At 32.7% G+C, this 57671-nt stretch carries 48 protein-coding genes and 2 tRNA genes (2 of these 50 cut by a window edge); 17 read left to right on the plus strand and 33 right to left on the minus strand.

Annotated elements, in window-relative coordinates:
* From V1T75_RS10955 to V1T75_RS10970, 4 genes are all read right to left on the minus strand, one after another.
* Positions 1-4133: the 5' portion of an amino acid adenylation domain-containing protein gene (locus tag V1T75_RS10955; protein WP_330488585.1), read on the minus strand. It extends 2320 nt beyond the left edge of the window; the window shows 4133 of its 6453 coding nt (coding positions 1-4133); it begins with the start codon at positions 4131-4133; its stop codon lies beyond the left edge, outside the window.
* Between the two features lie 36 nt (positions 4134-4169).
* Positions 4170-5024 (minus strand): hypothetical protein, encoded by an 855-nt coding sequence (locus tag V1T75_RS10960; protein WP_330488586.1) that lies wholly within the window; start codon positions 5022-5024, stop codon positions 4170-4172.
* 55 nt (positions 5025-5079) lie between these two features.
* A complete protein-coding gene (locus tag V1T75_RS10965; RefSeq protein ID WP_330488587.1) occupies positions 5080-5607 on the minus strand; it encodes a UpxY family transcription antiterminator in 528 nt (175 codons plus the stop codon).
* 141 nt (positions 5608-5748) lie between these two features.
* Positions 5749-6354 carry a hypothetical protein gene (locus V1T75_RS10970; RefSeq protein WP_330488588.1) on the minus strand — a complete coding sequence of 202 codons (606 nt, stop codon included), beginning with the start codon at positions 6352-6354 and terminating at the stop codon, positions 5749-5751.
* A 181-nt stretch (positions 6355-6535) separates the two neighbouring features.
* Between V1T75_RS10970 and V1T75_RS10975 the strand changes: the two genes are divergently transcribed.
* Positions 6536-7294, plus strand: coding sequence for a response regulator transcription factor (locus tag V1T75_RS10975; RefSeq protein WP_330488589.1), 759 nt, complete (start codon positions 6536-6538; stop codon positions 7292-7294).
* Here V1T75_RS10975 and V1T75_RS10980 read toward each other — a convergent pair.
* The 3 genes from V1T75_RS10980 to V1T75_RS10990 form a co-directional block, all read right to left on the minus strand.
* On the minus strand, positions 7291-8046 hold the full coding sequence (locus V1T75_RS10980; protein ID WP_330488590.1) for a HesA/MoeB/ThiF family protein: 756 nt from the start codon (positions 8044-8046) through the stop codon (positions 7291-7293). The two genes, V1T75_RS10975 and V1T75_RS10980, sit on opposite strands and share 4 nt — an antisense overlap.
* A 354-nt stretch (positions 8047-8400) precedes the next feature.
* On the minus strand, positions 8401-9027 hold the full coding sequence (locus V1T75_RS10985; RefSeq protein ID WP_330488591.1) for a tetratricopeptide repeat protein: 627 nt from the start codon (positions 9025-9027) through the stop codon (positions 8401-8403).
* A 103-nt stretch (positions 9028-9130) separates the two neighbouring features.
* On the minus strand, positions 9131-11287 hold the full coding sequence (locus V1T75_RS10990) for a TonB-dependent receptor (RefSeq protein ID WP_330488592.1): 2157 nt from the start codon (positions 11285-11287) through the stop codon (positions 9131-9133).
* A gap of 235 nt (positions 11288-11522) precedes the next feature.
* Here V1T75_RS10990 and pdxH point away from each other — a divergent pair, with 235 nt between their 5' ends.
* The 3 genes from pdxH to V1T75_RS11005 are packed head-to-tail and all read left to right on the plus strand — an operon-like array spanning position 11523 to position 13594.
* Entirely contained in the window at positions 11523-12170 is a 648-nt protein-coding gene (pdxH, locus tag V1T75_RS10995) for a pyridoxamine 5'-phosphate oxidase (RefSeq protein WP_330488593.1), read from the plus strand.
* A gap of 30 nt (positions 12171-12200) precedes the next feature.
* Entirely contained in the window at positions 12201-12689 is a 489-nt protein-coding gene (locus V1T75_RS11000; RefSeq protein WP_330488594.1) for a SixA phosphatase family protein, read from the plus strand.
* A gap of 8 nt (positions 12690-12697) precedes the next feature.
* Entirely contained in the window at positions 12698-13594 is an 897-nt protein-coding gene (locus tag V1T75_RS11005; protein ID WP_330488796.1) for a Ppx/GppA phosphatase family protein, read from the plus strand.
* 136 nt (positions 13595-13730) lie between these two features.
* On the opposite strand, the gene V1T75_RS11010 is transcribed toward V1T75_RS11005, so the two are convergent.
* The 7 genes from V1T75_RS11010 to V1T75_RS11040 form a co-directional block, all read right to left on the minus strand.
* Positions 13731-15179, minus strand: a complete 1449-nt coding sequence (locus tag V1T75_RS11010; protein WP_330488595.1) for a DUF389 domain-containing protein — start codon at positions 15177-15179, stop codon at positions 13731-13733.
* 119 nt (positions 15180-15298) lie between these two features.
* Entirely contained in the window at positions 15299-16414 is a 1116-nt protein-coding gene (locus V1T75_RS11015; protein WP_330488596.1) for an aminopeptidase C, read from the minus strand.
* A 70-nt stretch (positions 16415-16484) separates the two neighbouring features.
* Entirely contained in the window at positions 16485-18884 is a 2400-nt protein-coding gene (locus V1T75_RS11020; RefSeq protein ID WP_330488597.1) for a TonB-dependent receptor, read from the minus strand.
* A gap of 115 nt (positions 18885-18999) precedes the next feature.
* Positions 19000-19082 (minus strand) — tRNA-Tyr (locus tag V1T75_RS11025).
* A 47-nt stretch (positions 19083-19129) separates the two neighbouring features.
* Positions 19130-19202, minus strand: a tRNA-Lys gene (locus V1T75_RS11030).
* Positions 19203-19335: 133 nt separating this feature from the next.
* The gene (locus V1T75_RS11035; RefSeq protein WP_330488598.1) at positions 19336-20100 is read right to left on the minus strand and encodes an ABC transporter ATP-binding protein; all 765 of its coding nucleotides are present in this window, start codon (positions 20098-20100) and stop codon (positions 19336-19338) included.
* Complete coding sequence (locus V1T75_RS11040; protein ID WP_330488599.1) at positions 20100-20840, minus strand: MlaE family ABC transporter permease; 741 nt, start codon at positions 20838-20840, stop codon at positions 20100-20102. The genes V1T75_RS11035 and V1T75_RS11040 overlap by 1 nt, the downstream gene beginning before the upstream one ends.
* 118 nt (positions 20841-20958) lie before the next feature.
* Here V1T75_RS11040 and pafA point away from each other — a divergent pair, with 118 nt between their 5' ends.
* Positions 20959-22596 carry an alkaline phosphatase PafA gene (pafA, locus tag V1T75_RS11045; RefSeq protein WP_330488600.1) on the plus strand — a complete coding sequence of 546 codons (1638 nt, stop codon included), beginning with the start codon at positions 20959-20961 and terminating at the stop codon, positions 22594-22596.
* 99 nt (positions 22597-22695) lie between these two features.
* On the opposite strand, the gene V1T75_RS11050 is transcribed toward pafA, so the two are convergent.
* Positions 22696-22851, minus strand: coding sequence for a YqaE/Pmp3 family membrane protein (locus V1T75_RS11050; protein WP_081728322.1), 156 nt, complete (start codon positions 22849-22851; stop codon positions 22696-22698).
* A 123-nt stretch (positions 22852-22974) separates the two neighbouring features.
* Here V1T75_RS11050 and V1T75_RS11055 point away from each other — a divergent pair, with 123 nt between their 5' ends.
* Complete coding sequence (locus tag V1T75_RS11055) at positions 22975-25746, plus strand: T9SS type B sorting domain-containing protein (protein ID WP_330488601.1); 2772 nt, start codon at positions 22975-22977, stop codon at positions 25744-25746.
* Between the two features lie 69 nt (positions 25747-25815).
* On the opposite strand, the gene V1T75_RS11060 is transcribed toward V1T75_RS11055, so the two are convergent.
* From V1T75_RS11060 to V1T75_RS11075, 4 genes are all read right to left on the minus strand, one after another.
* A complete protein-coding gene (locus tag V1T75_RS11060) occupies positions 25816-28314 on the minus strand; it encodes a M14 family metallopeptidase (protein ID WP_330488602.1) in 2499 nt (832 codons plus the stop codon).
* A 101-nt stretch (positions 28315-28415) separates the two neighbouring features.
* On the minus strand, positions 28416-29036 hold the full coding sequence (locus tag V1T75_RS11065) for a thioredoxin family protein (protein WP_330488603.1): 621 nt from the start codon (positions 29034-29036) through the stop codon (positions 28416-28418).
* A 6-nt stretch (positions 29037-29042) separates the two neighbouring features.
* Positions 29043-29555, minus strand: coding sequence for a TlpA family protein disulfide reductase (locus V1T75_RS11070; RefSeq protein ID WP_330488604.1), 513 nt, complete (start codon positions 29553-29555; stop codon positions 29043-29045).
* 130 nt (positions 29556-29685) lie between these two features.
* Entirely contained in the window at positions 29686-30474 is a 789-nt protein-coding gene (locus tag V1T75_RS11075) for a S1/P1 nuclease (protein ID WP_330488605.1), read from the minus strand.
* Between the two features lie 122 nt (positions 30475-30596).
* Here V1T75_RS11075 and V1T75_RS11080 point away from each other — a divergent pair, with 122 nt between their 5' ends.
* The 10 genes from V1T75_RS11080 (at position 30597) to V1T75_RS11125 (ending at position 40761) form a co-directional block, all read left to right on the plus strand.
* The gene (locus V1T75_RS11080) at positions 30597-31457 is read left to right on the plus strand and encodes an SPFH domain-containing protein (RefSeq protein ID WP_330488606.1); all 861 of its coding nucleotides are present in this window, start codon (positions 30597-30599) and stop codon (positions 31455-31457) included.
* A 3-nt stretch (positions 31458-31460) separates the two neighbouring features.
* Positions 31461-31628, plus strand: coding sequence for a hypothetical protein (locus V1T75_RS11085; RefSeq protein ID WP_330488607.1), 168 nt, complete (start codon positions 31461-31463; stop codon positions 31626-31628).
* 1 nt (position 31629) lies between these two features.
* Positions 31630-31797 carry a DUF4177 domain-containing protein gene (locus V1T75_RS11090; protein ID WP_330488608.1) on the plus strand — a complete coding sequence of 56 codons (168 nt, stop codon included), beginning with the start codon at positions 31630-31632 and terminating at the stop codon, positions 31795-31797.
* Between the two features lies 1 nt (position 31798).
* Positions 31799-32299: a hypothetical protein gene (locus tag V1T75_RS11095; protein ID WP_330488609.1), complete on the plus strand. Its 501-nt coding sequence runs from the start codon at positions 31799-31801 to the stop codon at positions 32297-32299.
* Between the two features lie 138 nt (positions 32300-32437).
* A complete protein-coding gene (locus tag V1T75_RS11100) occupies positions 32438-32605 on the plus strand; it encodes an Arc family DNA-binding protein (RefSeq protein WP_081728321.1) in 168 nt (55 codons plus the stop codon).
* A gap of 96 nt (positions 32606-32701) precedes the next feature.
* Positions 32702-35896 (plus strand): VPS10 domain-containing protein, encoded by a 3195-nt coding sequence (locus V1T75_RS11105; protein WP_330488610.1) that lies wholly within the window; start codon positions 32702-32704, stop codon positions 35894-35896.
* A 44-nt stretch (positions 35897-35940) separates the two neighbouring features.
* Positions 35941-37860 (plus strand): S9 family peptidase, encoded by a 1920-nt coding sequence (locus V1T75_RS11110; protein WP_330488611.1) that lies wholly within the window; start codon positions 35941-35943, stop codon positions 37858-37860.
* A 140-nt stretch (positions 37861-38000) separates the two neighbouring features.
* A complete protein-coding gene (locus V1T75_RS11115; protein WP_330488612.1) occupies positions 38001-38666 on the plus strand; it encodes a DUF2490 domain-containing protein in 666 nt (221 codons plus the stop codon).
* A gap of 42 nt (positions 38667-38708) precedes the next feature.
* Complete coding sequence (locus V1T75_RS11120; protein ID WP_330488613.1) at positions 38709-40016, plus strand: DUF819 family protein; 1308 nt, start codon at positions 38709-38711, stop codon at positions 40014-40016.
* A gap of 40 nt (positions 40017-40056) precedes the next feature.
* Entirely contained in the window at positions 40057-40761 is a 705-nt protein-coding gene (locus V1T75_RS11125; RefSeq protein WP_330488614.1) for a DUF4369 domain-containing protein, read from the plus strand.
* A 65-nt stretch (positions 40762-40826) separates the two neighbouring features.
* Here V1T75_RS11125 and V1T75_RS11130 read toward each other — a convergent pair whose 3' ends face one another.
* The 12 genes from V1T75_RS11130 to V1T75_RS11185 form a co-directional block, all read right to left on the minus strand.
* On the minus strand, positions 40827-41663 hold the full coding sequence (locus V1T75_RS11130) for a universal stress protein (protein ID WP_330488615.1): 837 nt from the start codon (positions 41661-41663) through the stop codon (positions 40827-40829).
* Between the two features lie 83 nt (positions 41664-41746).
* A complete protein-coding gene (locus V1T75_RS11135; protein ID WP_330488616.1) occupies positions 41747-42445 on the minus strand; it encodes a sulfite exporter TauE/SafE family protein in 699 nt (232 codons plus the stop codon).
* Positions 42445-42891: a FixH family protein gene (locus tag V1T75_RS11140; RefSeq protein ID WP_330488617.1), complete on the minus strand. Its 447-nt coding sequence runs from the start codon at positions 42889-42891 to the stop codon at positions 42445-42447. Before V1T75_RS11140 ends, V1T75_RS11135 begins: the two co-directional genes overlap by 1 nt.
* Before the next feature lie 65 nt (positions 42892-42956).
* Positions 42957-44378 carry a cytochrome c oxidase accessory protein CcoG gene (ccoG, locus tag V1T75_RS11145; RefSeq protein ID WP_330488618.1) on the minus strand — a complete coding sequence of 474 codons (1422 nt, stop codon included), beginning with the start codon at positions 44376-44378 and terminating at the stop codon, positions 42957-42959.
* A gap of 36 nt (positions 44379-44414) precedes the next feature.
* A complete protein-coding gene (locus V1T75_RS11150; protein WP_330488619.1) occupies positions 44415-45338 on the minus strand; it encodes a cbb3-type cytochrome c oxidase N-terminal domain-containing protein in 924 nt (307 codons plus the stop codon).
* 15 nt (positions 45339-45353) lie between these two features.
* Complete coding sequence (locus V1T75_RS11155) at positions 45354-45521, minus strand: CcoQ/FixQ family Cbb3-type cytochrome c oxidase assembly chaperone (RefSeq protein ID WP_125066974.1); 168 nt, start codon at positions 45519-45521, stop codon at positions 45354-45356.
* A 5-nt stretch (positions 45522-45526) separates the two neighbouring features.
* Positions 45527-47728 carry a cytochrome-c oxidase, cbb3-type subunit I gene (ccoN, locus tag V1T75_RS11160; RefSeq protein ID WP_330488620.1) on the minus strand — a complete coding sequence of 734 codons (2202 nt, stop codon included), beginning with the start codon at positions 47726-47728 and terminating at the stop codon, positions 45527-45529.
* Positions 47729-47761: 33 nt separating this feature from the next.
* Positions 47762-47926: a cbb3-type cytochrome oxidase assembly protein CcoS gene (ccoS, locus tag V1T75_RS11165; protein WP_073184498.1), complete on the minus strand. Its 165-nt coding sequence runs from the start codon at positions 47924-47926 to the stop codon at positions 47762-47764.
* 123 nt (positions 47927-48049) lie between these two features.
* Entirely contained in the window at positions 48050-49414 is a 1365-nt protein-coding gene (hemN, locus tag V1T75_RS11170; RefSeq protein WP_330488621.1) for an oxygen-independent coproporphyrinogen III oxidase, read from the minus strand.
* 49 nt (positions 49415-49463) lie between these two features.
* A complete protein-coding gene (deoD, locus tag V1T75_RS11175) occupies positions 49464-50162 on the minus strand; it encodes a purine-nucleoside phosphorylase (protein WP_330488622.1) in 699 nt (232 codons plus the stop codon).
* Between the two features lie 39 nt (positions 50163-50201).
* Positions 50202-50867, minus strand: a complete 666-nt coding sequence (gene deoC / locus V1T75_RS11180; protein WP_330488623.1) for a deoxyribose-phosphate aldolase — start codon at positions 50865-50867, stop codon at positions 50202-50204.
* A 5-nt stretch (positions 50868-50872) separates the two neighbouring features.
* Positions 50873-53245 (minus strand): heavy metal translocating P-type ATPase, encoded by a 2373-nt coding sequence (locus V1T75_RS11185; protein ID WP_330488624.1) that lies wholly within the window; start codon positions 53243-53245, stop codon positions 50873-50875.
* Between the two features lie 169 nt (positions 53246-53414).
* On the opposite strand from V1T75_RS11185, the gene V1T75_RS11190 reads away from it, so the two are divergent.
* Positions 53415-54035 carry a Crp/Fnr family transcriptional regulator gene (locus V1T75_RS11190; protein ID WP_330488625.1) on the plus strand — a complete coding sequence of 207 codons (621 nt, stop codon included), beginning with the start codon at positions 53415-53417 and terminating at the stop codon, positions 54033-54035.
* A 55-nt stretch (positions 54036-54090) separates the two neighbouring features.
* Here V1T75_RS11190 and V1T75_RS11195 read toward each other — a convergent pair whose 3' ends face one another.
* Both V1T75_RS11195 and rpoC read right to left on the minus strand, forming a co-directional pair.
* The gene (locus V1T75_RS11195; RefSeq protein ID WP_417799852.1) at positions 54091-54402 is read right to left on the minus strand and encodes a DUF3467 domain-containing protein; all 312 of its coding nucleotides are present in this window, start codon (positions 54400-54402) and stop codon (positions 54091-54093) included.
* 89 nt (positions 54403-54491) lie between these two features.
* Positions 54492-57671: the 3' portion of a DNA-directed RNA polymerase subunit beta' gene (gene rpoC / locus V1T75_RS11200; RefSeq protein WP_330488626.1), read on the minus strand. It continues 1095 nt past the right edge of the window; only the last 3180 of its 4275 coding nucleotides appear in the window; its start codon lies beyond the right edge, outside the window — the gene reads right to left on this strand; its stop codon occupies positions 54492-54494.

Raw genomic sequence — 57671 nt, forward strand, 5'->3', positions numbered from 1 at the left:
TCTCCACCTACAATTAATGTTTTTAATTTGCTTTGGGTTCTTTCTTTCTTCAATAAAAAAGAATCTTTAATCATCTTTAAATGTGAAGGGGTCGCTTTTAATACTGTTACTTGGTTGTCTGCTAAAACACTTTCTATCAAAAACTTTTCATCTGTTTCTTGATAAATTTTTAACGTGCTTCCTGAAATAAGTGGTAAAAATATTGATGTTAACGTAAGGTCAAAAGCAATAGAGGTATATAGAGGAAATGTTGAATTTTCATTAATGTTATAGGCCTTTGTTGCCCATTCTAAATAATTCATTAACGAACTATGTGCTACCTTTACTCCTTTAGGTTTTCCTGTAGATCCAGAGGTGTAAATCATATAAGCTAAGTGATTAGCTCCTTCAATAGCATTCATTCCAACATCGTTAACTCGTTCTAACAAAACCACCTCTCTCTCTTCTATGCGTATAGGCTTCCAGCCTTCTGTAATGTATGAGTTTTTACTTATAGTTTCTGTAACCAATGCTATTTCTGCTCCACAATCTTCAACTATAAACTGAATTCTATCCTCAGGATAATTTGCTTCAATAGGAATGAAGCATCCTTCTGCTTTTAATACTGCTAAAACAGACACTACAAAGTCTATGTGTTTTTCGAAAATAATGGCTACAGGAACGTTTCTTTTTACTCCTTTCTCTTGAAGTTTCTTCGCTAATAAGCTTGATTTTCTCTCTAAATCAGCGTACGATAACTCAGTGTTTTTATTCACTGAAACTGCTACTGAATTTAGATGTTTTTTTGCCTTAAAACTTATAAGCTCATGTACTTTTAACGATGTATATTCTTCTGCTTTTTTATTCCTAAAAAAATAATTTTCCATCGTCTCTTCAGAAACTAATGTCAAATCAGCAATTGATCTATTTGGGTTGGTTACTACTTGATGTATCAACTGTTTATAATGTTCTGCAAAAGCGATGATACTTTCTCTTTTAAACAATGCTTTTGCAAACTCAATATAATATTCCATTTTCTCAGGCATCTCAATAATTTCTAAAGTCAAATCAAACTTTGCAATACCTGAGTCAAAGAAATAAGACGTTGTTTTTAAACCATCCGTTTCCAGTATTGGAATGTCCATATTTTGATATACAAACATTGTATTAAAAAAAGGACTACCACTAGGGTCATTCTTAATGTTTAAATCTTTTATAAGCTCACTAAAAGGATAGCTTTGGTTTGTTAAATCATTAAGAACATTCTTTTTTATTTGTTGAAGGTACTCTGTAAATGGTATTTCTCCTACTGGAAAATTACGAAGTACTAAATTATTTACGAACATTCCTAGTAGTCCTTGTAATTGATAATGTCCGCGTCCTGAAACAGGTACTCCTACAACAACCTCTTCTGACCTAATATATTTTGACAGCGTAATTGTATAAGCTGCCAACAGCACTACATATAAAGACACATTCTGCTTATGAGCTACAGCTTTGAGTTCATCTGTCAACTCTTGGTTTATACTAAAAGAATATTTTTCTCCTTCATAGTTAAAAATACTTGGTCTTTTAAAATCTGTGGGAAGCTCTGATTTAGATAAGTCTCCACCTAATCTTTCTAACCAATATTTTTGCTGTGCACTCCCTTTTTTTGTTGCTACGAAATTACTTCTCCATGCTGCATAATCTTTATACTGAATTTCTAGTGCATCAACAGATTTACCTTGATACACGGTATACACTTCTTTGAGTAATAAACTCATTGAAATACCATCTATAATTATATGTGGTGCATCTATGAATAGAACATGTTTGTTTTTAGACTCTTTTAACAATTCTATTCGAAATAAAGGCGCTTGATGTAAATCAAATGGAATTACCCTATTTTTCAATTCCGAATCAAGATTCTTACTTTCTATTTCTGTTACCTTTAAGGTTAGGTCTATCGAATCAACATATGCCTGATAAGGTTTTTGGTTTTTAAGCGTAAAATGTGTTCTTAGTACTTGATGTCTTGCAACAACCTCATTAAAAGCCATTGCTAACTTTCCAACATCTAAACGCCCATTAAAACAAATTGCCAAAGGCACATTGTAAGCTGTTGCTTCTGGATTTAACTGCCAAAAATAATAGAGCCTTTCTTGCATTGAGGTAAGTGAGTACCCCACTTCTTTTCCTTGTATTGGAATTGCCTGATAAGTAGTTTTACTCTTATTATTTTCTAATAGTTCTGCTATGTCTTTAACCGTTTGCTTCTCATACAATTGATCATAACCTAATTCTATATCAAATTCTTTTTGAATAATATTTAAAACCTGAGCTCCTTTTAGTGAGTTTCCTCCTACCTCAAAAAATTTATCAGAAATTCCAAAATTCCTATGGCCTAGCACTGTTTGCCATGCCTTAATTATTTTACTTTCTACAGGAGTTTTTGGTACATCATGATTTTCATTTTCACTTAAGGTTTTATAATGCTCATTAATAATTCTTAAAACATCATCAAACTCTGAATTGCTATAACGCTCAATCAATTTATAACGCTGTACTTTTCCACTAGTAGTTTTAGGAATTTCTTTTACTGGTATGATATCATCAGGTTCAAAGCCAAACACAAAATTAATTTTCTTCTTTACAGCTATAAGAGTATCGATAAATTTTTCAGGGGACTTTTTGAAATAAACAAAAACAATGGTTTTATTTTCTCCTTTTGAGTTAACATGGCCTGCTACAACTACTTTTCCTAGTTCTATATCTAAAATACCATCTAAAATTTTCTCTAAGTCATGGGCATAATAATTTTGTCCATTAATAAAAATTACATCTTTTAGTCTTCCACTAACAAAAAGATCTTCTTCATAAAAGAACCCCATATCACCTGTGCTCAACCAACCATCTTTACCTATGGTTTTATGAGTGGCTATTTCATTTCCATAATATTCAGCAGTAACGTTGTTTCCTTCTATTTGAATTTCACCAATTATTCCTTCTTCCACCGGAACTTTATTTGAATCTACAATCCTAACACGGCATCCTTTTATAGGTTTTCCTACATTAACTAATGATAGAGATTTATCTTTATTTATAACATGAACACGGTCTCCCATTCCTAGATATTTCCTATCAACTTCAATAGACTTCACATTTTCTATTGGGTTTGAAAATGTAACAGCTAAACTAGCTTCTGCTAATCCATATACTGGAAAAATAACATTACTTCGAAGTCCGTAATTAGAAAATACATTATAAAACTCATTACATAAATCAGCAGAAATAGGTTCGGCTCCATTAACAATTATACGCAAACTTGATAAATCAAGATTTTTAATACTGTCTTTTTTAAATCGTCTTATGAGGTAACTATAACCAAAATTAGGAGAAGCAGAGAATGTTATTCTGTGTTCTGAAATTTTTTCCAACCATAAGAGTGGACGTCTAATAAACAGACTTGTTGACATTATATAATGATTCCACCCAGCTAAAAAAGGGGTTAAATGAAACCCTATAAGTCCCATATCGTGCGTTAAAGGCATCCATGAGAAAAACAAATCGCCATCTGAAGGAGCATTAATCCCATCTAGTATCCCTCTGATGTTTGTTATTAAATTCTTATGAGTTAAAGTAACCCCTTTAGGGTTTCCTGTAGAACCTGATGAAAACTGTATATACGCTATATCATCTTCTTTTACATCTGCAGCAATGGCTTCTTTTTCAACCGAGAAGAGTTCTTCAATAAATAACGTATTTTCTTTTATTCTTAAAAATAGCTCTTCTGTTTTAGATACAACTGCTTCCTTTGCTATTCGAGATAAATACTGTGGTGAAACTATCAAGTGTGGTTTCTTTAATAACCCCCACACTTTAAAAAGTTTATGAAAATGATCTGCTGTTCTTCCTTGTGCTAGTGGCACAGGAATTATTCCTCCTAATAAACAAGCCCAAAATACTATGATAAAAGTTTCGTTATCTTCTATTTGAAACACTAACTCTTCTTTCGGCTGAATCCCCTTACTTTGTAAAAAAGCTAAAACCTTGTTTGCTTTTTCTCGCAATTCTTTTCCTTTAAAAAAAGTTTCCTTATCACTTCCTTCAATAAAAGTAAGTAAAAGGTTATCGTTTTTTTGGTTATTTAAAACATCTATAAGAGTATTCATTCTTGAGTAAATTGAGAGTTTAAAAAGGAGTTTATTTTACATGCTCATACTTAAGAGAGAGCTTATAGCTTCATTTTCAAGACTTCCATGTTTACTAAGTTTTTCTTTTGGATGAATAAACTCTAAAAACCTTTGGTAATCATTGAAACTCTTTTCTCCTAAAGTTACCGTTTCAAAAAGTTTGTAAAACTGATTTGTTGATTTTTGATTAATCTCAGCATTTTTAAGTCTAAATTTTAGACTCAACTGAATACGGATTCCTCCATCGTGAAACCCTCTATGTAATTCAGACTGTTTAAATACTACAATATCTCCTGGTGTAGGGTTTTCATACTTATCTATATTGAGATTCTTTTTAGCTAATGGCAGCACGAGCCCCGAAGCTACTTTTACTATTATTAAATCTGTATCTTCAGGAATTGAATTCCCAAAAAAATGGTAAATCTCTTCAGAGTTTTCTCTAGAATAAATTACAGGAATCTCTGTAGGATCTCCAAACTGAGTATATAATTCAGGGTTTTTACCTTCAGAAACAATCTCTAAGCCTGTCGATTCAGAATCGTTGTAAATAGGTATCCAAACATTATAACAATCACCATCTACTAACGAGCAGGTTCCGTCTGTATGCCACCCCATATTACTAGATTTCATTCTTGAATCCATTGTTGTACTACTCGCAAAAAAGATAAATGAATTTAAAAACTCTACCTCTTTCCCCAATTCTTCCTTAAAAAAAAGCTGTAACTTTTCATATATAGAATCTATATTTTTAAGTTCAATCATGTTTTTAGATTGAGAACTTTCTATGTTTTCTAAAACACTTTTCTTAATAAGGTCTAACTCTTCTTGAACAAAAAAATGTTCGCGATGATAGGTCGCATTAGTTGTCATAATAGTAGTTTTTTTTGATAGTAAATTCTAAGTAGTAGTACTTAAATATGTTAGCTTAACAAAGCTTTTTCTTTTGTATCTCTTCTAATAAATGAGAAGGTATCACTGCAGTTATATTTTGACGTAATGAGTCAATTCTTACAATAAGTTTATTGTGATTGTCAGCTTTTATAATTTCACAATCTAATCCATTCAACGAGCCATAAGAAATCCTCCTAATCTCTCCTACCTGAGGAAGTTTTGAGTCTGTTTCTATCTCAGAAATATTTTCATCCCCTATAAGTAGTTTTATTTGAGTAATTTCTTTCTCGTTAACACGAGCATAGTCTTTCCCAAAACGAATATATGCACAAGCTCCATTTACAGACAGAGCTTGATGAAACTCTAGTGATGAGTTAATATTTACAAAAACATACGATGGAAATAACGGTTTTAGAATTGTTTTTTTTCTATCGCTCCACTGTCTAATCGTTTTTACTTGTGGTAAAAAAGATTCTAAAGAAATTTCTTTTAATGATTCATGTACCTTTTTCTCCCAACAAGATTTAACGTACAATACATACCAACCACAATCAAATTTCATAACAATACTTATTTACTTAAACACAGCTTCGCTATTCCCTATCACAGAGGGCTTATTTATTTTTTAAAAACGTGGTAAATATAGTTCTCAAAAAAAAAAAGAAAACTACACAAAAGGGTAGTTTTCTTTTTTCGTCCTAATTTACAGTAGTTTTCCGTCTGTAATTAAGTGCTTATTTTCCTCATAAAACTCTATAAGTCCATTATAGGGTAAACTTATTGGTATGGTCTCTGACCCTAAGTAATTAACTGATTTTCCTACTACGACTGGTTTAATTCCTAATAAAAAAAGCACTCTTAATAATTTACTATCACATTCTGCAAAAGCAATATTGTTTTTATTTTTACATACCGGAGCTATAGCGCAAAGCATTAGTTTTTTAAATAGGTTAATATCTTTAACCCCTTTTTTTATTGCAAATCGTCCTATATGCCATATTTCATGTAATTCTTTGTCTTCAACAACCATTAAAGGATTGATTCCAAAAATACTTTGAATTGGGAGTTTATCTACATAATTCCATTTCAAAACACGTATCGCTCCTGTTATTTCTCCAGTATGATCTTTACAAACAAAAATCTTAGAATTTTTAATATATCTTATCTCTTCTTTATAAACAGACAAAATATCTTTTTTTTTTATTAGTTCTCCTTTCCCTTCTGAATGATGTTTGAAATTTTCCTCAACTACAAATTTTGATAAATTAAATATTTCTTTTGTTGACAGTCTTTCTAAATAGTTTTTCATGAGTATTGTTTTTTTATACACTCAAAACTAACTAGTTAAAACCATCAACTTACTACACAAAATAGTAGTTCGTATTAATAAGAAAGCAACTTGTCTTTAGAAATAATGTTATATTAATAAAAAATATTGCTTATTACTAAATTATTTGCTTAATTTGGCACCAAAGCCCCCCTACTAATCTATGAATAACGTGAATGACTTTTTTTCATCGCGAAACACTGTATATCATGTTTCTGATGAGGAGAAAAAACAAACAGAGAACTATGTAGAGGCAATTAAAGCCTTTGCAAGGACGACTTACAAAAGTATTTATGTAATTGACTACCAAAAGAAAGGATTTGAATTCGTTTCTGAAAATCCTCTTTTTCTTTGTGGCCATTCAGCCAAGGAAGTTGAAGAAATGGGATACCTTTTTTATTTTAATTATGTAATCCCCGAAGACTTACAATTACTTTTAAAAATAAATACCATCGGTTTTGATTTCTATGAGGGAATACCTATTGAAGAAAGAAAACTTCACTCTATTTCTTATGATTTTCACCTGAAAAATAAGGAAGGAAAAGTTCTTTTAATAAATCAAAAACTTACTCCTTTATTTCTTACTAATGAAGGAAAGATATGGAAGGCTATTTGCATTATTTCTATTTCTAATGAGCAAAACTCTGGAAACATAAAAATATCTAAAAAAGGGGAGAACAAGATTTTTAAATATGATTTACAGGGCGACTTTTGGAAAATAGAAAAGAAAATAGAGTTGTCAAATAGAGAAAAAGAAATTTTAAGATATTCCGTTAGAGGTTTTACAATAAACGAAATGGCTGAAACAATGTACGTTTCTCCCGATACAGTTAAATTTCACAGAAGAAAACTATTTGAAAAGTTAGAAGTAGCAAACATTTCAGAAGCAATTGTGTTTGCAACTAACAATAAACTAATTTAACTTCCAAACAAAGAAGAAAAATAAAACTCAGGAAAACTCTTTACCTCCCTTTTTGTAGCGATATTAAAAAGTAGATGTACACACATTCCTGCTACGTTCCATGATCCTACCGATAATTGAGGTGGAGATAACTTTTCTTTTTCATGGATATAGTCATGTATGATGTTTTCTAACCACTCTTGGGGTTCTCCCCAAAATCTCATATAACTAGAAACATATTCAACGACACTTAATTCACTAAACTTTTCTCCTTTTTTAGCTAAAGACCTTAAAGAAATACTATCTGGTGTAATTACTGTAACTAAACTTCCCCAACCTAAATTATAAGGATGTAAAACTGGAATATTCTTTTGTTGACAGATTTCATCAAAAAGCAATGGAACGTCTGATGAAAAATCTAATGCATTAATAGCCACCTTATGTCCTTCTATTAATTCCTGAACGTTTTCTTCTGTTAAAAAGCAATTATGAATTTTAATATTTGCATTGCTATTTATAGATTCTAACCTCTCTTTTAACGCCTTAACTTTATGAATCGACACATCTTTTTCCCGGTAATTTTGTCTATTTAAATTAGAACTTTCTACCTGATCTCCATCAATTATCGTTATGTTTTCAAAACCAAAACGCAACGCACACTCAGCTATTATACTTCCAATACCCGCTCCTCCTAATAATACTGGAAAATTTTTAACAATTTCCTGTTCATTTTGATTAACATATAGCCTATTTCTGTCATACCTGTGTTTCATAACAGTTAATTTTGATACAAAAATAGGTTATCAAGAAAGGAAATCCCTAAACAAAAGGGTAGTTTTTGCTTTCATTGGAAGAAAACAAAAAATAACCCTTTAAAAACCAAACACATAAATCACAGCTCTTTATGTTAATTAACACAACATTAACAAATAAATGATTCCACTCAAACACTAGCAACAACCTTCTTTTTTACAGTGAAAACCTTAAATACAAATTTCAAGAGGTGAAATACACGTTTGGATTTATAAAACTTCGTTTACTTTTTATGATACACTTCACTTAATTAATATTCCTCCTTTTACTACTCCTAAAAAAATTAACTTCTTCAACCTATTAGTGTAAACGTATTAGGACTTCATACATTTTTTTAATACTTGTTCTGCCCTTTGTACATTAAATTTAGGGTAAAATTTTTCAGCTATTTTTTCTTTTTTACCTAACGCTATCGCTTTTTTAACATTATTACAAAAAGGTTCTGTAGATTGACCAAAAAAACGTGCTGCTCCCATATCTGATTCTGCTTTGCTTAAAATAACTCTCGGGTTGTTCGGTGCTATTTGCAGTGCTTTTTCATACAAACTTGTATTTTTCATCGACATGGTCATTCCATATTTTTGACCATCAAATGCCATATATGAAACATGTAACAATGCTTGTGTTATTAATATTTCTGGATTTTCAGGTGAAATCGATTTTGCGGTATCCAAAAATTCCTGTGCCTTATTTAATTTGGCTATCAACCTTGCTTCTTCTTTTATTTGAAAGCTTTCTACTATAAGAATCATTCCCGCATAATAAGATGGTAACCAGTTTTCTCTTTCTGCTGTTGAAATACGCTCAAATAATTGAGCTGCTTCCATTGTTTTGTTGTCTTTCCATAACTCAAATGCCTTTGTCATTCCTTTTTCATATTGAGTTTGTGCTGAAATACTTATTGCAAATACTAATAGTACTAATGTGATTACTTTTTTCATGTTTAATTGATTTTTAGTTTATACTTCAAATATCTTTTGATTGTTGCTATGTATATAAAAAAGAACACTGAGCTGTTCTTTTTTATGGCTGAGTTGTTATTCTTTATAAATTGTTTAGCTGATTCTCTTTTTTATTATCACTAATCGTCCAAAAAAAACCAACAAAAAAGAACCTATCTGCCGATGGTATTATAGCTTGTCGGTTAAAACTACCTTCAGAATTTGGTGCATCCTTATAATTATATCCAAACACATTTTGTGTTCCTAAAACATTATTTACCGAGAAATACAGTATTTTTTGTTGGCTAAGTAAGTATGCCCAATTCAAGCTTACAGAGTTATAATTCTTTGTTTTTTGATTTAAAAACCCGCCTTTATTAGGGTTGGTATAACTTCTACCTGAAGCAAAATTATAACTCACCCCAACTTGACTTTTCCAATCTTCTATCCAATGCTTTGCTACAACAGATACATTATGCTTTGATGCAAAATTTGGTGTAGCTTTTGTTGAGTAATTTTTATAATCTCTTTCTGTATCTAAAAACGAATAGGACACCCAATAATCTGTATTTTTCACATTTTTATTATCCCTCCAAAAAACATCTATTCCTTTAGCATACCCTTCACCTAAGTTTGAGTAGTTTGAATAGGGTAATGCTCTATTAGTATCATATTTTACTAAATCTTGATACTTTTTATAATACCCTTCTATTCTTAAAATCTGTTTGTTTTTTACATACTGATAATTCGCTATAAAATGAGACGTATTCTCTGCTTTAAATTGCGTATTGAATTTTAGGTATTCATTTTTAGGGTTCTGATAAAAGCGTCCGTAAGCAAATGAAAACTGTGCATTTTCTCCTGATTTGTATGCTATAGAAGCTCTTGGTGAAATGGTGAATTCGTCTAACAATTCCGAGTTTTCCATACGCACTCCTACTTTTGTTGCTAACTTTTTACTAAAAAAGAGATCTATTTCAACAAAACTTCCAAAGATATTATTATCAAATCCGTAAGTCGTATTTCCGTTTGTTTCACTGTTATAATCTTCAGAAAAATCAGTTATAAAATATTCTGCTCCAAAACTTAATTTAAATCGATTTGAAAATCTCTTTTTTAATGTTGCTTTAACATGAGCTGAGTTTTCATTATCTACAACTTTATCATCCAGTATATTCATTTTTGAATTATCGTTGGTAAACGAGGCTCCACCTGAGACTGTCCAGTTATTCGCTAACTGTTGCTTATAGGATCCGTTGAAATACAAGTTTCTATTTTTCAAACCAAAACGAACCCCATCTTCATAGTTAATATCATTTTGAATCAGATCAAAATCAGTATAGCTATAGGCTCCATATAATTTCAACAAAGACTCGTTTTGAAACCTAAATCGGTATACCGCTTCTCCATTTAATGATTGTACTGGTTTGTTCCAAGCATTTCTGTCGGGAAACAACTTTTGATAAGGTGCTAAATTGATATACGAAGCGTTCACACTTAGTGAATTCTTTCCAAATACTTGTGTGTTTCCTACTCCTAAACCAACTGTCATTAGTGAGATATCTGTCTTCTCTTGTATTGTTTCGTCATTCGTATTTAGTAATAAAACACTAGACAATGCTTGACCGTATTCCGCAGAATATCCTCCTGTTGAAAACGTGATTCCTTTAAATAAAAACGGAGAAAATCGACCACGAGTAGGAATGTTCGGGGCAGAAGGACTATACGGAGTAAACACGCGAATTCCATCAATAAAAATTTGTGTTTCATCCGCTTCCCCTCCACGAACAAATAAACGCCCATCTTCACTTACCGAAGAGGTTCCTGGTAAGGTTTGCAAGGCTCCTACAAAATCTCCCAAAGCACTTGCGGTTGTTACTACATCTAAAGGTTTTAACGCTGTTACTTTTGCGTTATCTCCTGCTTCAAAAGTTCCTGCATTTATGGTAACGGCATCCAATGTATTTACATCTTCACGAAGTGTCACTTTCAAATTTTTAAACATTGATACATCGGCTGTTTTTGTATAGGTTTCAAAAGAAATAAAAGACACCGTTAATGTTTGTTGTCCTTTTTCTGAAGTGATAAAAGAGAAGTTTCCTTTTGCATCAGATGAAGTTCCATCATACGTTCCTTCTAAATACACATTGGCTCCTTCAATAGGAGTCCCTTTCGCATCGATTATCTTTCCTGAAATGGTAGTTTGTGCAATTAATAACGCATGCATTAAAAAGCATACAATAAGTAATAAATGTTTCATTTTGTTCGTTTTTGACGCTACAAAACTGCTCTCTTTTCACCCCTTAGCACAAAAAGAACTACTCAACTGTATAATTTTACGGATGAATTGTTTTGCATATCAAAACTAAGATTACTTAACTCCCTTTATTTTACCATTCTTGCTTTTGATTGTTCAAATCTTGCTAAATTTTAATACCTAAGACCTACAATACTTTTGATAATGTTGTACTTTTACATAGTATAAATTAACAATAATGGCACACGATTTAAGTGACTATAGAAAATCTTACGAAAAAAGAGCATTACTAGAGCATAACTGTCCTGAAAACCCTATTGAATTGTTTAGAGATTGGTTTTTTGCTGCAGATGAATCTGAAATGGTAGAGGAAGCAAATGCTATGACAATTGCGTCTATCGGACTAGATGGTTATCCGAAAAGCAGGGTTGTTTTATTAAAAAAATACACTTGGGAAGGTTTTATTTTTTATACCAATTACCATTCAGAGAAAGGAAAAGCTATTGTAAATAACAATCATGTGTGTTTGTCTTTTTTTTGGGCTGGTTTAGAACAACAAATTATTATTAAAGGAAAGGCTGAAAAGCTTGCTGAGAATTTGTCTGACGGGTATTTCGAATCGAGACCTGACGGGAGTAAATTAGGAGCCTGGGCTTCGAATCAAAGTGAGGTAGTTACCTCTCGTAATGAGCTAGATGACAAGCTTGCTTCTTTTGAAAAAAAGTTTGAAAATCAAGAAATCCCTAGACCTAAACATTGGGGTGGTTTTTTAGTAAAACCAGTTTCTATTGAGTTTTGGCAAGGACGTCCTAACCGTATGCACGACCGTATTAGATACACTTTACAAAAAGATTTTTCTTGGAAACTTGAACGTTTAGCTCCTTAGTTTTATATTTACATAGCTTTTTACAATTAAATGAAAACACTTTATATCGTTCGTCACGCAAAATCATCATGGAATTATGAGAGCGTTAAAGATATTGACAGACCTTTAAAAGAACGTGGTATTAATGATGCCCATCTTTTATCTAAGTACCTAGCGGAAGAAATAAAAAGACCTGACGTATTTCTTTCCAGTAGTGCCAATAGAGCACTACATACAGCTGTTATTTTTTGTGAAAATTTTGGATATCCTTTATCCAACCTCAAAATAAAACGCCAGTTGTATAGCTTTAGTGATGGTTATTTGGTAAAAACTGTAAAAGCTCTTGACGATAGCTTTAGTAGTGCTATTGTATTTAGCCACGACCACGGTATTAATAGTTTTGTAAATAAGTTTGGAAACAAACCTATTGCCCATGTAACTACTTGTGGGGTTATTGGAATAGAGTTTGATACAAAACACTGGAAAGATATTAAAAAGGGAAATACAATTTTAGTGGAATTTCCTAAAAATCACAGATAAATCAATACATTTTGAAGATAAAGAAATACGGCGCTATTGATATTGGATCTAATGCAGTAAGGTTATTAGTAGCTAATGTTATTGAAGAAAAAAACAAAGAACCTTTATTTAAAAAATCATCTTTAGTTCGTGTACCCATTCGATTAGGGGCTGACGCTTTTGTTTCCGGAAAAATATCAGAAGCAAATACTCAAAGAATGCTTGATGCTATGCAAGCCTTTAAATTAATCATGAAAATTCATGGTGTTGAAAGGTACAAGGCCTGTGCTACTTCAGCAATGAGAGAAGCTGAAAATGGCGAGGAAGTTGCCGCTACTATTTTAAAGAATACCGATGTTAAAATTGATATTATTGATGGAAAAAAAGAAGCTGCCATAATTTCTTCAACTGATTTAAATCAATTAATAGAATCAGACGCTACCTACTTGTATGTAGATGTTGGTGGGGGTAGTACGGAATTCACCTTATTTTCTAGAGGGAAAATTATCAACTCTAAATCGTTTAAAATTGGTACTGTACGAGTACTCAATAATACCAAACCCGAAAACAAAGTTCTTTTTAAAAAAGTTCAAAAATGGATTGAAGAAAATACTAGCGACTATAAGCGAATTTCTTTAATTGGTTCTGGAGGAAATATTAATAAGTTATTTAAAATGTCTGGTAGAGACGCTGGAAAACCTATTTCTTACATTTACCTCAATGCTCAGTATCAATTCTTAAAAAAGATGAGTTATCAAGAGCGTATTTCAGAATTAAGTTTAAACCCAGATAGAGCCGATGTAATTATTCCTGCTACAAAAATATACTTGTCTGCTATGAAATGGAGTGGAGCAAGAAAAATTTATGTCCCCAAAATTGGACTTTCAGACGGAATCATCAAAAGCCTATATTTCAACAAACTTTAACCATTATTTGTGACTCTTTTAAAATTATGGTGTCTTATAAATGGTAATTGGAGTCTTCTCTTATTTACTGTGAATACTCTAACAAGTAATCAAAAAATTAAACCGAGCTTATAGCTCGGTTTTTTATTTTTTGTTTTTACTTTCTTCGTATCTGAATTTTCTCTGTTTTCAATTCTTTCTGTATCCAGCTTCTCAATTCTTTTTCATTTTTAACGATAATAGAATCCTTCAACCTTTCATTCCATTTAACAGAAACTACAGTAGTCGTATCAACTTTTATAAAATCACTCGATGATAATACCTTCGCTAAGCTCATTTCTTTAATTTCATTAAATCGAATTTTAGCTTCTGTACTAATTTTACTGAAAGGTATTGAGTTTTTATCTCTATACAACGCTTCTTGTTCTATAGTTTGATTTAAGTTAGAGATGGTTCTTTTCAAGTCATCAATCTCCATATGTAAACCTTTTATAATATTGTCTTTTTCATCTAACTCTTTTACAGCCCTATCATAAGCATCTACTACTCTGTCAACACTCTTAGCTTTATTTTCATTAATAACTAGAGAATATGAATCTATTTTAGGAAACGTTTTTAATTCATTCCTCAAAAAAGATTCCGTTGCGTCGCTTACATCACCATTAAAGAACAGTTGTATTGTTTTTTCTTTAACCTCTAATTTTTCACGCTGCAACCATAAGTTAGGATTATCATATACTTTTGCTTTTAAAAACCTTTTATAGCTTGCATCTATTACACTTTCATTATACACCCCAACAAAGGTAAATACTGCCGGAACCATTACTAAAAAGGCAATAAAAGAGGCTACTTGTGCAATTCTTTTACGTTTGGCAGAATTTACATAGCGAATCATAGTAAAGCCTAATAACTTCAATACTAAAAAGGTTGCCAAAGCAATAAAAATAGTATTGATGGTAAATAAATACATCGCCCCTAAAAAGTAGTCGAAATTACCTATTGCCAAACCATACCCTGCTGTACATAAAGGTGGCATTAAAGCTGTAGCAATTGCCACTCCAAAGATTACTGAAGCAATCGTTCCTTTTTTGGTTCTGGCAATAATTAATGCCAATCCACCAAAAAAAGCGATCAATACATCGCGAATATCGGGTCTTACCCTTCCTAATAATTCTGAGGTTTCTTCGCGAAGTGGAAATATAAAAAAGAATAAAAATGCAGTCAATAAACTTAACACAATCATCGTTGCTAGGTTTGTTAACGATTTTCGTAATGTATCAATATCGTTAATAGCAATCGACATACCCACTCCTAAAATAGGTCCCATTAGTGGAGATATTAACATGGCTCCAATTACAACTGCTGTTGAATTTGCATTTAACCCGATAGACGCCACAAAAATAGAACAGATTAAAATCCAAGCTGTTGCTCCTTTAAAAGAAATATCGCTTTTTATTGCTTCTATTGTTGCCTCTTGGTCTGTATCATCTCTAAAATCGAGTAATTCTAAAATAAACTTTTTTATCTTTTCCCATAAACCTTTTGCATCCTGCTGTATCTCCTGCTTTGACTGCTCTGCAGCTTCTTCTTGTTTATTTTCTTCCATAATTTTTGATTTCTGTTAACTTCGGAAAGATACAAAATTCCCTTGTTAGAAAAGATATAAAAAACGCTTGAAGATTCTAAACCTCCAAGCGTTTTACATCCTCTTAAAAGAGTTTATTCTTATTTGATCTCTAATTTGCTTTTTAATTTTGGCGTAACTGCATCTTTATGTAATAAAACAGATATGGTTTTCAACCTAAAATAAGGAACCGACATGTATACATACCCTTGGTTTCCTTGATTTTTACCCCAAGAATTCTTTACTTTAAAATAGGTGTTTCCTTTTTGGTCTTTCACCAAACCTACAATGTGCATTAAGTGATCATCTGTCGTATTAAAATTTTCAAACTCACTTTGACGCAAACCTGGTGTAATTGTTCTTTCTTCTACTATTTCAGTCAATGCTTTTTTGTTTTCTATACTACTAGCAGGAATTATAGCTACTCCGTTTTTTGATGAAAACGTTTCTTCCGAAACGTCACAATCTAACTCTACGGTGTATCCTTTGTTAATTGCTTCTTCTGTTACTGCTACTAATTCATCTAAAGAAACATTGTAAAATGCTCCATTTGAAAAATTGTCTGGAATGTTTAAAATAAATTGATCGTATTTTTTCACATGTTCAAATGAACTAATTGTTACGTAATTTGAAGGAGTAATCTTAACGTATTCTGCAAAAGACTTAGGGGTATATTTTTTCCCTTCAAAAGTAAACTCTTCTGTATTCTTCCCTAAATATACATCTAAAACACTTTCAACTGATTGTTTCCATTTCGGACTTAACTCTCCTGCTGGGTTTTTGATATAGGCATCTAACATCGATTTTAATACTGCAATCATTTCTGCATGATTGTGTTTATTTTGTCCCAAATCTAAACCTGTAAAAACCTGCTCAGGAACCACGCCGTATTTTTCTACCGAATTAATAACATCATGTGCCAAACCTCCTTCACTAAATTGTGCTTTTCCTTGACGGTATAAATAATTAGTAGCTTTATCAGAATACGTATTACGAACCGTATACATTTCAGATAAGTCGATTTTTTTACCTGTTAACCTGATAATTTCTGATTCTAAAAAAGAGGTGGTAGAAAAACTCCAACACGTTCCTGTTCTTCCTTGACTTTTTACTTCTGTATCTTCAATATCTTTTACTGTTGAAAACTGATATTTTTGTGCTGAAATTGCTGTTATACTTAAAAAAGTGAATGCTGCTCCTAATAGAATTTTTTTCATATGTAAAAATCTTATGCTAATTTAAGCAAGCAATTTACTCTTTTTAAAAGAGTATCAAACTTCAAAACTGTTAAAAATCAACGATAACTCCTATACGAGGTAAAGCTCGTCCTGTTGTACTTGCTATTTCTTCTAACAAATACCTAGAAGCATCATTAGGATCGGTTATTCTTCCGTTTTCGTCTTCAATAGGTAGTAAAAATGGTTGTTGTTTAGCGCTACTAGCATATATATTTTGAATATCAAAATACAAATTAATAGCGGCTTTTTTTAAGAACCATGTTTTATCGATACGTATATCTAACTGTGTATATGTATCCAATCGTTTCGAATTGAGTTTGGAGTAATCTAAAATTCCTCCGTTTTGCACATCGTAGTTGTCTTTTAAAGAAGAGGCCACTAAATCGTAAGGTGTATAAGGCTTTCCTCCAACTAATCGAAATTTCGTACCTATCTCCCAATTTTTATTTAGTTTTTTTCCTGCTGTAATTGTTAGCAAATGCTTATTATCCCAAGTGGAAGGAATATAGGCTCCTTGTGCATCTTTAAATTCACTTCTTACAAAAGTATACGATGCAATTCCGTACAATCCACTATACGATTTTTTCTGTGCCAATAACTCAAATCCATACGCTCGACCTTCAGATGTTGAACTCACTGCTTCGTTTCCTATAATACCAAAATCAGCACCTAGGTTTGCTAAGCTTATTTGATTTCTTAGCGAAAAAGGATAGTTTTTATATCCTTTGTAAAACCCTTCAAAAGTTATTTTTGAACCTGTATCAGGCTTATAACTCAATCCGCTTACAAAATGATCTGATTGTATATACTTCAATCCTTTTTTATTCTCAAACTCCCCTACATTATTTTTATATCCTAACACCGTATAAGATGGTAATTGATAATACCGACCAACTGAAGAACTCACCGTCCATTTTTCAGACAAATCATAGCTCAACGATAACCTCGGTGAAAATTGATTGAACGGATTTTTCATTTCTGAATTGTAGTCAATTCCGTCCATTCTAACTCCAAAAGAAACTCCTAACTTTTCATCTAAATATCTTTTTGACACTTGTCCGAAAACTCCATATTTAACAAAATTAATTGCTGAATTAAAATCGTAGATCGTTACTCCATCTGAATTAGCATTTTTCTGATAATTGTTATTCGTATATCTTGCAGTTTCCAGATTAAAACCTAGATTAAAATCAATCTTATTGCCACTTTTAAAACTGTGTTCATATCGTAACTTATTCTCTATTTCTTTTGATGAATAATCTAACAATAAGTTTGCTGGTATTTCTTCATTTAAAAAATATTTTATCGCCTTGTTTTTCCACTCATTTCGACTAAGCACAACTAAATGTGTTGAGTTTGGTGCAAAATACTTATAACTGGCTCCTACTGTATAATTCCATTGACTGTTTACGGGAACAGCATTTAAAATAACTTTATTTCTCTTTATCGTTTCTAAATCTGTTTCACCATCGTTTACCTCTTTATTTATTTCAAAATCATCAATAGCTCCCAAAGCAACTATTGATAATTCACTATTTTTTGATAATTGCGATTTAACATTTACTTGAAAATCACTATAGGTTGGTAAAAAAGGTAGTTTTATCAACTTAAATAAAAACTGTAAATACGATTGACGTGCAGAAAACATAAAAGTTGTATTCTTTCCTAATGGACCATCTAAGGTTATTCCTGCATCTGAAGTGCCAATAGTTGCTCTTGTGTTTAGTGAATTTGGGTTTCCTCTTTTTTGAGTAAACTCTATAACAGAACTTAACGAGTTGCCTCTATTGGCAGGAAATGCACTTGAATAAAAATCAACTTTACGAATTAAATCCGCATTCATAATTCCCACAGGACCTCCTGTAGCTCCCTGTGTTTGAAAGTGATTAATTACTGGAACTTCAATTCCATCTAAATAAAATTTATTTTCAGAGGTTGCTCCACCTCTAATAATGATATCATTTCTAAATCCAGGATTAGAGGCTACTCCTGGAAAAGACTGAATTACTTTTAGTACATCTCTATTCCCTCCAGGGTTCTTTTCTATTTCTGCTACCCCCAAACTTTGAAGCGATAAAGGACTCGTTACAGACTCTTTAAATAATGGCGCTTGTATTTGAACTTCTTTTAGCTGTGTTGCATCTTCAATCAACTCTAAGGTTATATATGGCGAATTATCTTTAGTAACTAAATACTCATCAGAAATTAACGTTTTATAGCCTACAAACGAAGCCTGTATTTTATTATACCCCAAAGGAACATTATTCAAAACAAACTCTCCTTTTTCATTTGAAACTGCTCCTATTTCTGTTCCATAGACTAAAACATTTACGAAAGGAAGCACTTCTCTTGTTTTAGAATCAATAAGCTTTCCTGATATTCCCCCACTATTTTGAGATACCCCAACAAAAGATTGCAGTAATACTAAGAGTATCAACACTTTTCTCATATCATATTATTTTAAGACCAAACAAAAATACATATTTTGTTTAACAAAAAATACAAAATATTAAACAATATAATTAGACAAACAAAAAAACTCAATCGATATGATTGAGTTTTCGTGGGGAGAGCAGGATTCGAACCTGCGAAGTCGTAAGACAACGGAGTTACAGTCCGTCCCATTTGGCCGCTCTGGAATCTCCCCAAAGCTTTTAAAAAAAGCTTCTCAGTAAATTAGAGAAGCTTTACTAGTGACCGGGCTGGGGCTCGAACCCAGGACCCTCTCCTTAAAAGGGAGATGCTCTACCAACTGAGCTACCCGGTCATTATTTGCTTTTGCTTTTCTGCGTTTGCGGGTGCAAATATAGAAGCTTTTATTGTTTCCACAAACTTTTTTTTGAGTTTATTTTAAAAAAAAATCCGTGTTTTTTGTTACTCATTAATTAACAGAAAGTTACCTAAACATCATTTAAGTATGCTTTTCTAACTTTTTTGAATAAGTTAGATGAATACACGAAATCTACCACTGCATCGTTATCTGTTTTGAAGATTTCTTTGTGTGATCCTTCCCATGCTTTTACCCCATTTTTTAGAAAAACAATTTTATCTCCTATTTCCATCACCGAATTCATGTCGTGTGTATTAATCACAGTCGTTATTTGATACTCATCGGTAATTTCTTGAATTAAGTTATCTATAACAATTGATGTTTGCGGATCTAATCCTGAATTTGGTTCATCACAAAATAAATATTTAGGGTTCATTACAATCGCACGTGCAATTGCTACGCGTTTTTGCATCCCTCCTGATAGTTCTGCTGGAAACTTTTTATTAGAGTTCTCTAAATTTACACGGTTCAACACAAAGTTTACTCTATCTAACATTTCACTTTCAGGTTGTTTGGTAAACATCTTTAAAGGAAACATTACATTTTCTTCTACTGTTTGCGAATCGAACAAAGCACTTCCTTGGAATACCATTCCTAATTCTTGACGAAATTGGCGTTTGTCTTCTATGGTCATATCAACATTTACCCGTCCATCATAAACAATAGTTCCTTGCTCTGGTATATGCAAACCGATTAATGACTTTAAAAATACTGTTTTCCCTGAACCACTCTGACCAATAATTAAACTTGTTTCTCCTGGTTTAAATGAAGTTGTTATTCCTTTTAAAATCTCAACACCATTAAATCCTTTATGTAAATTGTTTACTTCTATCATTAGGTTAATAACATTTGAGTTAAGAAATAATTTGCGATAACTATGAGTACTGTAGTCCACACTACAGATTGTGTACTTGCTTTACCTACTTCTAATGAACCTCCTTTTACATAATATCCATGGTAGGAAGGCACTGTAGCAATTAAAAAAGCAAACACCACTGTTTTAATCAATGCATAGGTTATAAGAAACGGGTCAAAATCTAATTGAACTCCTGCAATATAATCTGCTCCAGAAAACAGCCCCGATAAAACTCCTGCTACCCATCCTCCAAAAATTCCTAAAAACATCCCTAAGATTATTAAAAAAGGATAAAAGAAAACAGTGGCTATAATTTTAGGCAACACCAAATAATTTAGTGAGTTAATCCCCATTACTTCTAGGGCATCTATTTGCTCTGTAACACGCATAGTTCCAATACTCGAAGTAATATACGAACCTACTTTACCAGCTAAAATGATTGAACAAAACGTAGGTGCAAATTCTAAAATTACAGATCGTTTTGCTGCAAAACCAATCAACGATTTCGGTATAAACGGACTTTCCAAGTTCAATGCAGTTTGTAAGGCGATTACCCCTCCAATAAAAAACGATATAAAAGCTATAATTCCTATCGACTTATGCCCTAACTCATCTATCTCTCTAAACAAAGCTTCCCGAAATACTCTTGCTCTTTGTGGTCTTGAAAAAACCTGTTTTAGCATTGAAAAGTATTTACCTATATGCTCAATGTAATTCATTAAATGAAATATATTTTCTTTTTTGCTAAAATATTAAAAAACCATTAACTCATCGCCTTATTTACAAGTTTTAGCTTGCTTTTTGTGTACCTTTGAGTTTTAATTTTCAAAAAACAAAATGAGAAAAATAGCTTTTTTAGCAGCTATAATATGTTTAACGAGCTGCTCTGTTAATAAAAAAACAAATACTCAGAAACCAAAACTTGTCGTTGGTGTTGTTATCGACCAAATGCGTTACGATTACCTTACTCGTTTTGCTAATAGGTATGGAAACGATGGCTTTAAACGTCTACTTAGAGAAGGGTACTCTTTAGAAAATGCACACTATAATTATATACCTACCTACACCGCTGTAGGGCATACTTCTATATACACTGGAACCACACCAACTAACCACGGTATTATTAGCAATCATTGGTACGATAAATATTTAAAGAAAACTATTTACTGTGTTGATGATGACAACTACAATACTGTTGGTAATGACGGTGAAGGAGGAAAAAAATCTCCTTATAGAATGTTAACGACTACCGTTACCGACCAGTTAAAACTGGCTCAAAACATGAATGGTAAAACTATGGGTATTGCCATAAAAGATCGTTCTGCTATTTTACCTGCAGGACATACTGCTAATGCTGCTTATTGGTTTGACGGTGGTGATAAAGGACAATGGATTTCTTCTTCTTTTTACTTGAATGAATTGCCTACTTGGGTACAAGAGTTTAATGCTTCTGGAAAAGCTGACGAATATTTAAGTAAACCATGGGAAACTTTATATGATATTAGTACGTATACTCAAAGTATTGATGATGATAATAACTTTGAAGTAACTTTCAAAGGAGAGGAAAAGCCAGTTTTTCCTCACGACATCCCTACTCTAAGAAAAAGCAATAATAATTACAGTATAATAAAAGGGATTCCTGCTGGTAATTCTATAACTACTGACTTTGTCAAAGCGGCTATTATTGGTGAAAGCTTAGGAAAATCTGAGTATACTGACTTTTTAGCAGTTAGCTATTCTTCAACTGATTATGTTGGACATCAATTTGGAGTTGCTTCCAAAGAAATTGAAGATACTTATTTACGCTTAGATCAAGATTTAGCAGAGTTATTTAAGTTTTTAGACACCCAGGTTGGAAAAAATAATTACACCTTATTTTTAACCGCTGATCATGCTGCTGTTCAAGTTCCATCTTACTTAGAATCTTTAAAAATCCCAGCTGGTTATGTTAAGCCAGTGGCTTTCAAAAACTTTTTAAATGAGATTACCTTAAAGCATTTTAAATCTGACGAAATCATTGAAAACGTTTCTAACTTCCAAGTTTTCTTGAATAAAGATAAGATTAGTGAGTTAAACCTTAACTATGAAAACGTAGCACAAACCATAGCGGATGAAGCTGTCAACCATGCTAAAATTTATAAATCGGCAACTGCAAGAACGATGCAAACGACTACCTTTACCAACGGAATTTTACATGTATTACAAAATGGTTACAATCAAAAATTTTCAGGTGATGTGATTTTAATCCCCAATCCGTCAACTATTGCTAGTAGTTCAAGAAAAGGAACTACTCATGGTTCTGGATACTCATATGACACTCATATTCCGATGATTTTCTACGGAAACGGAATTAAACAAGGAGCTTCTAAAAAGAAATACGAAATTGTAGATATTGCTCCAACCATTTCTAATTTATTACAAATAGAATTCCCTAACGGTTGTTCTGGAAAAATTATAGCTGAAGTTCTTGAATAAAAACCTTAAAGAGCTGAAAAGAAATAAAAGCCATTTTGATTTTATCAAAATGGCTTTTATTTAATTAATTCATTTTCAAATTATCAAATTACACCTTGTTTAATTCGGATTGTTTAATATGATTAGTGCAGCAATTACTCCTGGAACCCACCCACAAAGTGTTAGTAAAAACACTATTAAAATAGACCCACAACCTTTACCTATCACCGCTAATGGAGGAAAGAAAATTGCTAATAAAACTCTTAATAAACTCATAGTACTTTTTTGTTAATATACTTAAAAGACGAGTTTATTAGAATTTTGTTACAATTACTAATACTAATCCTTATTAGTTTTTATATTCTCCATAAAAAATTATCTTTGTCAAAAAAAAGCCTTATGAAAAAAAAACTACTCTCTTTAAGTTATTTCTTTTTGCTTTTTATTTCCTTTAAAACTTTTGCTCAACTAGAAGCACACTTAAAAGAAGGTGAAGGATGGATAAAAGGAAACTATGTTGAAATAGGAATAAACAGCAAAGGGGTTTTTGGAGCCAACACGAGTAATAAGCCTGCTACATTTCATGACAATAGAGAAACATCTAATTTTTTATTTGGATTCATAGCAAACCCTCAAAAAGACGATTGGGTAGATTATGATGGTGATTTTTTTACCCCCGGTGCAGCTGAAGAAGGTTTTGTTATAGAAATTAATGGCATAAACTTTAGTAATAATAATGTAGATTTTGTTGAGGGAATAGATGGAGAGATTCTAAGCAGTGAAAAAATAGAATCTGATTGTTTTGATAATCTTGCACAAATTACATGGCAAGGAACTGTAGATGACTTACAAATTAAAAGGTTATTTAGCGTAACGGAAAACGGTCTTTTTATTCAAATGATTACCTCAATTACTAATACAAGTAATGTTGTTAAAAATGATGTTTATTTTATGAACAACGTTGACCCTGATAACAATGTTACTCTAACAACTGATTTTTCTACAAATTTAGAAATTGTTAGCCAACCTAGTCCTACTAATAACATTTCTATAGTAAAGGCTACTCAAAATCCTGTAGGAGACATCAATGATCAGGATGGATCAGCTGTTAGTTTTTATGCTAACGATCAAAGAGCTAAAGTAAGTTTTGGAGGATTTAGCAACAGAAGTGCTAGTCAGATATGGAACGGAATTGGAGTAATCAATACAGTAGGTGCAACTACTTTAGCCGATGAAGCAATGTCTATTTCATTTAATTTAGGAAACATATTACCCAAAGAAACTAAAACCTTTGTTTACTATTATATTTTAAAAGAAATAGATGAAACTTTTGTCCCTTTAATTGTCAATATTAGTACTTCAAATCCAACTGGCTGTGATGCCAAAGATGGTTCTATTTTATTATCTGGTTTAGACAAAGAGGAAAAGTACCTAATCAGTTATATGAAAAATGGTGTTCTTATTCCCGAGAAAAATTATACAACTGATAGTGCTGGAGACATCAAACTTCTTAACCTTGAGGAAGGAGAATACTCTAACTTTAAAATAAAGTATAAAGGCTGTGCTACAGAGCTAAACTCTATTTACAAGCTTGCTCCCCCGTCTCTTCCAAGTCCTACTTTTCATATAAGCCCTCTTACTAGTTGTGGAGGTAACGATGGTATAATTACCTTATCTCAACTATCAGCCTATGAAGAGTATACTATTAGCTATACTAAAAATGGACTTCCAGTTCCTGAGGTAAAATATACAACCGATAGTTTAGGAGACATAAATATATCTGGGTTGGAAGAAGGAACTTATGCCGATTTCAAAATAACCTATAAAAGTTGTGTTAAAGAATTTAATAAAGCACACTCTTTAACTCCTCCTCAACCTGCTGTTCCTACTCTTGATAGTAATGCTCCTACTAATTGTGAAGGTGACAATGGAGAGGTTATTATTTCAGAACTACCTCCTAATGAAGATATTACTATTAATTATCAAAAAGACGGAATTAATGTCAATGAAATTACACTAACTTCTAGTAATGATGGAAAAATTATAATCGACAATTTAGTAAATGCGACCTATTCTGACTTCAATTTTGTATATCCCTCAATAGCTTGCTCAAATTCCTCAGATAAAATTATCACCTTAAAAGGAACTACTCCTTTTCATGTAACAAGTATTCCTGATCAATATTTTTGTGATAACGATTTTGATTTTATCACCAATATTAAACTTGATCAATTTGACCATATTGCTTTAGGTTCATTAAATAGTGATGAGTACACTGTAACTTATCACACATCATTAGAAAATGCTACGAATAGCATAAAATTAAATAAAGAAAACTACACAACAACAGGAGTAGGAACCTACTCTCTATTTGTCAAAGTAACTTATAACGACTCTGGTTGTTATAACGTAGAAGAATTTCCAATAACAATTAATATTCCCGCTGATTTTAATATAGATGATACTTACTTATGTAAAAGAACCGATACAAATTATGCACTCCCTGAAATAGCAACAAACCTCAATAGTAGTGAATATACTTTTGAATGGTTATTAGACGGTGTTCCTTTAAGTTTAACAACACCTACGATAACTGCTAATCAAGCCGGTACATATAAAGTCAAAGTAACATCAATAGCTACAGGGTGTTCAAGTACTGATACAGCTAAAATAATTCCTTCAGGGGAACCAGACGCCCTAAAATTAGTTTTAAACTCTAAATTGTTTGCAGACAATCATATTGTAACCGTACACGCTAGTGGTTTAGGTAAATATATATACCGTCTGAATGATGGCGCATATCAAGAGAGTCCCGTTTTTGAAAACGTTCCCCCAGGGAATAATACATTTTACGTTTTAGATGAAAATGGTTGTGGGGAAGTAAATATTAGTAAAACAATAATAGATTATCCTAGGTTTTTTACCCCCAATGATGATAACATTAATGATATTTGGCATATTATTGGGGTAAAAGAACTTAACAGTCCTACAGTTCAAATATTCGATAGATATGGTAAACCTCTTACTATTTTAACTAAAGAAAGCGACGGTTGGAATGGTATATATAATGGAAAAAGGCTTCCTACAAATGATTATTGGTTTGTATTATTTTTTATTGATGAAAATGGTGTAAGTCAACAAGTAAAATCTCATTTTTCTTTACTTTACTAAAAAATAATAGTAAAAAACTGCCTAGCTTTGTACAAAGCTAGGCAGTTTTTTACCTCTTTTAAAGTCTTTCTACATCAACTTCCCAAAGAAAATTGCATTCATGAGCAATTTATTGGTTCCTAACCAAAAACCTCTAAAGTTGGTATTGTCTGTAAAAACAATTATTCTTCCATTCCCCAAGCGTCCGGCTTTAAACGGAACGGTGCTTTTTAACTCTTTTAAATTTTCTTTAGATATATAACCACTTAATAACGGATTACTTGTATACTGAATTGGGTTATTATAACTCTTTGCATCGGGTTGAATGAATTGCTTGGTATTTCTAAATAATGCGATTTTATCATTTTTGTAACCAAAATTAATTGGATGTGAGCGATCAATCCTTGCTTCAAAAATAGCTCCTCCAATTACTTGTGCTCCCGATTGTAACGAACGGTTTTCAAATGACACATTGTTTATAGAGTCAATTTTAGTTTTATTAAACTTTACATTAATAAATCCTTTGTTTGATAACCAGTTTATTGCATTTCTATATCCTACTAACACTCCTCCATTACGCACCCATACTTTTAGTTTTTCTACTAAATTCTTATCAATTGAGCGACTATTCGGAACAATAATCGTCGTATATTTATCAAGGTTTACTCTCGTAGCATAATCGGTATCTAACTTTGTTAGTTTCATATCGTAACGCTGATCCAACAAATGCCAAATTTCTCCTGCATCGTAACTTGTAATTCCGTTACCTACTAGCATCGCTACTTTTTGTTTTTTAACCGCTTCAAAATTTCTACTCCCTAAATCAATTCCTTCGTTCAACCCTGTAGCTACTCCATTAATTTCAAGATGATTTTCATTCGCTATTGTACTTAAAAAATCGAATAACTCTTTTCCGTTTAACTCTTGATTTTGAGCTGGAATAAAAATGGTTCCATAGTCGTATGAATTGCCATCGTTTGTAAACTTTTTCATCGCTACTTTCGCTCGTAATCCTTTTTCTAAAATCGTATTTAACGCTTTAGGAGTGTTGTACTCATTCCAAGAAAATAAGTAGCCTACACTACTTTTTTGTTGAATTGTTCCTTGTTTTACTGGTAATTGAGTCACCTCAGCTCCTGCTTTCGACAACGAAACATTATCCGCAAAATCAACTCCAAACGCATAATTGAATGTCCAAGCAGATACATCGTAAAACAAGCTATCTTTAAAGGTTGTTCGTACATCAAACATTGCTTTTACCAATCGATGATTTTTTTGGTTCATAGGTACTACATAGCTATACCCTTTTTTGAAGCGTTTACCATTCGATGTAAAATCTTCTTTTAACTCATGGAGTTTTATTTGATGGCGTTGTAAAACCTCAGCTAAATGATTTGTCTTTGCAGCATCTTTTTCATCGCCAAACACTATTGCTTTGTTTGTTTCTGAGCTTCTTGAATTTTTATAAAAATCTTGTTGATATTGTAAGATTTTAGTTCGCATATTTTTAGCAGCTTCCAAGGTTGACAATGCTGCTGTAAACTGATTTCGAATGGTAAATGGAAAGGTTAAAACTCCGTTTTCACTTTCTTGTGCATGCCCACGAGAACTTCCTTGTTCAAACAAAATTCCGATTCCTCCATTAATATCTGGAAAAGTCGATCCTTTTCCATAGTAAAAATCATCAAAACTTTCTTCTGAGTAATAGGTTGAGCCAATTTTATCAAATGCTTTTGCATGATACGTAGCTATTTCTTTCGTTAACTCTTGATTCATTTTTGGAGTTAACGGATTTGTTCTACTCGGAATTCCTGGTTGGAAAAAGAAGGTAGAATTGGTTCCCATTTCATGATGATCGGTTAAAATATTAGGCAACCACTTGTGAAAAGTTTGAATTCTAGCTCTACTCTCAGGTAATTGAACTGGCAACCAATCGCGATTCATATCAAACCAATAATGATTGGTTCTTCCTCCTGGCCAAACTTCGTGATATTCTCTATCATTCGGATCAGGATTGATATTATTTGCCTTATTTATATTTGCCCAGTAAGCAAAACGTTGTAAACCATCTGGGTTCATTGCTGGGTCAAAAAGTATTATCGAATTATTTAGTAATTCTTCTATTTTCTGCCCTTCTCCTGCTGCTAAATAATAAGCAGCTGCTAACGCTGCATTTGAACCACTTGCTTCATTTCCATGAATAGAAAATCCTTGATATACTACAATTGGACTATTAGATATATCTAGTGAAGCATCGTTTGTTGCTTTGATATGCTTTTCTCGTATCGCTTCTAAATTTTGATGGTTTTTAGAGGACGTAATTGTTAGCAACACCAACGGTCTTCCTTCATAAGTTCTCCCTCTGTTTTCAAACCTCACTCTATCAGAAGCTTTGGCTAGTGCTTTCATATATTCTACCAACTTATCGTGTGTTACATGCCACTCACCTACTTCATGCCCTAAAACAGACTCTGGAGTAGGAATATTTTGGTTATAAGAAACATCTTTTGGCAAGTAATAATTCAAATCGATAGTTTGAGCGGTTACTGTTGCACTAACAAACAGTAGTGATAGTAATAATTTCTTCATTATTTTCTTAGTTTCATTTTGCGTTTGATTATAAAATTAGGCAATAAGTAAAATCCCGCATTACCCGCGGGATTTATCTTTTTTCATCTTTATTTATTTAATTACCAACTTCTTTTATCTTTGATGGAACAGCCAATTGCTCTTGTATCTGTTTTTGTTGGCTTTTCTCCTTTTAACAAAGCATCTACAGCATTTTCAACAAAACGTTCTTTTACATTTGCTTCATTACGCGAACTATCATCTATAGCACCAATATATTCTACAATTAATTTATTATTCTCTTTATTTAAAACATATACATGAGGTGTTTTAGTTGCTCCATACATAGGATACACTTTCTGACCTTCGTCAAACAAATAAGGAAATGTAAATCCTTTTTCTTTGGCACGTACTTTCATTGCTTCATAACTGTCCCCCTTTGATACTTCAGGATCGTTCGGATTGATAGCAATGACTGGGAATCCTTTCTTTTTATACTTGTTATCCAGAGCGATTAATCTATCTTCATTGGCTACAGAATACGGGCACATATTGCATGTAAATACAACAATAAATCCTTTTGCTTCTTTATAATCTGCTAAGGAAACCATTTTACCATTTATATTTTTTAATGCAAAGTCTGCTGCTACATCTCCTACTTTATAACCTCCGGAGTTATTACTAGTAAATGCAGAAATAGATGCAACCACTAATAACATCAGTATTATTTTAAATGTCTTCATAATTATTTAGTTTAAAAAGGTTTGTAATTCGTTTTGTAATTCCACATAGCTAAAAGTTCGTTCGTAAAACTTTCTCTTTTGCCTGTTGTAAATTAAGGTTGCTGGTATTGAACCTGACCAGTTCTCTGCTATATCTGGTATCCAAAATTGCTCATTTGAATCTTCAAAATGAAGTATTTTAGCTTGTAGCTTTTTCTTTTTGATAAATGGTATTAAGTTCGTTTCTATTTGCTTAGAAAAATCTAGACTTACCAAAATAACCTCTACATTTTTACTTTTATATTTTTTATGAAGTTTTTCAAAAGCCGGCAACTCTTTTACACAAGGCATACACCAGGTAGCCCAAAAATTAACGACATACGTTGTATCATTATTCTTATGTAAAAATGGCCTTAATTCTTCGTAATTTAACGTAGTTATTTTACTGTTCTTAGTTGTGTTCTTAACCTGAGTTTTGGTGGTTGTTCCACTAAAAAAAGCGGTTACTATAAGTATGAGTAAGAATTTGCTTCTATGCATTTTAAAACGATTTCTCTCAAAATTAACTGTTTATCATATTAAAAAGATAGAATTAACTAAATATTAACAAGAAAAAAGCTCGGAAAATATATTTTTCGAGCTCTTTATTTTATGACTATATTTTGTTGTACTAACTAAAAATTTCATTTAATAATTTGGCTAAACGCAAACCTCCTTTTTGCAACTGTTCTCTCACTACAGGAAAGTATACATACGAATAACGATAACGTAAGTTTTCTCCTACTTCAGCAGATTTGTAGACCTCTTTAGTAATTTTGTGTGTATCATGTAACCAATCTACAACAGTTCCTTTTTGAATTACTTTGATTTGTTCTTTAGATAAGTCTCTAGCATTATTAGCTAATTCAACATAACTCATATCCCACTTATTAATTAAATCTTCATCCCAAACTCTGTGTAAATTAGAACCTTTTCCATGCCATTGAACCTGAATTTTATTACCTCCTAAATCTTCTTTTTGTCCAACATGCATGGGTTGATGTAAATCTCCCACTAAATGCACCAACATCTTTAAGTAAAAACGTTTGTCTTCAATTGAACTATTTTCATCTTTTAACACTTTTACACAGTGCTCTATACCAGTAATCATATCTCCTTTCGGATTTTTTTCGGTATCTTCATAACGAGCATCTAATGGCATGTTTACATAATGCCAAGTATAAAACTTCCCATATTTCTTTCTATCAGATTTTATTTCATCTGCATAAGTAGATACAAATGCTAAGCTTTCACCTTGTAGTAATTTTTCAATTTTCTTTCTAGCCTTCTTAGTCAAGTGTTTTTCTGCAATTTTTCCAGTAGCTCTGTGACCTGTTGGCCCCCATACATCTTTGTTGTTAGCTATTGATGAAATACTCACTAACAATGCAACTAATACTATTAAAAATTTTGTCTTCATGAATGGTTTAAATTATAATCGGAAGCTAAATTATAAAATATAATCATCAAAAATTTGGATTTAACAAATTTTAATTTATATCTTTATGATATCATTTTAATATCATTTTAACTAAAACAAACATGAAAGCAGAAAAAATTATCAAACCAGCAAATGGGTACCTAATGTTTTTTATTGTACTTATTCTTTTTATTGGCGGAATCGCTTTGGCAGTAAAAAGCGAAAACCCAATATTTATATTAATGTCTGTATTAGCATTTATTTTAGCATTAGGTTTCATTTTGGTAAACCCTAATTCTTCAAAAGTTCTATTATTCTTTGGTAAATATGTAGGTACGGTAAAACAAAATGGTTTATACTGGGCTAATCCATTATATAAAAAGAAAACCATTTCGTTAAGGGCTAGTAATTTTGACAGTGAGCGTTTAAAGGTTAACGATAAACTAGGAAACCCAGTAATGATAAGCACCATTTTGGTTTGGAGAGTTACCGAAACCTACAAGGCTGCTTTTGATGTTGATAATTATGAGAATTTTGTTCGTGTACAAACAGATGCTGCTGTACGAAAACTAGCTAGTATGTATCCGTATGATAATTTCGCAGATGAGGGACACGAAGAAGATATTACACTACGTTCTAGTGTAAACGAAGTAAGTGAAGCTTTAGAAAAAGAGTTAGAAGAACGATTAGCTATTGCTGGTATTGAGGTTTTAGAAGCACGAATTGGTTATTTAGCCTATGCACAAGAAATTGCAAGCGCTATGTTAAAACGTCAACAAGCTACAGCCATCGTTGCTGCGCGTCATAAAATTGTACAAGGTGCAGTTGATATGGTTGACATGGCTTTACAAGAACTAAACAAAAAAGAAATTGTAGAGTTAGACGAAGAACGTAAAGCTGCGATGGTTAGTAACTTATTAGTTATTTTATGTGGAGATAAAGAAGCTTCTCCAGTAGTAAATGCAGGAACTTTAAATCATTAGACTATGAAAAAAAAGAACAAAGAACATAAAATTATTTTAGGAACTACTGTAGGTGTAGCTATAGGTACAGCATTAGGAGTTACTTTAAATAATATTGCCCTTGGTATGTCTACAGGAACAGCTATTGGTGCAGCTATTGGATTAGCTATGAGTACTAATAAAAATCAATAAAATGAAAGAATATAAAATTATACATAGAAAGTTCAGTTGGTCTAATGGAAGGCAAAAATTTGAAGATGAAATTAACAACTATGCAAAACAAGGTTGGCGAGTAGCTAGCAGCTACCAAGTAAGTGACGGTAATATTGAGCTTATATTAGAAAGAGATAAAAACCGATAAGATGAACGTTTTTAAAGAAGAACAACGATTTACTCAACTATGGCTGTTAGTGTTATTAGCATTATGCCTAATTGTACCTGTTACACTTATCGTTAAAGAATATACACAACAAAACTCAACAATGAATTCTACTGAATTTATACTTGTTCTTCTTGGAATTACTGCTTCTTTTACTTGTATCTTTATCTTTAAACTAACCACACGAATTGATGAATACGGAATTCACTATCAATTTTTTCCTTTTCACTTGTCATTTAAAAAAATAGCTTGGTCCGAGATTAATAAAGCATATATCAGAACCTACGACCCCATTGGTGAATATGGTGGATGGGGATTCAAAAGCGGTTTACTTTGGAATAGAAAAAAAGGAACTGCTATTAACATCTCGGGAACTGTTGGCATACAATTGGAACTTAAAAACGGTAAAAAACTATTGATAGGTACCCAAAAAGAACAAGAAGCTAAACATGTATTAGAAAACTATCAACGCAAAATAAATTAACGTGATACAAGTAATTACCACCATTATAGTATATATCTTAATTTTTATGATCTCTTTACTGTAAATTAAAAGAATTTTGAAATTGTATTTTTGCAACCATTTTTTGCGTTTCAAAAAAACACTATTATAAAACACAACATGGCAAAAAAGAAAGCTTTTGCACTCCGCATTAATGAAGATATGTTAAAAGCCATTGAAAAATGGGCTTCTGATGAGTTTCGATCTACCAATGGACAGATTGAGTGGATGCTTATGCAAGCCCTTAAAGAAGCCAAAAGAGAGCCAAAAAAGAAAGAAGAAGAATAACAAATCTTAAGAACTTGTTAAAAAAAACGTCCAATTTTATTGGGCGTTTTCTATTTTGTACATTGTACAAACTTAAATTACAAGCAACTAACTATTATGAAAAACCTTTTTTATCTGCTATTTATAACCTTCTCTTGTGCTGCTTTTTCTCAAGAATTCTCAATGGATTTAGTCAAAAACATGAAACTGAGAAACATTGGTCCTGGTGGAATGAGTGGACGTGTCACAGCCATTGATGTTGTAGAATCCAACCCTGATATTATGTTTGTTGGGACAGCTTCAGGAGGAATTTGGAAGTCTACCTCAGGAGGTATTAAGTGGGAACCTGTTTTTGATAAAGAAGTAACTGCTTCTATTGGTGCTTTAGCCATACAACAATCCAATCCTAGTGTAATTTGGGCAGGAACTGGTGAAGGAAATCCTCGTAATAGTTTAAATGGTGGCTATGGAATTTTTAAATCTCTTGATGGTGGTAGGTCATGGAAGTCCATGGGATTAGAAAAAACACGTCACATACACCGTGTGGTGATACACCCAAACAATCCGGATGTTGTATACGTAGGCGCTATCGGATCTCCTTGGGGAGAACATAAAGAACGTGGTGTATATAAAACTACCGACGGTGGTAAAACTTGGAAACAAATTTTATTCAATAATAATAAAACAGGTGCTGCTGATTTAATTATGGATCCATCCAATCCTAATAAACTAATAGCCGCTATGTGGGAACACAAACGCGACCCTTGGTTTTTTAAATCTGGAGGTGAAGGGAGTGGTTTATACATTACTCACGACGGTGGCGATAACTGGAAGAAAATTACCGAAAAAGAAGGCTTCCCTAAAGGTGAACTAGGTAGAATTGGCGTAGCAATCGCTCCTTCGAACCCAAATACTGTGTATGCTCTTGTTGAAGCAAAGAAAAACGCTTTATATAAAAGTGAAGATGGTGGTTTTTCTTGGAAAAAGATTAATGATAAAAAAGGCATTGGAAATCGACCTTTTTACTATTCAGAAATTTATGTAGATCCTCAAAACGAACACAAATTATACACAGTTTTTACCTATGTAAATGTTTCTATTGACGGAGGAAAGCGTTTTAAACAACTTATGCCTGCTTATGGTGTTGATAATGGTATTCACCCAGATCATCACGCTTGGTGGATTCATCCTAAAAACGGAAAATTCATGATTGATGGAAATGATGGAGGAATGAATGTTACCAAAGATGGAGGTAAAACTTGGCGTTTTATCGGTAATTTACCTGTTGCACAATTTTATCATATTAATGTAGATAATGAGTTTCCTTACAATGTGTATGGCGGTATGCAAGACAATGGCTCTTGGCGCGGACCTGCTTATGTATGGAAAGACCAAGGAATACGAAATTCTTATTGGCAAGAGATTAGTTTTGGAGATGGTTTTGATGTTATTCCTGATAAAGACGATTCGCGTTATGGCTGGTCTATGAGTCAACAAGGTTATGTATCTCGTTACGATTACAAAACAGGTAATAACTATACCGTTCGTCCAACACATCCGGATACCAACATGAAACTACGCTTCAATTGGAATGCAGCCATTAATATTGACCCGTTTAACAACAGCACTTTATACTTCGGAAGCCAGTTTGTACACAAATCAACCGATAAAGGGTTAACGTGGAAGGTAATTTCTCCAGACTTAACCACCAACAATCCTAATAAACTCAAACAATCAGAAAGTGGTGGATTAACTATGGATGCTACTGGTGCAGAAAATCACTGTACTGTTTTAGTAATTGAACCCTCTCCTATTGAAAAAGATATGTTGTGGGCTGCTACGGATGATGGACAAGTACATATTACTAAAAATGGAGGTACAACTTGGACAAATGTTGCCAAAAACCTAAAAGGTTTACCAGAAAACAGTTGGATTACGCAAATAAAAGCATCTAACAAAAATAAAGGAGAAGCTTTACTAGTTGCTAACGATTATCGTCGTTTTAACTATAAACCTTATGCTTACAGAACTAAAGATTATGGAACAACTTGGGAACGTATTGTTGATGAAAATGATGTAAAAAGCTTTACACAATGTATTATTGAAGACCCAATTGAACCAAATTTACTTTTCTTAGGAACTGACGATGGTTTATATATTTCTTTAAACGCAGGAAAAAAATGGACTAAGTGGACTGAGGGCTTCCCTACTGTTCCTGTAAAAGATTTAGTAATTCACCCAAGAGAACACGATTTAGTGATTGGTACTTTTGGTAGAGCAGCATGGGTATTAGATGATATTCGTCCATTAAGAGCTTTAGCTAAAGACAAAAATATTCTTACCAAAAATATTGAATTGTTCACGCCGCCAACTGCCTATCAAGTAGCGTACCAGCAACCCACTGGTAGCCGATTTGGTGCTGATGCTATGTTTAATGGAACGAATAGAGATCGTGGTGCTTTGATTCAGTTTTATGTAAACAAACCAAAATCAAACAAAAAATCTAAAGAAAAAGATAAAAAATCAGTTAAAAAAGAAGATGAGAATACCATAAAATGGGATTCTATTAAGTTTGAGGTATTTGATGGTAACAGACTTATCAGAACTCTTAAAAGAAAAACTCCTGAAGAAAATGGTATTCATAAAGGTGTTTGGTTTATGAGTGAAAAAGGAGTTACCAGACCTTCTAGAACTATCAGAAAACAAAAAAGAGAGCCTAGAGGTGTTCGAGTAAAACCTGGAACCTACAGCATAAAAGCGACGTTTGGTAATCAAACATCCGAACAAAACATTACTGTAAAGTTTGACCCTAGACTTCATATTTCTCAAAATGCAATCGATCAAAAATATGCAACAGCCAAAGATTTAGAGGCTCAACAAAAAACCATCACTAATGCAGTAAAACAGTTAGTTGAGAGTAAAAATATTGCCAATAGTTTCAACCAAAAGCTATCTAAAAAAGACAAACAACTTTATAAAGAATCAATTAAAAACTCTAAAGATATTGTTAAGAAAATAGATACACTTTTAGCTGTTTATTTAGGAAAAGTAGACAAAAGACAGGGTATTACACGAAATCCAGAAATGAATGTTACTCAACGTTTAGGAATAGCTAGCAGATATGTAAATAGCAGATTTGGTGAACAAACTTCTACAGAAAAACAATTAATTATTCAATTTAAAGAAGCATTAAAACCAGCACTAGAAAAAACCAATGCTTTCTTTAATAAAGATTGGAAAGAATATAAGATTGAAGTTGAGAAAATAGACTTGTCTCCTTTTAAAGAAACCAAGCAATTTAGTTTAGAATAAAAAAGCTTACTAAAAACAAAAATTAATAACCCAAACATACACTTATGAAAAAACATTTCTTACTACTTGCTATTGCCCTTTCGGTAGTTGCTTGTAAAATGGATAAAAAAGATTCTGACAAAGCCATTGTAACACTCAAAAAATACTCTATTGAGCAAATGATGGATAACGAAAATGTTTTTGGAGGAAGTTTTTCTCCTGATAACTCTAAATTACTAGTAACTAGTAATCGTTCTGGAATTTATAACATGTACACCGTTTCAACCTCTGGAGGAGAATTTGAACCTATTACTAAGTCAGATAGTTCTTCTGTTTTTGCTACATCTTATTTTCCAAAGGATGAAAGAATGTTATTTAGAATGGACAATAATGGAGATGAAATTTATCATCTCTTTTTAAGAGAACTCAATGGTAACATTAAAAATTTAACGCCTACCCAAGGCGCTAGAGCAAGCTTTTTTGGTTGGGCTAAAGATGAAAAGAGTTTCTTTTTTACTTCAAACAAAAGAGACAATCGTTTTATGGATCTCTATGAAATGGAGCTTGAAACGTTTACTCCAAAAATGATTTATGAAAATAAAGAAGGCTATAACGTTTCGGCTATATCAAACAATAAAAACATACTAGCCCTAAGCAAAACGGTTAATACCAACGATAGTGATTTGTTTTTGTTTGATAGAACCACCAAAGTAATCACCAAAATTAACCTAACATTGAGTGGTAATTCTGCTGCTGATTTTTCTACTGATGATACCGAGTTCTACTATACAACTGATGCTGAAGGTGAATTTGCTACCTTAATGAAATATACTATTAGTACCAACGAAACAGAAAAAGTACTAGCCAAAGATTGGGATATTTCAGGAAGCTACTTTACAAACAATGGCACCTACAGAGTGACATATATTAATGAAGATGCTAAAAACGTAATTGAAGTTTACGATGTTAAAGCTGGTAAAAACATAGAACTTCCTAATGTTGATGGAAAAAGCATCACTAGTGTTGGTTTTTCTAGAGACGAAAGTATGATGCGTTTTTATGCTGGTGGCTCTAATACTCCTTCAAACTTATATGTATACGACTTAAAAACTAAAAAGCAAACGCAACTAACCGATGTGTTAAATAAAGAAATTAACCCTGCTGATTTAGTAAAAGCGAAAGTAATTCGTTACCCATCTTTTGATGGAGTAACTATTCCTGCAATTTACTATGCACCTCATCAAGCTTCAGAAGATACTAAAGTTCCTGCTTTAGTTTGGGTTCATGGAGGTCCTGGAGGACAATCACGTCAAAATTTCAGTTCTAGAATTCAATATTTAGTAAACCATGGATACGCTGTTTTAGCTGTTAACAATCGTGGTAGTAGCGGATATGGTAAAACCTTTTTTACTATGGATGATTTAAATCACGGAGAAAAAGATTTGCAAGATTGTGTAGAGGGTAAAAATTGGTTAGCAAAACAACCAGAAATAGACGCTGAAAAAATAGGAATCATAGGAGGATCTTACGGTGGTTATATGACAATGGCTGCTTTGACATATACTCCTGAAGAATTTGCTGTAGGTGTAAACATTTACGGAGTTACGAACTGGATGCGTACATTAAAAAGCATTCCTTCTTGGTGGGAGTCTTTTAGAGAAGCTTTATACAAAGAGTTAGGTGATCCACACTCTGCAGACTCAGTAAGGTTGAAAAGAATTTCTCCTTTATTCCATACCGATAAAGTAACAAAACCTTTAATGGTGTTACAAGGGGCCAAAGACCCAAGAGTTTTACAAGTAGAATCTGATGAAATTGTAGCTGGAGTTAAGAAAAATGGGGTTCCTGTAGAATATGTACTGTTTGATGATGAAGGACATGGTTTTGTTAAAAAAGAAAATCAAATAGAAGCTAATAGTAGAATTTTACAGTTTTTAGACACCTATTTAAAGAAAGAAGAACCTATAAAAAATGACGAATTATAAACAAATTAGTGCAATTTTAACATCCTAATTTTTCGCACGAAAAATCTGATTTTTATTTTTGCTCATATACCAATTAAATCTCCTGCATATACCAAATATGCAGGGGATTTTTAATATCACAAACAAGCTCTTTAACAATTATGAAAAAGTTTACTTTATTAATTATCATTTTATTTTCAATAAACAATTTCGCTCAACAATCAGCAGCTCCAGACCCGACAAAAGAATTAGGTGTATGGTATATGTATAACGGATCTCATCAAATTACTGATAAGTTTAGCCTAAAAACCATGGCACATTTCCGCTTCTTTGAAGTTGGAGATGACATGCAACAATTTATTGGACGCTTAGGTGGTAATTATAAATTTAATAAAACCCTAAGTGCGACTGTAGGATATGCTTTCTTAAATACTGATCGAACTTTTAATGTTGATGCGGGCGACTTTAACGAACACCGTATTTATGAAGACCTAAATGTAAATCATAAAATAGCTAGTGTAAACTTAGCGCATCGCTTTAGAGGTGAACAACGTTTTTTTGAATCGACCACTGGCAATTTCTTTCGATATCAACTAGTCTTGGGGCATCCAATCGATAAAAAATGGTCGACATACCTATATAATGAAACCTTTTTAGACTTTGAGGGAGAGGCCTATAATCAAAACTGGTTTGGCGCAGGTTTTAAATATAAAGTATCTGACATTGTAAAACTTCAGGCAGGGTATCAACTAATACATGTAAACGAAGCTGGTAACTTTAATAGAATTCAATTAGGAGTTGCAATTAGTACAGATCATCGAAAATAGAACTAACTAATATTTCATACTTTAGCGGCAAATTATTTTTAAATGGAAGCACCTCTTTTTACAAACGATGCAATCGTATTCGGTATTTTAATGATTTCGTTAGGTTTTGTATTTTATACAGAATCTAAAACTTCAGGGTTTTGGCCTAAGTTTTACAAAATAGTCCCAGGATTATTTATGGCATATTTTATCCCTGCAATATTTACTACTTTGGGAGTTATTTCTCCAGAGTGGGAAACTACCAGTGCTGCTGGCGAAGTCGTAAAAAATAAATCACAACTATACTATGTTTCTAGCCGATTTCTATTACCTGCTGCCTTAGTTTTAATGACATTAAGTATTGACTTAAAAGCTATTTTCAACTTGGGTTCAAAAGCACTAATCATGTTTTTTACAGGAACTGTTGGTATTGTTATTGGAGGACCGATTGCCATTTTATTAATTTCTGCCTTTTCACCAGAAACTGTAGGAGGAGCAGATTTTGATGCTGTGTGGAGAGGACTTTCTACCTTAGCTGGTAGTTGGATTGGTGGTGGAGCTAACCAAACTGCCATGCTAGAAATTTACAAATACAATCCTGCAAAATATGGAGGAATGGTATTTGTCGATATTGTAGTAGCTAATATTTGGATGGCAATCATTTTAATTGGAATTGGTAAAAAGGACAAAATAGACAAGTGGTTAAAAGCTGATACCTCAGCTATTGAAGATTTAAAAGAAAGAGTTTCTAACTTTACCCAAAGTGTGAAAAGAACTCCTACATTGACCGACTTTATAATTATGCTTGCCATTGCTTTTGGTACTGTTGGTTTTGGCCATTTTGCAGGAGCCTACTTAAGTGATGTTTTTGCTTCTATGACTGCAAGTATGGAATCTCAGACTTGGAGAAACATCTTCTCTTTCTTAGGTTCAAACTTTTTCTGGTTAATTAGTATATCCACTATTGCTGCTGTTGTCTTATCTTTTACCAAAGCAAAAAACTATGAAGGGGCTGGCGCTAGTAAAATAGGTAGTATTTTTATTTATGTGTTAGTAGCAACCATTGGAATGAAAATGGACTTGACCTTGATTTTTGATAATGTAGGACTAATCGCTATTGGTTTGGTATGGATGGCTATTCATGCTGGATTATTAATCTTAGTCGCTAAATTAATCCGTGCTCCATATTTCTTCTTAGCTGTAGGAAGTCAGGCGAATGTAGGTGGAGCTGCTTCTGCTCCAATTGTAGCACAAGCTTTTCACCCCTCTTTAGCAACCGTAGGTGTTTTATTAGCTGTTTTTGGATACGCTATCGGTACTGTAGGTGCAATTCTCTGTACAATTTTAATGGAAATAGCCTCAAAAGTTTAGGAGAAATCTGCATATTTGCAACAGACAAATTTTGAATTCAATGAAGAAAATTATTGCTCTTTTCGCAATTGCACTTGTTGCTTTTGCTTGTTCCTCTAAAAAAGAAGGGAACATGGTGGTTAAAGGTCAAATTAAAGGATTAAAAAAAGGTACTTTGTACCTTCAAAAAATGAAAGATACCGTATTAGTATCTGTTGATTCTATGGCGCTGTTAGGTGATGATAAATTTATACTAACAGATAACGTTGAGTCTCCTGTGATATATTATTTAACTTTTAATGGTAATACCACAGATAAGCATATTATGTTTTTTGGTGAAAAAGGTGAAATTACCATAAACGACAAAATTGAAGAGTTTGGTTTTAAGCCTGAAATTAAAGGTTCTAAAAATCAAGAAGTAATGGATGAGTACCGTAAAATAAACCAACGATTTATAGATCAACGTTTAGACTTTGTTAAAAAAGAAGTTGAGGCTCGTCAAGCTCAAGATGAAGTACAGTTAGAACAAGTAGAAGCAGATTTTAAGAAAATGATTCGTCGTCGTTTCTTATTCTCTACAAACTTTGCTATTGCAAACGCTGATAGCGAAGCTGCACCATATATTGCATTATCTGAACTATATGATGCTAATATTCAACTTTTAGATACTATCAATAATAGCTTAACTGACAACGTTAAAAATTCTGAATACGGTAAACGTTTACAAAAGTTTGTAGCTGATATAAAAGCTAAAGAGGGGAAGTAAGTTTTCTTTTCTTCAAACACTAAAAAAGCTCTTTCAAATTGAAAGAGCTTTTTTAGTGTTTTATTTTAAATTTTGAAAGACAATACTGGTAACTTGCTATGGTTAGTAATATCTTCAGAAATACTCCCTTCAAAAAAATGTGCTACCCCCTTTCGTCCATGTGTTGCGACCACCAAAGCATCTGAATTGGCTTTATTGGCATAGTAAAACACGCCTTTTTCTACAGTGTAATCAGATATTATTTTTACCTTACGAATACTTTCTTCGTAACGTTCATTCGTCTGATTGAAAAAACGTTTCATTCTTTCTTCTAGCTCTTTTGTGCTCTTAAATTTAGACGTTGGCGTACTTACATACACAAGTTCTATAGCTGCATTAAGCTTTTTAAGAAGTTCTTTTGCTTCCATGTAGGGTTTAACATCGTCATCAGAAAAATCGCAAGCAAATAATACGTTGTCTATTTGTTTTGTTATCGGTTCTTCTTTTACTACTAATACAGGTACATGTGCATAACGAATTACCTTTTCTGTATTTGAACCAATAAACATTTCTTTTAAACCGCTTGCTCCCTTAGACCCCATAACAATCAAATCTGCTCCTTCGTTTCTTGCCAACTGGTCTATTTCGCTAAAAATTTTAAAATGTTTTATAATCGGCGTTACTTTTATGCCTGATAAATATTCTTTCTCTAAAAACTCTGCTAATTTTTTTTCAGACATTTGTAGGTAAAACAACATTTCTTGTTGTAAATAACTTTCTGATCTACTTAAAACAGCATTAGATAACTCGAGCATATGTACTACCAACACTTCTGCATCAGACTTTTTTGCTAAAAAAGCTGCTGTTTGCAAAGCATTTTCAGAATATTCAGAAAAATCAACAGGAACTATAATTTTTTTCATGATTTATTACTTTTAGGTTTTACGTCTTCTATAAAGTTACCTAAATTTTATTAGTAACACTATGACAATTGTCAGTATTTTTTTTAGTGACAACCTTCAACTGAGTTATGAATATCGGTCACTGGAAGTGGAGATATATAAGGTATTCCTAACCCTAATCCTCTAAAAATAAACAATACTCCAATAAAAACTACAACATAGGGTATTGCCTGTTGAACTCTTTTTCGCACCAAGCCATTTGCAAAATTACCTGCATATACTACAGCTGTCATTAGTGGTATTGTTCCTAATCCGAAGAGAAACATATATATACTACCCGAAAACATGTTGGTTGTACTTAACGCTCCAAAAACAGCCATATACACTAATCCGCAAGGCAAAAATCCATTTAAAAAACCGATAGTAAAAAAAGTATCGTTTCCTTTTTTCTTCAACTCTTTTCCTAAAGATGATTTCACCTTCATTACCAATTTATTTATTGGATTAGAAAAGTTATATTTTTGAAAGGTTTTAGGAACAAGGATTGCCAAAATCATTAATACGCCAACAATGATAGAAAGTTGTTGCTGAAATCCGAAGAAATAAAACCCTTTTCCTAATAAACCAAACAAAAATCCTATGACACTATAAGTAAATAAGCGTCCGAAATGATAACTGGTAATTTGAAAAAACTGCTTTACTTTATTCGTTCTATCTACAGGTAACATAAAGGCTATAGGCCCACACATGCCTATACAGTGAAAACTACCTAATAAACCAAATATGATTGCTGAAAGAAACATTAATACACCAACTCTTTCTGAAATAAATAATCTTTATTTTTGTAGTTCCAGGAAACTGTTATGTTCCAGCGACCACCCAACAAACGTTTCTCAGGCACGAGCAAATATGTTTCGGAAATCGAAATAGGCATTTCAAAATCCAATTGTTTATCAGATGGTCTGTATAGGAACACTTTTCCTTTTATATCTTTAGGAGTAAAGTCCGTTGGAAAATGGACTTTAATTCCTTCAGCTACTTTTTCTATTGTAATATTGTCTTTTAATGCTTTCGCATTTTTAGTTGCATCTAATTTGTTCTGAAATTCTAATTCTTGTTGATAATATTTTTCAGTTACCAAATCGTGATTATAATTTTTACCTGTACTCATTGTGATTACGAAATACATGATAAAACCTATAAACCCTATAATTGCTATTACTATACCCGTGCCCCAGTTTAGTTTCATTTTATTATGTTTTATAGCTATTAGCTGTTGGCTTTTAGCATTAATTCTATTTACTTTCGACCAATCTATCTATAACTTCTTGGTCCTAAAAAGTTGGTTGTAGTAGTTTCAATAAGTTTATCGCCACTATACACCCCAATTTTTAGTTTTTCTTTTTCGTCTTTCATTTCAGATTGATGTAACTCTATGAACAACGTTCCTTCTGCCAGTCCTTGTTTTGGTACTTCAAAGTTTTGATGTGTTACCGTTTCTATTTTTCCTTTATGAGACAATAATTTATAACTCACATTATCAATCTGTTTTGTTGTCTTATTTACCACTTTAAAAGTGTAAATATTACTAATAACCCCGTTTTCTTTATGTTGATATAACTGACCTGGTAATCGTAAAATTGTTGCTTCTACATCATTTCTTAAAAACAGCATTCCTACTAAAATTCCTATTAAAATAAACAATACTGCTGAGTACCCTTTCATTCTTGCAGTGAACTTAAAAGGGGCTTTCTTAACAATATTTTCTTCACTTGCATAACGGATTAAGCCTTTTGGTAAACCTACTTTTTCCATCATGTGATCACACTCATCAATACAAGCGGTGCAGTTTACACATTCTAACTGTGTGCCGTTTCGAATATCTATCCCTGTAGGGCATACATGTACACATTGAAAACAATCTATACAATCTCCTTTTCCAGACGCTACTCTATCTTCTTTTTTATTAAATTTTCCTCTTCCAGTCTTACCTTCTCCTCTTACATGATCGTAAGCAACATTGATTGTTTTATTATCTAACAATACCCCTTGTAATCTACCATAAGGACAAGCTATAATACACACCTGTTCTCTAAACCATGCAAAAATAAAATAGAACACCCCTGTAAAAATTAGCAATGATATTAAAGTGCTAATATGGTCTAATGGGTTACCTGTTATGTAACTTATTAATTTATCACTTCCTATTAAATATGCTAAGAAAACGTTTGCTATAATAAAAGAGATGATAAAAAAGGCTATCCATTTTAACACTCTTTTTCTAATTTTTTCAGCATTCCAAGCTTGTTTTGCTAATCGTATTTGTTTGCCTCTATCTCCTTCTATTAAATATTCTATTTTTCTAAAAACCATTTCTAAAAAAATGGTTTGTGGACAAATCCAACCACAGAAAATTCGACCAAATACAACAGTAAATAGGATGATAAATACTACTCCTATTATCATTGAAATCACCATTAAATGGAAATCTTGAGGCCAAAAAGGAAATCCGAAAATGTTAAACTTGCGCTCTAAAACATTAAATAGTAAGAACTGATTTCCGTTGATTTTAACAAACGGTGCTAGTAATAAAAACGCTAACAAAAAATAGCTTACATAACTTCGATACTTATAAAACTTTCCACTTGGTTTTTTTGGAAACACCCAAGCCCTTTTTCCTTCATCATTTATAGTACCAATACTATCTCTGAATTGTTCGTTTTTGGGTGTTTCCATAATCAACTATTAAAAACTAATTTGTAACTACTATTTTTATTGAATACTGTCTTTTACTTGTTCTTCAGATGGTTCCGAAACAGTTGCCGCTTGACCTTCTTCTTTGTATAACTCTCCTTGAGGCTCTTTTGGTTTTGCTGGAGTTGTTCCTTGTAAAGAGAGAATATAACTCGCTACCTTTTGAATATCTTGAGGCTTTAGTGTTTTATTCCAAGCAACCATACCTTTACCATCTCTACCTCCATTAGAAATAGTGTTGAAAATATTTTTAATCCCGCCACCTAATATCCAATATTCATCGGTTAAGTTAGGTCCAATACCTCCACCACCATCGGCAATGTGACATGCAGCACAGTTTAAATTATATACGGCTTTACCTCTACTTAAATCACCCGCATCAGTTAAAACTGTAACTGTTTCAGCATCGATAACTGCTTCTTTCGAGTTTGATTTAAATGCTGCTAATTCTCTTTTGGCTTCTGCTACTGCTTGGGCATATTCCATTTCTTGATTGTCTGCTCCCAATACATGGTATCTTACTAAATATACCGCTGCAAAAATGATTGTTGCATAGAACATATACAACCACCATGGTGGTAAGTTATTGTCTAACTCTTTAATTCCATCATAGTTATGATCTAGAATAATTTCATCCTCCTCTTCAATAGCCTTGGCTGCTGTCCATTTATTGATAATTTTCTTAGCCCAAGCCCAGTTATCAACTTCTTCAGGATGAATACCTTCTTTTTCCATTTGAAGTTGCTCTGCTTTTTGTTGTGCTACGATATTTAAAGCCTCTTTTAACACAACTGCTGTTACGAGTCCTACAATTGCTATCCATACCAATGGATGTTCATACAGGCTGAATGGGTTTTCGTATGATTTAATTGCAGTAGCAATAGCAAAAAAGGTAACTGCAACAAAAACGATATATACTATAGATTGAAAATATTTTTTCATCTTGCTTTAAATTTTCTAGTTATCTAATGGTAAATTACTTACCCTACTTATATACTCTTTCTTGGCTGTAAACACCCACCAAAACAACACTACAAAAAATGTAAAGAATATGGTTAGTGAAATAATTGGGTATATTTCAATACCAGCAATAGTTTCCATATGGTTTTTTACAAACTTTAACATGATTTCTAGTTTTTAGTGCTTAATTGGTCTTCCACATCTTTAATCTTAATATCGGTACCTAATCGTTGTAAATAAGCGATTAAGGCTACAATTTCTCTATCTTTCATTTCTATGAAAGTTTGTCCGTTTTCCTGAGCATACTTTTTATCTGCTTCATAATTCGTTTTGAAATCAGGATCTGCATATAAGTTCTCTTGAATTTTAGTTCCTTGTTCTTCCATGCTTGTTTGCGCATTGGCTATATCTTCTTCTGTATAAGGAACTCCTAAGCTAACCATTGCTTTCATTTTGCTTTCGGTATCACTCTTATCTAACTTATTTCTTACTAGCCATTGGTATGCTGGCATAATAGATCCTGGCGATGTACTTTGTGGATCATACATATGATTTAAGTGCCAGCTATCGTTATACTTTCCTCCAACTCTTAATAAATCTGGTCCTGTACGTTTAGAACCCCATAAGAATGGATGGTCGTATACAAACTCTCCTGCTTTTGCAAATTCTCCATAACGTTCTACTTCCGATCTGAATGGACGTACCATTTGTGAGTGACAACCTACACATCCTTCACGGATATAAATATCTCTACCTTCTAATTCTAGTGGAGTATAAGGTTGTACGCTTGTTATTGTAGGGATATTAGATTTCACTAATAACGTTGGGATAATTTGAACAACCCCTCCAATTAAAATTGCTACTGTAGCATAGATCGTTAATTTTACAGGTCTTCTTTCTAACCAAGTGTGCCATCCTTCTTTAGAAGTTCTGTATTTAGATACTTTTGTTAATGCTGCTGCTTCTGCTAATTCATCTGTTACTCCACTTCCTGATCTTACCGTTTTAACAATGTTGTATAACATTACAAATGCTCCAAGGATAAATAAACTTCCTCCAATAGCACGCATCCAATACATTGGAATAATTTCGTTTACTGTTTCTAAGAAGTTACCATAGGTTAAGGTTCCGTCTGGATTAAACTGTTTCCACATGGAAGCTTGCACAAATCCTGCAACATACATTGGTAGTGCATACATGATAATCCCTAAAGTTCCAATCCAGAAATGGAAATTTGCCAATGCTGTAGAGTATAGTTTTGTTTTAAACATTCTTGGCACTAACCAGTACAACATACCGAAAGTTAAGAATCCGTTCCAAGCTAAGGCACCTACGTGTACGTGAGCAATAATCCAATCACTAAAGTGTGCAATTGCATTTACATTCTTTAACGATAGCATTGGTCCTTCAAACGTTGCCATACCATATCCTGTGATTGCAACTACCATGAATTTTAATACTGGATCTACTCTTACTTTATCCCAAGCTCCACGAAGTGTTAATAATCCGTTGATCATACCTCCCCAAGATGGTGCTATTAACATTACAGAGAATGCTACTCCTAAATTTTGAGCCCAATCTGGTAATGAGGTATATAATAAGTGGTGAGGTCCTGCCCAGATATAGATAAAAATTAACGACCAGAAGTGTACAATAGATAACCTATATGAATATACCGGACGGTTAGCCGCTTTAGGAACAAAGTAATACATTAACCCTAAAAACGGAGTGGTTAAGAAAAAGGCTACTGCGTTGTGCCCGTACCACCATTGCACTAATGCATCTTGAACTCCTGCATACACTGAATAACTTTTCATGAAACTTACAGGCAATTCTAAACTGTTAAAAATGTGCAATACCGCTACGGTTACAAAAGTTCCTAAATAAAACCAAATTGCTACATATAAATGGCGTTGTCTTCTTTGTAAGATTGTCCAAATCATGTTAGCACCAAAAGCTACCCAAACTAGTGCTATGGCAATATCGATTGGCCATTCTAATTCAGCGTATTCTTTTGAAGTGGTATACCCTAACGGAAGTGTTATGGCTGCTGCAACAATTATTAACTGCCATCCCCAAAAGTTAAAGTTACTTAAAAAATCACTTGCCATACGGGCTTTCAGCAATCGTTGTAGTGAGTAGTAAACTCCTGCAAAAATGGCATTTCCTACGAATGCAAAAATTACTGCGTTCGTATGTAATGGTCTTAAACGCCCAAAACTTAACCACGAAATACCGTCTGTTAAATTTGGGAATAAAAACATAAAAGCCAATAACAATCCTACTGAAAAACCTACTATTCCCCATAGTAAGGTTGCGTAGATGAATTTTTTTACGATCTTATTATCGTAATAAAATTGTTGCATTTCCATAATCTATTTGAATTTAATATCTATTGTTAATTGTTAGTTCTTTGTTTCTTCTTTTACCAGTTCATCATCAAACAACATGCGAACCGATGGCGTGTACGAATCATCGTACTGCCCTTTTTTTACTGAAACAATAAATGCTATAAAGAAAATAATAGCCACCAAAATACTTAGTGATAGTAGTAAGTAAATAACGCTCATATCTTGCCTGATAATTATAGTTCAAAGATACTTGTGAAGGTTTTCTTAAAATATGACTTTTGTCATGTTTCATTTTTTTTTCATAAAATAACTCGAAGATTTTTTCTTCGAGTTATTCGCTGTTTAAATAGTCATTGAAAACAGTTTGGTTTCAGGTTGCTTTTCGTGTAACTTCTTATCGAATGCCATACAGATATTACGTACATAGGGTCTTGCTTTTTCTGGAACGGTTAACTTACTCCCTTCAATAGAAACCAAACCATCAGCCATCATTTCTTCTAATTTTTCTATAGGTGTTTCTATATTTTCTATGTGTAATGAGTCTTCTTCCCACGAAGTGGAAAAATGACACATGATATTTAAAATATGTTTTCTGATAATCAAATCTTCATCAGACAATATATGACCTCTAAACACAGGAATTTCTCCTTCGTTTACAACGCTTTCATACTCTTTTACCGTTTTTACATTTTGTGCAAACCCGTACCAAGAATCAGAGATTGACGACATTCCTAAACCAATCATTAATTGTGTTTTGTTGGCGGTATAGCCCATAAAATTACGGTGCAACGTTTTCTTTTCTGTGGCTTTATATAAGCTATCCGTTGGCAAAGCAAAATGATCCATTCCTATTTCTATGTACCCCATTTCTGCAAACAACTCCTTTCCTATTTCATACAACTCTCGTTTTTCTTCATTTTTAGGCAAGTCATCTTCATTAAATCCTCGTTGTCCAACTCCTTTTACCCACGGAACATGCGCATAACTATAAAACGAAATTCTATCAGGTTCTAGCTCTTTTGTCTTATTAATGGTATGTATTACATTTTCTTTTGTTTGAAATGGAAGTCCAAATACCAAATCGTGACTGATAGATGAGTACCCTATTTCTTTTGCCCAATTATGTACGTTTTGTACGTTCTCAAAAGGTTGTATTCTATGAATTGCTTCTTGCACTTTTGGATTGTAATCTTGCACTCCAAAACTTACTCGTGTAAACCCTAAATCGTACAAGGTTTGTAGGTGTTCTTTTGTGGTGTTGTTTGGATGCCCTTCAAAACTAAATTCATGATTGGGATGTTTTTCTGCATTGATAAAAATCCCATCAATTAATCTTTTTAATTGTTTTTCTGAAAAAAATGTTGGTGTCCCTCCTCCTAAATGAATTTCTTTTATTACAGGGGTTTCTTCTACCAAATCAACATATAACTGCCATTCTTTTAAAACTGTCTCTATATACGGATCTTCCATTTCATGACGCTTTGTTATGTGTTTATGACATGCACAAAACGTGCATAAACTCTCACAAAATGGTAAGTGAATATATAAGCTAATTCCTTCAGATGAATTACTTTCTATAAATGATTGTTTAAAAGTTTTAATCCATTTTTTTTTTGAAAAACTATCGTTATCCCAATACGGAACAGTTGGATAACTCGTATATCTTGGCCCTGGAATGTTATATTTTTGAATAAGTGAATTTTTCATATGTATTAAGTTAAAATTGTGAGACCTCTCGACTACGCTCGAGGTGACATTAAGCCAATTCTAAAGCGATTTCAATCATTTCTTTAAAGGTTTGTTCTCTTTCATCAGCGGTTGTTCTTTCTCCAGTAACTAAACTATCTGAAATGGTTAAAATTGACAGTGCATTTACTTTGTGTTTTGCTGCAACAGTATATAATCCATTTGTTTCCATCTCAACACAAAGTACTCCATAATCTGCCCACTTTTTATAGCTTTCAAATTCATCGGCATAAAACTCATCTGAGCTTAAAATGTTTCCTGCTTTTAATGCAATTCCTTTTTGCTTCGCTGCTTCAATAGCTTTTTGGAAGAGTTCAAAACTTGCTGTTGGCGCATAGTCAGCTCCGTTAAAACGTATGGTATTCAATCCTGAATTTGTTGATGCCGCCATAGCAATAACAATATCTCGAATTCTTACTTCTTTTTGATAAGAACCAGCTGAACCTACTCTTATTAAATTTTTAACTCCGTACTCTGTAATTAACTCATGAGCATAAATTAATGCAGACGGAATTCCCATTCCTGTTCCTTGTACAGAAATTTGTTTTCCTTTATAGGTTCCTGTGAATCCTAACATACCTCGAACATCGTTATAACAAACTGGATTTTCTAAAAATGTTTCTGCTATCCATTTTGCGCGCATAGGGTCTCCTGGTAATAAAACAGTTTCTGCTATTTCTCCTTTCTTTGCTTCTATATGTACGCTCATTCTTTGTTCTTTTAGATTTTGAATTATTAAAAACTTATTTTAATACTGATTCTGATCTGAAACACCACTCGTTACTAATAAAACACCTGACGAAGTTCCTAAACGAGTTACCCCCATTTCTATATACCTCTTAGCTGTTTCGATATCTCTAATACCGCCAGCTGCTTTTATCTGTGCTTTTCCATCTACAATACTATCCATTATCGCTACATCTTTGAAAGTAGCCCCTCCAGTACCAAAACCTGTAGATGTTTTTACAAAATCGGCCCCAGCTTCTACTGCAATTTGACTTGCGATTGTTATTTGCTCTTTAGATAAATAGCTGTTTTCAAAAATTACTTTTAATATATTTTCTCCTATTTCTTCTTTAATCAATCGAATTTCTTTTTCTACATAATTTTCTTCACCCTCTAACAACTTACCTATATTGATAACCATATCTATTTCAGAAGCTCCGTTTTTTATACATTCTTTGGCTTCAAAAATTTTAGTTTTGGTCGTCATTGCTCCTAAAGGAAAACCTACTACAGCTGCTATTTTTACATCCGAATCTTTTAACTCTTTGGCTGCCAATTCTACATAACATCCATTTACACAAACTGCATAAAAGTTATATTTTTTGGCCTCATTACACAGCTTTACTATATCTGCTTTAGTTGCTGTAGCTTTTAATAAAGTATGATCTATATATTTATTAATCTGCATCTTTTTTATTTTATTTTTCTACCTAACATATTGGTAGCTATTGTTGTAAATACTACTACACTAATTGAACTCAACGGCATTAAAATAGCTGCTATTACTGGCATCAACTGCCCCGTTACCGCAAAATAAAGTCCAACAACATTATACATTAAAGATAATAAAAAACAATACTTAATAATTTTTATCGCTTTTTGTGATGCTTTTACATAGTTTCCTATTTCACTAAATTTTGTAGCGTCTAAAATAGCATCGCAAGCAGGTGAAAACACATTGATATTTTCTGATAAGGCTATTCCTACGTTACTTTGAGCTAACGCTCCTGCATCATTTAGTCCGTCTCCAATCATTAATACACTTCTGTTTTTTTCTTGTAGCTCCTCTACATAATGTAGCTTATCTTGCGGTTTTTGATTAAATAAAAACGTTGTTTCTTCAGGCAATAACTCTTCTAAAAACTTTTTTTCTCCTTCATTATCTCCAGAAACTACAGATAGTTCATATTTTTTATTTAAACTTGAGAACAAGTTTTCAACTCCTTTTCTGTAAGCATTCTTAAACACAAACTTTCCTTTATATTCATTGTTTACACTAATATGAACCGAAGTATCTAAGTTTACTTGTTCTTCTGCATTTTTTACAAAAGAAGACGAACCTATTTTTAATTTTGTTTGCTGATAGCTTGTTTCTATTCCTTTTCCTATATATTCTTGGTAATCATCAACGGGTAACATTGCTTCTTCTAAAGAAGCGTACAACATTCTACTTAGGGGATGATTTGAGGCTCTTAATGAGCTTTTTAATATCGCTTTTTGGGTTTTATTTAAATCTTCACCTTCATATTTTATCGTATTCTCTTTATTGGTGGTAAGCGTACCTGTTTTATCAAAAATAACTGAGTTTATAGCTGCTAATTGTTCTACTACTGTAGCATTCTTTAAATAGAATTTCTTTCTTCCAAAGATTCGTAAGATATTCCCTAAGGTAAACGGTGCTGCTAAGGCTATGGCACAAGGACATGCAATAATTAGTACTGACGTAAATACGTTTAATGCTACACTTGAATCATAGGATAACCAAAACGCTGTAGACAAAAACGCTATCGACAATACAATAATGGTGAAGTTTTTACTGATTTTATCGGTTAATGTTTTAAACGATGAATTTTTATCTTTTTGAAATACATCATTACTCCACAACTGTGTTAAGTAACTTTGTGAAACCGAAGCTAACACTTCCATTTCTATACTTCCTGACAGTTGCCTTCCTCCGGCAAATAATTTATCTCCTGACTTTTTATTCACAGGAACAGCCTCGCCTGTAACAAAACTGTAATCTATTTTCGCTTCTCCATTAATTAAAATTCCATCAACAGGGATTAATTCTTGGTTTCTAATTAGCAATCTATCGCCTTTTTTAACATCATAGATTTGTGTGTTTTCTTCTTTTTTATCCGCTGTTATTTTTGTGACTGCAATTGGAAAGTACGATTTATAATCACGTTCAAATGATAAAAAGTTATAGGTCTTTTGTTGAAAAAACTTTCCTAATAGTAAGAAGAACACTAACCCTGTTAAACTATCAAAAAAGCCTGTTCCTAAATCCAACACAATTTCAGCTGTACTACGTACAAATAGCACTAAAATTCCTAGAGCAATAGGAACATCAATGTTTAAAATTTTAGAGCGAATTCCTTTGTATGCTGAAATAAAATAATCAACTCCAGCATAAAACACTACAGGTAACGAAAATATAAACATTAACCAACGGAAGATTCCTTTGTATTGCTCTAACCAGTATTCTGATACTTCAAAATACTCTGGGAATGATAAAAACATAACATTTCCAAAAGCAAAACCTGCTATTCCTAGCTTATAAATTAAGCTACGATCTACCTTCTTTTTTCCTAGTTCGTAATCTTCAAGACTTATATAAGGTTCATAACCAATAGAACTTAATAGTAATACTATTTCTTTAAGGGATGTTTTTTCGGAATTATATGTAATCCGTACTGTTTTCTTAGGAAAATTAACTTGAGATGAAGATACAAACTCTTGTAGTTTATGTAAGTTTTCTAATACCCAGATACAGGAACTACAATGTATATGTGGAATGTATAAATTTACCACTTGTGCATTGCCATCGTTAAACTCTAATAGTTTATCTACGATAGATTCATTATCCAAGAAATCATATTTTCCTTGTATCTCTTCAGGTATTGCTCCTGGGTTGTTTTGAAAATCGTAATAACAAGTTAAATCGTTTTCTGAAAAAATTTCATAAACCGTTTTACAGCCGTTACAACAAAAGAATTTATCTTCTATTGTAATTGTTTTTGTGTCGCACTCGTTACCACAATGAAAACATGTTGTGCTTTCCATATTTACTCTTTTGCCTAGTACAAATGTCTGATAACATCTCTAATTAAAACATGATAATTGTCAGGTTTTCCGTATATTTGATTAGTAAAAAAAGGGCATATCTATGAGTAAGTGTGAGCAATGTATCATCAGGGAATTTAATTCCTTGAAGGCTTTAACAAAAGATGAATTGATAAGAATAACAGGGTGTAAAACGTCTAAAAAAATAAAAAAAGGAGAAATTCTCTTTGATGAAGGCGAATACATAAATGGTGTTTTTTGTGTTAAAGACGGTGTTTGTAAAGTGTCTAAAATGAGTGATAATGGTAGAGACCAAATTATTCATTTAATCAAAAAAGGAGATATTTTAGGAGAGCGAAGTTTGATTAATAATGAAGCTTCCAATTTAAAAGCTATTGCCGTGAATGATATGGAAGTATGTTTTATTCCTAAAGAAGAAATTATTAGAGATTTAGAAAACAACTCTAACTTTTCTATGGGCATTTTAAAGAAAATGGCCAATTCTTTAAAGAAAGCAGATGATGTTATAGTAGATATGGCTCAAAAAACCGTAAAACAACGTTTAGCTGCTACTCTTTTACTTTTAGATGCTAAATTTGACAAAAACGAAAATGGCTCTATAAATATCAATTTATCTCGAGAAGACATGGCTAATATTATAGGAACAGCTACGGAAAGTGCTATTCGTTTACTCTCTGAATTTAAAAAGAAAAAACTAATTGATTTAAAAGGAAAAGAAATCTTTATAACCGATATAAAAGCTTTAAAAGAGCTTTCAGAAGGTTTTTAAAACCTAAAAATATTATTAAAACAAAAAAATCGTCTGAATAGACGATTTTTTTGTTTTAAGCTTCCCCAGTGGTTCCTCCAAAATTCATTGGAATTGGTGGTTGCTCATAATCTTTTATTTCTCCATGTGCTTGTTCAAACTTACGAATATTATCTGCTAACGCTTTTGACAAACGTTTAGCGTGTTGGGGAGTTAAAATAATTCTTGATTTTACTTTTGCTTTAGGAACCCCTGGCATGATATTAATAAAATCTACTATAAACTCAGATACTGAATGATTTATAATAGCTAAATTACTATACGTTCCTTCTGCTATTTCTTGATCTAACTCTATATTTAATTGCGGCTCTTTCTTAGTATCTTCCATAATTAAGTTTTAATATTAGGTATTTAAAAAACAAGGGTTTAGAGTTCTAAGAACTCTAAACCCTTGATATTATTTATAAACTTACGTTTTTATAAGCTTTGTTCAATCTCATCCTTAGGTCCAACTACTATGTCTTCGTAAGCTCTCATTCCGGTACCTGCTGGTATACGCTTACCAACAATTACGTTTTCTTTTAATCCTTCTAAGGTATCAACTTTACCGTTTACAGCGGCTTCATTTAATACTTTAGTTGTTTCCTGGAATGATGCAGCTGAGATAAATGACTTCGTTTGTAACGATGCTCTTGTAATACCTTGCAATACCTGTTCAGCTGTTGCTGGTTGTGCATCACGTGCTACTACTAAGTTTTTATCTTCTCTACGTAATAAAGAGTTTTCATCTCTTAATTGACGAGCTGTAACTATTTGTCCTGGTTTTAAGTTTGCAGAATCTCCTGAGTCTTCAACAACCTTCATTCCGTAAATAGCGTCATTTTCTTTGATGAAATCCGTTTTGTGAACTAATTGATTCTCTAAGAATAAAGTATCTCCTGAATCAATAATTCTAACTTTACGCATCATTTGACGTACTACAACTTCGAAATGCTTATCGTTAATTTTCACCCCTTGTAAACGATATACTTCTTGAATTTCGTTTACTAAGTATTCTTGAACAGCTGAAGGTCCTTTAATATTTAAGATATCAATAGGAGTTATAGCGCCATCAGATAATGGCATTCCTGCTTTGATAAAGTCGTTTTCTTGAACTAATATTTGATTAGATAACTTAATTAAGTATTTCTTAATCTCTCCCGTTTTAGATTCGATAATAATTTCACGGTTACCACGCTTAATTTTACCAAACGATACAACTCCATCAATTTGTGCTACGACAGCTGGGTTAGAAGGGTTACGCGCTTCGAATAACTCTGTTACACGTGGTAAACCTCCTGTAATATCTCCTGCTTTACCAGACTTACGAGGAATCTTAACTAAAGTTTTACCAGTTTCTACTTTATCTCCATCACTTACCATTAAGTGTGCTCCTACTGGTAAACTATACGAACGTAATGCATTACCATCAGCGTCTTCGATAATTAAAGAAGGAATAATCTTCTTATTCTTAGAATCTGTAATTACTTTTTCTTGGAAACCTGTTTGTTCATCTATTTCTACAGAGTAGTTAATTCCTTGCTCTAAGTTGTCAAACTTAACTTTTCCACCAAACTCAGAAACAATAACTCCGTTAAATGGATCCCATTGACATACTGCATCTCCTTTCTTAATTGTCTTTCTATCTTTATCAAAGATGATAGAACCATAAGGAATAATGTTAGTACTTAATACGATGCCTGTTTTCTTATCAGTAATCTTAATTTCTGCAGTACGAGAAATTACAATATCAACTTCTTCTCCTGCTGAATCTTTCCCTTTTACAGTACGTAAATCATCAATTGTTACAGAACCGTCGAATTTAGCAATTAACTTATTGTCTTCAGAAATGTTTCCTGCTACCCCTCCAACGTGGAATGTACGTAATGTTAACTGTGTACCTGGTTCTCCAATAGACTGTGCCGCAATTACGCCGACAGCTTCACCTCGTTGAACTTTTTGACCAGTTGATAAACTTTGTCCGTAACATTTCTCACAAATTCCTCTTTCAGATTCACATGTTAATGCCGAACGAACTTCTACTTTATCTACTCCTGAAGCTTCAATTTTATCAGCTAAAACTGGAGTTATTAACTCTCCTGCTTCAACTAATAACTCATCGGTAGTTGGAGCATAAACATCATATAATGCGGTACGTCCTGAAATTCTTTCACTTAAAGGTTCAACGATTTCATCGTTTTTCTTTAAGGCAGAAACTTCCAATCCTCTTAATGTACCACAATCTTCTTCGTTAACGATAACGTCCTGAGATACATCTACTAAACGACGTGTTAAGTATCCTGCATCGGCTGTTTTTAATGCGGTATCGGCAAGACCTTTACGTGCACCGTGCGTTGAGATAAAGTATTCTAAAATTGATAACCCTTCTTTAAAGTTCGATAAAATTGGGTTTTCAATAATTTCTCCACCTCCTGCAGTCGATTTTTTAGGTTTCGCCATTAATCCACGCATACCAGTTAACTGACGAATCTGCTCTTTCGATCCACGCGCTCCAGAATCTAACATCATAAATACCGAGTTAAATCCTTGTTGATCTTCGCGTAAACGCTTCATTGATAATTCAGTTAATCGGTTGTTGGTAGATCCCCAAACATCAATTACCTGATTGTAACGCTCTTTTTGCGTTAACATACCCATGTTATAGTTCATTACAATTCCATCCACTTCTTCGTTCGCTTCAGCAATCATGGTATGTTTTTCTTCCGGGATAATGATATCTCCTAATGAGAACGATAAACCACCTTGGAAGGCAAACGTATATCCCATTCCTTTGATATCATCTAAGAATTTACCTATTGATGGAATATCTGTTACTTTTAAGATATTACCAATAATTCCACGTAATGATTTTTTTGTTAATACCTCATTAATATACCCTGCTTGTTCAGGTACTACTTCGTTAAATAATACTCTACCAACTGTAGTTTCTATTAATTGAGTTACTAACTCACCATTCTCGTTAAAATCTTTAGTTCTTACTTTTATTCCAGCATTTAAGTCTACTTGCTCTTCATTATAAGCAATCGTTACTTCTTCTGGAGAATAGAAAGTTAATCCTTCACCTTTAATAGGCACTTCTGGAGTTGACTTTCTTTCTTTTGTCATATAGTATAACCCTAAAACCATATCCTGAGATGGTACCGTAATTGGTGCTCCATTTGCAGGGTTTAAAACGTTATGAGAAGCTAACATTAATAACTGTGCTTCTAAAATTGCTTCTGGTCCTAATGGTAAGTGAACCGCCATTTGATCCCCATCAAAATCGGCGTTAAATGCCGTACATACTAATGGGTGTAAACGAATTGCCTTTCCTTCAATTAATTTTGGTTGGAAAGCTTGAATACCTAAACGGTGTAAGGTAGGGGCACGGTTTAATAAAACAGGGTGTCCTTTAATTACATTTTCTAAGATATCCCAAACAACTGGTTCTTTTCTATCAATTATTTTCTTTGCAGATTTTACTGTTTTTACAATTCCTCTTTCGATTAACTTACGAATAACGAAAGGTTTGTATAATTCAGCTGCCATATCTTTTGGCAATCCACATTCGTATAATTTTAATTCAGGTCCAACAACAATTACCGAACGTGCAGAGTA

Origin of the sequence: Tenacibaculum sp. FZY0031, from assembly GCF_036350695.1 — a bacterium.
Taxonomy (GTDB): Bacteria; Bacteroidota; Bacteroidia; order Flavobacteriales; family Flavobacteriaceae; genus Polaribacter.

What these genes read in the sequence shown, in the direction of transcription:
- V1T75_RS11140 (WP_330488617.1), bottom strand. Translation starts at nt 42,891, where the DNA reads ATGAAACTAAACTGGGGCACGGGTATAGTAATAGCAATTATAGGGTTT.
- V1T75_RS11070 (WP_330488604.1), bottom strand. Translation starts at nt 29,555, where the DNA reads ATGCATAGAAGCAAATTCTTACTCATACTTATAGTAACCGCTTTTTTT.
- V1T75_RS11055 (WP_330488601.1), top strand. Translation starts at nt 22,975, where the DNA reads ATGAAAAAAAAACTACTCTCTTTAAGTTATTTCTTTTTGCTTTTTATT.
- V1T75_RS10960 (WP_330488586.1), bottom strand. Translation starts at nt 5,024, where the DNA reads ATGACAACTAATGCGACCTATCATCGCGAACATTTTTTTGTTCAAGAA.
- V1T75_RS11020 (WP_330488597.1), bottom strand. Translation starts at nt 18,884, where the DNA reads ATGAGAAAAGTGTTGATACTCTTAGTATTACTGCAATCTTTTGTTGGG.
- ccoN (WP_330488620.1), bottom strand. Translation starts at nt 47,728, where the DNA reads ATGGAAATGCAACAATTTTATTACGATAATAAGATCGTAAAAAAATTC.
- V1T75_RS11110 (WP_330488611.1), top strand. Translation starts at nt 35,941, where the DNA reads ATGAAAAAACATTTCTTACTACTTGCTATTGCCCTTTCGGTAGTTGCT.
- hemN (WP_330488621.1), bottom strand. Translation starts at nt 49,414, where the DNA reads ATGAAAAATTCACTTATTCAAAAATATAACATTCCAGGGCCAAGATAT.
- V1T75_RS10985 (WP_330488591.1), bottom strand. Translation starts at nt 9,027, where the DNA reads ATGAAAAAAGTAATCACATTAGTACTATTAGTATTTGCAATAAGTATT.
- V1T75_RS10975 (WP_330488589.1), top strand. Translation starts at nt 6,536, where the DNA reads ATGAATAACGTGAATGACTTTTTTTCATCGCGAAACACTGTATATCAT.
- V1T75_RS11085 (WP_330488607.1), top strand. Translation starts at nt 31,461, where the DNA reads ATGAAAAAAAAGAACAAAGAACATAAAATTATTTTAGGAACTACTGTA.
- V1T75_RS11060 (WP_330488602.1), bottom strand. Translation starts at nt 28,314, where the DNA reads ATGAAGAAATTATTACTATCACTACTGTTTGTTAGTGCAACAGTAACC.
- deoC (WP_330488623.1), bottom strand. Translation starts at nt 50,867, where the DNA reads ATGCAGATTAATAAATATATAGATCATACTTTATTAAAAGCTACAGCA.
- V1T75_RS11015 (WP_330488596.1), bottom strand. Translation starts at nt 16,414, where the DNA reads ATGAAAAAAATTCTATTAGGAGCAGCATTCACTTTTTTAAGTATAACA.
- V1T75_RS11065 (WP_330488603.1), bottom strand. Translation starts at nt 29,036, where the DNA reads ATGAAGACATTTAAAATAATACTGATGTTATTAGTGGTTGCATCTATT.
- V1T75_RS10990 (WP_330488592.1), bottom strand. Translation starts at nt 11,287, where the DNA reads ATGAAACATTTATTACTTATTGTATGCTTTTTAATGCATGCGTTATTA.
- ccoS (WP_073184498.1), bottom strand. Translation starts at nt 47,926, where the DNA reads ATGAGCGTTATTTACTTACTACTATCACTAAGTATTTTGGTGGCTATT.
- V1T75_RS11080 (WP_330488606.1), top strand. Translation starts at nt 30,597, where the DNA reads ATGAAAGCAGAAAAAATTATCAAACCAGCAAATGGGTACCTAATGTTT.
- V1T75_RS11010 (WP_330488595.1), bottom strand. Translation starts at nt 15,179, where the DNA reads ATGGAAGAAAATAAACAAGAAGAAGCTGCAGAGCAGTCAAAGCAGGAG.
- pdxH (WP_330488593.1), top strand. Translation starts at nt 11,523, where the DNA reads ATGGCACACGATTTAAGTGACTATAGAAAATCTTACGAAAAAAGAGCA.
- V1T75_RS10980 (WP_330488590.1), bottom strand. Translation starts at nt 8,046, where the DNA reads ATGAAACACAGGTATGACAGAAATAGGCTATATGTTAATCAAAATGAA.
- V1T75_RS11105 (WP_330488610.1), top strand. Translation starts at nt 32,702, where the DNA reads ATGAAAAACCTTTTTTATCTGCTATTTATAACCTTCTCTTGTGCTGCT.
- V1T75_RS11125 (WP_330488614.1), top strand. Translation starts at nt 40,057, where the DNA reads ATGAAGAAAATTATTGCTCTTTTCGCAATTGCACTTGTTGCTTTTGCT.
- V1T75_RS11185 (WP_330488624.1), bottom strand. Translation starts at nt 53,245, where the DNA reads ATGGAAAGCACAACATGTTTTCATTGTGGTAACGAGTGCGACACAAAA.
- V1T75_RS11195 (WP_417799852.1), bottom strand. Translation starts at nt 54,402, where the DNA reads ATGGAAGATACTAAGAAAGAGCCGCAATTAAATATAGAGTTAGATCAA.
- pafA (WP_330488600.1), top strand. Translation starts at nt 20,959, where the DNA reads ATGAGAAAAATAGCTTTTTTAGCAGCTATAATATGTTTAACGAGCTGC.
- V1T75_RS10965 (WP_330488587.1), bottom strand. Translation starts at nt 5,607, where the DNA reads ATGAAATTTGATTGTGGTTGGTATGTATTGTACGTTAAATCTTGTTGG.
- V1T75_RS11090 (WP_330488608.1), top strand. Translation starts at nt 31,630, where the DNA reads ATGAAAGAATATAAAATTATACATAGAAAGTTCAGTTGGTCTAATGGA.
- V1T75_RS11095 (WP_330488609.1), top strand. Translation starts at nt 31,799, where the DNA reads ATGAACGTTTTTAAAGAAGAACAACGATTTACTCAACTATGGCTGTTA.
- V1T75_RS11075 (WP_330488605.1), bottom strand. Translation starts at nt 30,474, where the DNA reads ATGAAGACAAAATTTTTAATAGTATTAGTTGCATTGTTAGTGAGTATT.
- V1T75_RS11115 (WP_330488612.1), top strand. Translation starts at nt 38,001, where the DNA reads ATGAAAAAGTTTACTTTATTAATTATCATTTTATTTTCAATAAACAAT.
- V1T75_RS11135 (WP_330488616.1), bottom strand. Translation starts at nt 42,445, where the DNA reads ATGTTTCTTTCAGCAATCATATTTGGTTTATTAGGTAGTTTTCACTGT.
- V1T75_RS10970 (WP_330488588.1), bottom strand. Translation starts at nt 6,354, where the DNA reads ATGAAAAACTATTTAGAAAGACTGTCAACAAAAGAAATATTTAATTTA.
- V1T75_RS11150 (WP_330488619.1), bottom strand. Translation starts at nt 45,338, where the DNA reads ATGAAAAAATATTTTCAATCTATAGTATATATCGTTTTTGTTGCAGTT.
- V1T75_RS11050 (WP_081728322.1), bottom strand. Translation starts at nt 22,851, where the DNA reads ATGAGTTTATTAAGAGTTTTATTAGCAATTTTCTTTCCTCCATTAGCG.
- V1T75_RS11130 (WP_330488615.1), bottom strand. Translation starts at nt 41,663, where the DNA reads ATGAAAAAAATTATAGTTCCTGTTGATTTTTCTGAATATTCTGAAAAT.
- V1T75_RS11035 (WP_330488598.1), bottom strand. Translation starts at nt 20,100, where the DNA reads ATGATAGAAGTAAACAATTTACATAAAGGATTTAATGGTGTTGAGATT.
- V1T75_RS11155 (WP_125066974.1), bottom strand. Translation starts at nt 45,521, where the DNA reads ATGTTAAAGTTTGTAAAAAACCATATGGAAACTATTGCTGGTATTGAA.
- V1T75_RS11040 (WP_330488599.1), bottom strand. Translation starts at nt 20,840, where the DNA reads ATGAATTACATTGAGCATATAGGTAAATACTTTTCAATGCTAAAACAG.
- V1T75_RS11120 (WP_330488613.1), top strand. Translation starts at nt 38,709, where the DNA reads ATGGAAGCACCTCTTTTTACAAACGATGCAATCGTATTCGGTATTTTA.
- V1T75_RS11000 (WP_330488594.1), top strand. Translation starts at nt 12,201, where the DNA reads ATGAAAACACTTTATATCGTTCGTCACGCAAAATCATCATGGAATTAT.
- ccoG (WP_330488618.1), bottom strand. Translation starts at nt 44,378, where the DNA reads ATGGAAACACCCAAAAACGAACAATTCAGAGATAGTATTGGTACTATA.
- V1T75_RS11100 (WP_081728321.1), top strand. Translation starts at nt 32,438, where the DNA reads ATGGCAAAAAAGAAAGCTTTTGCACTCCGCATTAATGAAGATATGTTA.
- deoD (WP_330488622.1), bottom strand. Translation starts at nt 50,162, where the DNA reads ATGAGCGTACATATAGAAGCAAAGAAAGGAGAAATAGCAGAAACTGTT.